The organism is Rummeliibacillus stabekisii (assembly GCF_007988965.1).
In the GTDB taxonomy this organism is placed as follows: Bacteria; Bacillota; Bacilli; order Bacillales_A; family Planococcaceae; genus Rummeliibacillus; species Rummeliibacillus stabekisii.
The window spans coordinates 57,672-115,342 of the sequence record NZ_BJVD01000002.1 but is presented as its reverse complement, the minus strand read 5'-3'; the positions used below and the strand labels follow the sequence as shown (position 1 = coordinate 115,342).

Here is a 57,671-nt window from a genome sequence, read left to right as displayed (position 1 = left end):
AGTAAATTGTTAGCGTTCTTTATGGTGGCCGTTTTTCCGGCAAATGTGTATATGACAATAAAGAAAATATCATTCAAGCCAGGTCAAAAAGCAAATCCTTTAATCCTATGGCTTCGTCTGCCACTACAAATCCCTTTGATTATGGGAGCTCTAAAGCTTGGAAAAAGAGAAAATTAAAGTTGAGAAGAACACATTCTGTCGAAGCGTATGTGGTACTCTAGGCTTAGAACAAAACAAAAAAACCGTATTCAAGAGTTCACCTCTGAATACGATTTTTTTATGAAAAATTAGTTAAGGCTATTTAATCAATCGTATATTACATTTTTTCCTTCTTCACTTAATTTTTTTAAAGACGTGATCATATGATTTATTTCTTCATCAGAATGCCTTTCCCATGAACCTAATTCAGCTACAATTTTCAAAGGAGATTTGGACCTATAAGAACGTGTAGGGTTTCCTGGGAATCTTTTGTCAGTTAAGTTCGGATCATTCTCAAAATCACCTAATGGTTCTACAATATAGATTCTCTCTTTTGAATTAGTTCTGGCTAATTCAGCACCCCATTTAGCTGCGTTTAATGTGGCAGTAAAATAGATATAGTTAGATTTTTTATCCTGATAATTGGATAAGTATAATGGTTCAAGCAGTTCTCCAATTTTCAGATTTGCTTTCGTACCGTGAAAGAAAGGCCCAGGATCTAAGGTATTCGTTTGGTTATTCATATAGCAACTCTCCTTATTTGTAGACTTTCGTATTACAGTATAAGGCAGGATCAGAGCGAAAAAACAGTCTATAAATAATATTTAGGTTGGGTTATAATGTAAGTAGAGGCAAGGGGTTAATGGTATTATTTTTAACCATGATTTTATCTGATTATACATAAATGGGAAAACTCCACTTTTTTTACGACTGCGTTTCCTAACGCTTTTATTGTCGTATATGAAGTGGTTTTTTTCTTTCTGTATTTCTCAAGGGGATGGAAAGATGAATAAAGGAAAAGCTATGATGTTAGTTTTTTCAGTACTAACATTTGGTTTATGTTTAATGTAAGGTGCTTTCTCTTTGGGTAATTAAAATTGAAACTGTTTCAGCTGCTGCTGAATAAGTTTAAAAAATAGTCCATTAGAATAATCTTTGATTAGATCCGTTTACTGAAAATGGTAGCATTCTTAATTAATTAAAATAACTTTTAGTTTAAATAGGTAAATATATCTATCTTGATTAATGCATTTCTATTATAATATTTTAAGAATGACATTTTTTTCGAAGTATTAATCGGAAAAAAGCGAATGAGTATTAATTTAGGGAAAAAGATGTCATGATTTTTAGTTGCGTTTTTATTTACAAGTACTATTCCTGAATACGTAGGGTTAGCGTATTTTGAAGAAGTAAAAACTAAACGTACACCGAATATTAAAACGTACTAGCAACTTATTAAAGGAGACTTTTCTACATCATCGTTATTCAAAACAATTAATTAAAAAAGCAAGGTCATTAAAATGACTTAGAATGTTATATAAAATCTAATTCCTAAGTTAAGGGTCAACGTACACTTTAAAGTATTGAGTTAAAACTATTGTTGTCCCAAATGATATAGAAGGTCCTATAACACTTATGTTTGGTAATAGAAAATATAAGTATAAATAGAAAGGATAAAAATATATGAATATAAAAAAATTATTTTTAGTTAATATATTACCCTTATTTATTCTACACTTATTCTTGTTTATCTTTTCTAAAGCAACACATTCGGCAGACTTAAAAAGTCTAGAATTTGATTTAATTTTATTAACACCTCTTATTTTATTTATAATTAATTACTCAATAAAAGTTGAAGAAGAAAATGTTCAGTTCTGGTGGATGCATATAATTTTTATTATTTTAGGGAATGCTGTAGGTTTGTTTTTTTACTTTTTAAATACAGGAATAACCTTAAAACATGGCTTGCCTGATAATCCTGCTGATTATGAATCAGCAGGAATCGCCACATTAATATATTATTTAACGATTTTACAATGCATAATCGGTTCCATCTTTTCTCAGATTTTGCTATTTAGGAAATTCAAAAAGAGATAAAAACTTAGAAGGATTTAAATGCTAAAAGACTTTATTCCTCTTTAGTCAGTATTGAGGGTATGCTTTTATACTTTACGCTTGTTGGTAGGCCGTTTAATAAGGGGGAGCAAATTTATAAAGTTAATAATGCGCAGTCTTTAAGCAGGTCAAAACTGGCGCAGGTATAGCCAAAGCTACTCCCGTTAATTACTTTTCTATTCTTTCAATTATTAATACGTATGTAAGTTAAGAACCCAGTCTTTTAATAGGCTGGGTTTTTTATTAGTCAAACTTGTTCATTTGAAGGAAAACCCTTCTTACTTGGAGAAGAAATTACTACTGGATATAAATAAAAAACGGTCCTATAAAAGCAGATAATGACAAGTTTTATGGCCATGAAATTAGTATTCTTAATTCAAGGAGGTGCGATATGGAGTGGATTGATTCTTTACAGAGGGCAATAAACTTTATAGAAGAACATTTGTTAGAGGAAATGACAATCGACGATATAGCAAAAGAGGCACAAGCATCCGTTTTTCATTTTCAACGAACATTCAATATTTTGACTGATAGTACCGTTGGAGAGTATATAAGACGAAGACGGTTAACCTTAGCTGCGCAGGAACTCTCTAATACGAAAAATAAAGTTATTGATATTGCCTTTAAATATGGTTATGAAACTCCTGAATCGTTTACCAAAGCATTTCGAAGGCAGCACGGGATAACACCTAGAGAAGCGCGGTTTAATAAAGGGATGCTTAATTCTTATAACCGCCTGGTCATCCAGGTGAGTCTGAAAGGGGCAGAGCCGATGAAGTATAAAATTGTTGAAAGAGAAAGTTTTAAGGTAGTAGGGATAAAAAGAGAGTTTTCAACTGTAAATGATGAAAACCTTAAAGGGATACCTAAACTGTGGGATCAAGTGAATAAAGACGGTACGGACGATCTTTTATTTAGCTTGAACAATGGAAAAATTAATGGAGTTCTTGGTGTATGTGCTGCTACAACGGAAAGCAAAAGTGATTTATTTGATTATTGGATAGCTACAGAATATGCTGGTACAACACCTGAAGGTTTGGAAACACTTGATATTCCCGCTACTAGATGGGCAGTTTTTGAGGTTCACGGACCCATGCCAGATGCTATGCAACGAGTGTGGAAGCAGATTTTTCAAGAGTGGTTTCCCTCAAATTCATATGAGCACGCGGGTACCCCAGAATTAGAAGTATATTCAGATGAGGACCCTTCGAGTGAGGATTTATATTCTGAGATATGGATTCCTTTGAAGCAAAAGGCGAATTAAAAACCAATTATTTAGATTAATAACCAGTCATAATAGGCTGGTTTTTTATGTGTTTAAAGGATTTACGGCTTGCTCACAATGATGGCGGTTAAAGAAAAAAGGAGCAATCCTAACATCACAGTAGGTTGCTCCTTATAAATTATATAGTTTGCATTTGTCATAGAAGCTGGTTTTGCTAATTTGTAGCAACTTGGCGGCTTCTTGTTTATTTCCTTTTGTTACAGCTAACGCGCGGCGAATCGCCGACATTTCAGCCTGAGCGACTGAATCTTTTAAGGGGCTTAAAGGAATAGTAGTCTGACCTTCAAATGGAGTGTCCTTTGGATCCTCTGCTACATCCTGTAAATATAAAGGCAGGTGAAATAGCTCAATGGTTTTCCCGTCGAGTACATTGATGGCACGTTCTAAAACGTTCTCCAGTTCACGAATATTGCCAGGCCACATATGGCTTTGGAGCCTTTGAATTACTTCCGGTGAAAGAGATAGATCCTCCCGGTAAAATTTCTTCCCTAGCTTTTCTAATAAATGCAGACTAATAATCGGAATATCAGCTTTCCGTTTGTGTAGAGGGGGAATGTCGATCTTAATGACATTTAATCGGTAATATAAATCTTGTCGAAACTTTCCCTCTTGCACCATTTTTTCTAAATTCCGATGTGTGGCGGCGATGACACGAACATCGATTGGGATGGATTGCTGGCTACCGATGGGCTGTACTTCTTTTTCTTGCAGAACTCTTAGTAGCTTGCTTTGCATAGAAAGGGGCATGTCACCGATTTCATCCAGAAAAATTGTCCCTAGGTTTGAGTTTTGAAATTGTCCTTTTTTGCCGCCTTTTTTAGCTCCGGTAAAGGTGCCTTCCTCATAGCCGAATAGCTCAGATTCCAATAAATGGTCGGGAATAGAGGCGCAATTAATGGGGACGAAAGGAAATGATGCACGAGGGCTGCCCGAGTGAATGGCATGCGCAAATAGTTCCTTTCCTGTGCCCGATTCACCCAACAGCAAAACAGACGATTGGCTTCCAGCTACTCTTTCCGCCAGTTTTTTTGCAGCTATGAAGTCTGTGCTACTCCCGATTAAATCATCAAAGGTGTATTTGCTTTTCAATTCCTTTTCGAACCGAGTTTTATAATAGGCGAGCTCATCGACCAGTGACTGAATCTTTCGCTGATATTTCTGCCATTCCTCTGGATTGCTGAACATCACCGTGCCTAGGGCTCCAACCAGTTCGCCATCTATAATTAGAGGGAAACGGTTCGCGATCATTTCGCTACCATTAATCGATTGGACAGCAGCCAGTTCTGCACGGCCGGTCTCTGCCACGATATGCATACGAGTATTTTCGATCACATCTTCAATATGCCTGCCAATCGCCCAATCAACAGTGGTTCCAATAAAATCGCAATAAGCAGTATTAATATAGAGAATGATTCCTTGGCGATTTACTAAAACAATTCGCTCTGCTGCTAGATTGATAATCTTTTCAAGCCAGTTAAAGGGAATATTTTGAAATCCGTTCATCATTTGCCTCCCTTTTTAATATCTAATAACTCTATTATAGCAAAAGAATATTAAAATATTTAAAATTTAAAAAACTTCATACAGTGCTATAAAGTAATAAACCGCATGAAAGGGAGTACCTTCATGCGGTAATAGGCTCTCTTATTGAACAGTATAGCCACCATCAAGAACCACTGCTTGCCCGGTAACACCCTTTGCTTTATCGCTGGCTAAGAAGACAGCGTAATCCGCGATTTCTTCTACAGTGAGCAGTCTTTTTTGAGGAATGAATGGGAAGAGTACGTCTTCCATCACTTTATCCAGTTCGACACCGCGAGTTGCCGCTAGGTCTGAAAGTTGATTACGTACTAATGGCGTATCTACATAACCGGGGCAAAGTGCGTTGACAGTAATACCTTGCTCTGCTCCTTCTAATGCAGCTACTTTGGTTAATCCGATGACACCGTGCTTTGCACTATTGTAGGCAGCTTTTCCGGCAAAACCAATCAGTCCGTTGATGGAAGCCATATTAATGACTCTGCCAAAGCCTTGTTGTTTCATAATAGGAAATACATGTTTGATCCCCACAAACGGCGCTGTAAGCATGACATCGATCATTTGCTTGAATTTAGCTGTTGGAAAGTCTTCGATATTTGATACATGCTGCAGGCCTGCGTTATTAATTAAGATATCTATCCGTCCAAAGGCTTGATAGGTTTTTTCAATGCTTTTTGCAAATGCCTCTTCGTCACTTACATCACATGGAGCGGCGATCGCCTCAAAGCCTTGTTCTTTTAACTCGTTGACTACTGCGATTGTCGCTTCTTCCTTCAAATCAGAAATCGCTACTTTTGCACCTTCCTTGGCAAAAACTTTCGCAATTTCAAGGCCGATGCCGCTTGCTGCTCCCGTAATCAAAGCTGTTTTTCCTTCTAATAACATTCCCATGTTCGTTCCCTCCGTTTTTCTGTAGTTGTTATTATTGATGTATAAGCAGTTGTGGGCTCACGGTAAAAGAAGCTTCCGTTTTTTCTTGTACTTCTTCTAAGGTGGCGCCATCCACCAGTTCTATTAATACCATTCCACTTGAAGTGAATTCAAAAACAGCCAAATCCGTAATTAAACAATGCACAACATTCTTACCTGTTAAAGGAAGGGTACATATTTGTTTTACTTTTGATTCGCCATGCTTATTGACGTGCTCCATAACCACGACTACTTTTTTTGCACCGTTCACAAGATCCATCGCGCCGCCCATTCCTTTTACCATCTTCCCTGGAATCATCCAGTTGGCGAGATCGCCAGTTTCCGAAACCTCCATACCGCCAAGGATAGCCAAATCAATATGGCCACCGCGAATCATGGCAAATGATTCTGCGCTATCAAAAAAGGCAGCACCGGGCACAGCTGTTACAGTTTCCTTTCCAGCATTAATTAAATCTGGATCTACCTCAGCGGGGGTAGGGTAAGGACCGATCCCTAGTAGCCCGTTTTCAGATTGAAGCAACACGTTGATGGAAGGGGGAATTTCATTAGCAAGCAGAGTAGGTATGCCAATGCCTAAATTTACATTCATACCATCTTTTATTTCTAATACAGCACGTTGAATAATTTTTTGTCTTACGTCCATGAAAAATCTCCTTTCTCCACTTGTACTGTCTTACGTTCAATCCGTTTTTCATATCCGTTGCCTTGTAAGAGCCTTTGTACAAAAATGCTAGGTGTATGAATCTGATCCGGTTGGAGTTCACCTGGTTCTACAATTTCTTCGACTTCAGCTATCGTTACCTTTCCGGCCATAGCAGCCAGAGGATTGAAATTGCGTGCTGTTTTTCGGTATACCAAATTCCCGAGAGTGTCTGCTTTCCATGCTTTTACAAGAGCAAAATCAGCTGTAATGCCTCTTTCAAGGATATACATCTTTCCGTCAAATTCTTTGTGTTCTTTACCTTCAGCAATTTTCGTGCCAACACCTGTTGCTGTATAGAAGCCAGGTATTCCAGCGCCACCCGCTCGGATACGTTCTGCTAATGTACCCTGAGGAACAAGTTCTACCTCTAGCTCACCACTTAAAAATTGCTGTTCAAAGATCTTGTTTTCCCCAACATAAGAGGAAATCATTTTCTTGATTTGTTTATTTGCTAACAATAGGCCAAGTCCCCAATCATCCACGCCACAATTATTACTGATAATGGTTAAGTCTTTTACACCTTTATCTCGAAGCGCGAGGATTGACTTTTCTGGAATGCCGGATAAGCCGAAGCCCCCTACAATAATGGTTGCACCATCTTGTATCTCTTGAATGGCTGATTCAAAGCTTTCATTGATTTTACTCATTTTAGAAGTCTCCCTTTCAAATGAAGGTTACTAGCATAATAGAAACTAGTAACCTTCCAAAAGATTTATACAATACCTGTTAAAGAATAAAGCGCAATGATGAAGAAAACGGCAATTGTTTTAATGATTGTTACAGCAAATATATCTTTGTAAGCTTGGCGATGCGTTAAACCTGTAACGGCAAGGAGAGTAATGACTGCACCATTGTGAGGCAGTGTATCCATGCCGCCAGATGCCATAGCGACAACGCGGTGCATCACTTCAGGCGGAATATTGGCGGCTTCGATCATCTGATTATATTTATCTGCCATGGCACTTAAAGCAATCCCCATACCGCCAGATGCTGAGCCAGTGATACCAGCAAGTGTGGAGGTTGTTACCGCACCATTTACGAGCGGATTCGTGAAGGTATGAGAAATCCCTCCGCTAATAGCTGAGAATCCTGGAAGAGCAGCTATAATTCCACCAAATCCGTATTCTGCACCAGTATTCATGGTCGCGAGTAAAGACCCGCTGATACTTGCATTTAAGCCTTCTTTAAAGTTTACTTTTACTCGATTCCAGTCATATAGAATGGTGGCAAAGATCCCAACAACAAGTGCCATCTCTACAGCCCAGATAGCCGCAACTGCTGAAGTATCAACTACACCAAATGAATCTAGCCCGATTTTTGAAAAGTCGAAGCCGTTTGGATACCATTTCGGAATATAAGTGACGAAAATTTTATTCATTACGCCGACAAGGATTAGAGGTACAAAGGCAAAGATTTGACGGAGTACAGATTGATTTGCCGTAAATTTGATAGCAGGCTCTTCCTTCATCGTTTCAAGAGTAGCAGCCGTTTCTGTTTCGAAGCCATAATAGCCTTCTCCAGCTTTGGCTGCTTTTTTCCTGCGGGATTCTAAATAAAGCAATCCAAAAATTAATACAAATAGTCCGCCAAGAATTCCTAACGTAGGTGCAGCATAAATATCCGTTTTAAAGAAAGAAATCGGAATAACGTTTTGGATTTGCGGGGTACCAGGTATTGCATCCATCGTGAAAGAAAATGCCCCCAATGCGATGGTGCCGGGAATGAGGCGTTTCGGAATATTTGCTTCTCTAAACAGCTGTGCTGCAAATGGATAAACAGCAAAAACAACTACAAATAAGCTAACGCCGCTATATGTCAAAATAGCTCCTAATAAAACGATGGTAAGAATCGCTCTTTTGGCACCGATTAATTTAACAATCGTTTTGGCAATAGATTCTGCAAGGCCAGACATTTCCACAACCTTGCCGAAAATAGCTCCAAGTAAGAAGACAGGAAAATAAGATTTTATAAAACCGACCATTTTCTCCATGAAAACGCCAGAGAAGAAAGGTAATACATAGCTAGGCTCTGTTAATAAAACAGCAAAAAGTGCACAAATAGGCGCGAATAAAATAACTGAAAATCCACGGTAAGCAACAAACATTAATAAACCAAGCGCCAACAGTATGACAATTAAATCCATGAAAATCCCCCTTATTATTATTTCTAAGAAAGCGTTTGCAAAAAAATACATCCTCCTTTTTTGAAAAATCCCCTTCAGCTTAATTTAATTGCAAGAATCATGCCAAAAACATCTGTTTAAGCAAATCCCTTAATTACTGAGAATTCTACGGTGTAATTTGCAAAATTAATTTTAAATTTCCGGATTATCGGATTTTTCATTTTAGAAGCGTTCCGTAAAAGTGGAATTTTCCGATATTACGGAATGATAACTGCTATTAGAAATAATGAAATTATTTCCAATGCAATACTTCAGACGGTTTAGCTTTTTTGGAAAGTGCTATAATAATGACGAGTAGTTAAATCATTTCTAAGGGAGGAATCGAAAATGGCAGATCGTTTTAAAGGGAAAACAGTCATTGTAACTGGTGGAGCAAGTGGTATCGGGGAAGCTACGGTAGTAGAGTTCGCGAAAGAAGGAGCGAATGTCGTGATTTCTGACATGTCTGATAAAGGACAAGCGCTTTCGGATCAATTAAATCAAGATGGATACCAAACCATGTTTATGAAAACAAACGTAACGGAAGAGGAAGAAGTACAACGTTTAGTTGAAGAGACTGTGAGTAAATATGGAAGCTTAGATGTCCTTTTTGCCAATGCAGGAATTGGTGCAGCAACGCTTGTTCATGAAATGAACTATGCTGATTGGAAGAAGGTAATCGATGTCAATCTTAATGGGGTTTTCCTTTGCAATAAATACGCCCTTGCGCAAATGTTAAAACAAGAAAAAGGCGGCGCCATTGTTAATAATGATTCCATCCATGGATTTGTAGGGAAGCCAGGAGTCAGTGCATATGCAGCTTCAAAAGGCGGCGTAAAATTGCTTACACAAACGGCAACCTCTGAATATGCAGCAAAAGGTATTCGCATTAATAATGTAAACCCAGGTTATATCGATACTCCATTGCTTGCTGGCATGCCAGAAGAAGCAAAACAAGAATTGATTGACCTCCATCCAATCGGCCGTTTGGGCAGACCGGAAGAAGTAGCAAAAGCTGTTCTCTTCTTAGCAAGTGATGATGCATCCTTTATCTCAGGAGCAAGTTTGCTGGTTGATGGTGGATATACTGCAGTTTAATAATTTTAAGATAGCTTAAATCCCTTTTCTACTGGAGAAGGGATTTTTTCTTTCGTTACAGGTGGAATATATTACTACCTCACTGTGATTATTTACAACCGCTGTTAGTATATTTTTAACCGTTGCAGCGTCATTTACAACCGCTCGCCGAAAATTTATCGCCGAAACTATACAGTCCTAAGATACTCGCATGTTCGCGATTTGGACAAGTGATAATAAGTTCGCATCTGCGATCGAAAAGCTTGAGGTGGGGTAACTTACCACCTTCCTGTGATGTTATACCACCGCAGAGAGAATATTTACTACCGTTCCCACACTATTTACAACCGTTCGCCGGAAGTTTACCACCGAAACTTTACAATTCAAGTCCTAAATGTCTGTCATTCTTAAATAAAATATCCACAAAAATTGGTGAGCTTTTCACATTTTTCATACAATGTTTTGTTTTAAAAAGTAAGAAGCGGGTAATCAAAGGTATTTGGTTCAGCTGAATGATATATTTTTTTTCGGGAAGAGTAAAGAATGCAGAATCACGATTCAGTATACTAGTGTATTGAAGGTATATTGTATATAATACATTTTATACTTAAAAATGATAATATCTATATTTGCTTAGAATTAGGTAGAATTATGGATTAATAAAAGCAGGAAATCTGGTTTTGCATCAAATAAGTATAGTTTGTTTGAGAGGGGAATAATCATGTCAGAAAATTATAAAGGTCTTGTAGAACGACAACGGGCTTTTTTCCGTACAGGAAAAACAAAGGATGTCGAGTTTCGTGTAGAGACATTAAATAAACTTGTAGACGCAATGAAGAAGTATGAAAATGAAATACTTGCAGCTTTGCGTAAGGACTTGAACAAGTCAGAAAAAGAGGGTTATCGTACTGAAATTGGATTCGTTTTACACGAAATCAAATATATCTTAGATAATGTGCATACGTGGGCTAAGCCGAAAGAAGCACAAACGCCAGAGGTTTTTGGTAATGCTTCGAGTATGCTTTACCCAGAGCCTTATGGTTTGGCTTTAATTATTGCGCCTTGGAACTATCCATTCCAATTAGCGGTTGCCCCATTAATCGGTGCGGTTTGCGCCGGCAACTGTGCTGTGCTGAAACCATCAGAATTTACGCCTGCTACTTCAGGAGTGCTTGCAAAAATGGTGCAAGAAAATTTCCCTGAAGAATACATTGCGGTTGTAGAAGGTGAAGCAGAAACAAGTACAGCTCTATTAAAAGAAAAATTCGATTATATCTTCTTTACCGGAAGTACGGGTGTTGGGAAGATTATCATGTCAGCCGCTGCAAAACATTTAACACCTGTCACACTGGAATTAGGCGGAAAGAGCCCATGTATTGTCCATGAGGATGCAGATCTCGATACTGCAGCTCAGCGCATTACTAAAGGGAAATTCTCTAATGCCGGTCAAACCTGCGTAGCACCAGACTACTTGCTAATTCACAAGAGTGTGAAAGATGAATTCCTTGAGAAGATGAAAGTACAAATTAAGGAGATGTTTGGAGAAGATGTATCCAAAAATCCTGACTTCACACACATTATTAATGATCGACATTTCAACCGCCTGTCCGCTTTCCTAGACAATGGGACACGAGTAGTAGGAGGCGATACAGAGGAAGACCGCCTATTTATCGCGCCTACTGTATTAGACGACATCAAGTGGGAAGATCCGGTCATGCAAGATGAAATTTTTGGACCGATTCTTCCAGTCATCGAGTACGATGATTTAACAGAGGTAATCCACAAAATCGTAGAGAGACCAAAACCTCTTGCACTATACCTATTCACAGAAGACGAAGAAGTAGAAAACACTGTTCTAGGAAATATCTCATTTGGTGGCGGCTGTATCAATGACACCATCTCCCATTTAGCTACACCTTACCTGCCATTCGGGGGCGTAGGTGAGAGTGGTATGGGATCTTATCATGGACAAGGTAGCTTTGATACCTTTACACACTATAAATCCATTTTGAAGTTAAATCGAGCTAAATAATGGTTTTAAAAGCACTAACCTTTGGGTTGGTGCTTTTTTTCATTTTTTATAAATACTTGTCCTCTTTTTCGAAGTTTAGTCTATGTAGTGAATGAAAGGGAGGTGAGCAACATGGCAACGAAAACATTTGAAAAAGGTACACTTCGCATTAAATTCTCTACTGGCGTGAATACGCAAGGACAAATGATCGAAAAAACAAAAGCATTTCAAAATGTAGCGCGAGATGCACAATTAGAAAACTTGGCAGCTGTAGGTACAGCACTTGCAAGTCTTTTCGAACACGAATGGATTGGCACAGGGATCCTAATGCAAGAAAGCATTCAACAATAATATGAAAAGGAGGAAAATGAATGTCAAAAGTATTGCAGCTTCAATTCCAAACCTCGAAGGGAACAGGCTATTCAATGAGTATTGATGCGCCAAAAGAAGGGCTATCATCCAAAGAGGTGTATGATGTGATGAACACCATCATTGAAAAAGGCGTGTTTGAGATAAAAGGGGAACGCTTAGCGGAAATAGATAGTGCCCGTTATGTTGAGCGGACTGTAACTGAATTAGAAGCATAAATAGCAGAGCTGTTCCATCTATCAAATATAGATGGAACAGCTTTTTTGAATATAAGAATATCTATTTTAGAAATTTTAGAAATGTGTATACAATTGATATTTCCCTTTGATATAATTTTATTATAGAAAGTATTTCCGTATTACGGAAATATTTGTAGTTTTGTAAGCGTTCACAAAGGGGGAAATAATTTTGGACAAGTTTATGAATCTTATTGGAGGTATTACTGATTTTATATGGGGACTTCCGATGATGCTTTTGCTATTAGGTGGGGGGCTGTATCTTACTTTTAAATTAGGTTTCTTTCAGTTTCGTTATATGCCTCATATTATCAGTCAAACCTTCGGGAAAATTCTTAGCAAATCTGATGCATCTGAGGGAACATTAACACCATTTCAAGCGGCTACATCTGCGTTAGCTTCAACTGTAGGTGCGGCAAATATTATTGGTGTGCCTGTAGCGATTGCATTCGGGGGACCAGGGGCAATCTTTTGGATGTGGGTTGTCTCATTAATAGGGATGGCTGCTAAATATTCAGAAGTCGTGCTAGGGGTAAAATATCGGGAGAAAAATGAAGAAGGGGAATGGGTTGGGGGACCCATGTATTATATTGAAAAAGGACTAGGATGGAAGCCGGTAGCATCATTCTTTGCTTTTGCTTTAATGCTTGAAATTGTAGCAAGCACAATGGTTCAATCCAATTCACTTTCCACAACCATTTCTGGTGCGTTTCATATTTCGCCTATCATTACGGGCTTATTAGTTATGGTGTTAATTGGTATTATTGTTTTTGGTGGGATTTCAAGAATCGGTAAAATTACAGAGAAGTTTGTTCCTTTTATGGTGGGCATTTATATAATCGGATCTTTAATCGTAGTCTTTGCCAATGTATCTGCTATACCTTCAATATTCGCTTTAATTTTTGAACATGCTTTCACACCGATAGCTGCTGCAGGTGGATTTGGTGGAGCTGGTATTGCAGCTGCCATTCGATGGGGACTTGCAAGGGGAACCTACTCAAATGAAGCCGGAATGGGAACAGCACCTATTGCACATGCAACGGCTAAAACTGATCACCCTGCAAAACAAGGATTCTGGGGTGTTTTTGAAGTAATCGTTGATACCATCATCATTTGTACAATGACAGCTATTGTTGTTCTTTGTACAGGGCAATGGGAGAAAGTACCTTCTGAACAGGCTTCAAACATGGTGACGATGGCGTGGGGACAAGTTTTCGGTGACCAGTTAGCTGGCATTATCATGAGCATTGCTCTCTTTTGTTTTGTGTTATCGACTGTGGTGGTTATCATCTATTACGGAGAGAAACAAGCGGAATATTTATTTGGTACATTCTTTTCAAAAGTAATGCGTTTTGTATATGTTGGAGCCATATTTGTCGGTGCAATTGGCGGATTAAAGTTTGTCTGGCAATTCCTCGATATTCTTTTAGCTCTTGTTATTTTGCCGAACATTATCGCCCTGTTATTCTTAGGCGGTGAGGTGAAAGAGATTACAAAAGATTACTTTACACGTATCTATAAAAAGAAAAACTACATGGAGGAAGTCCAGCTTTCAAAGCCAGAACAGTCATTAGAAAAGGCGGAATAGTCGTTAAAGTCTGTCGATTGTTGTTTTCCTATTCAGGGGAATAGTATAATAGATTCAATAACTATTTTTTAAGAATAGGAGAATACCATGATTCAATCGATTGACCGTGCCATGTCAATTATTCATATTTTAAGATCAGATCCGCATCGAAATGAATGGTCCATTTCTGAGCTATCAAAACGCACAGAGTTGCCGATCAGTACAATGCATCGTTTATTAAACTCTTTAATTGATCATGGTCTTGTTATACAAAATCCTAACACAAAGCATTATAAAATAGGCCTTCTTTGGATGGAAATTGGTTTACAAGTGCTTGAAAGTATTGATTATAGAAATGTAGCTCGTCCGATCATGGAAGACCTGGCACTGGACGTAAAAGAAAGTATTTACTTAAACATTCAAGATGGGAATTTCGGGATGACAATTGAAATAGTGGACAGTCCCTTAAAGGTTCGAATCGCTGAAACTTTGGGAATTCGCTGTCCATTGAACGTCGGAGCTCCTAACAAGGCCATCTTGTCCTTTTTGAAGGAAGAAGAAAGAGCAGATATTATAAAAAAGCTAGGTTTGACAGATGAAGAAACCATTCAATTAAAGGAAACGATAGAAGAAGTACGCCGGAATAGGTATGCGATGAGTAATTCGGAGCGTACGGAAGGCACTATATCTATTGCAGCGCCCATTTTTGGATACGGCAATAAGGTTTTAGCTGCAGTAAGCATTAATGGCCCTGATTTTCGAATAACAGAGGAGAGTCTCCCACAGCTAGTAGAAAAAGTAAAAGTGGCTGCGGAGCAAATCTCAAATCGAATAGGAAGATTTTATTGATGGGAATCCCTTGAGTTATTCAAGGGATTTTTTTAGTGAAAAAAATAATGACAAACTTATTTGAATATTATATATTATGAATATAAATAAAATAGAAAGCTTTTCCATAATGCAGAAACATTGGAGGGATGGGTATGTATCAACAATTACAAGAAATGACTTTGCCTGAACAAGTTGAATTTTTGACAAGACAGCTTGTCGGGATAGACAGCGTGAACGGAACATCTGGAGAGGGAGCTATCGCAGATTCACTCAAGAAGATTCTTCAAAGTTTTCCTTACTTTATTCAAAACCCTAATCAAGTTTGGGAGAAAAAAGTCCCGAACGATCCTTACCGTAAAAATATTTTTGCCTTAGTAAAAGGGAAGGGAAGCCCTACGAATACAGTTATTTTCCATTCGCATATTGATACAGTGGGCATTGAGGATTTTGGACATTTGAAACAGGATGCCTTTAACCCTGACCAAATTGAACAGTTTTTCAAAACATATGAAATGGATAAGGATGTCCAAGCGGATGCAAATTCTGGCGATTGGATGTTTGGAAGAGGATCCGTTGATATGAAGAGTGGAGCTGCTGTCCATTTAGCCAATGTTCTTTATTTTTCTGAACATGCTGAAGAACTGGACGGGAACATTCTTCTTATGTTCAATCCTGATGAGGAATCCCAGCATAAAGGAATCATCTCAGCTATTCCAGAGTTGAAGCGTTTAAAAGAAGAGCATGGGCTGGAATTTATCTCAGCTATTAATGATGATTTCATCACGCCTCTCTATGAAAATGATCCGCACCGCTATATTTATACGGGTGCTGCTGGTAAAATTCTTCCGAGCTTTTATATTTACGGACGCGAGGCACATGTAGGAGATACGCTATCAGGTGTGGACCCCAACTTTGTAGCAGCAGAACTGACACGCCGAATCCATAATAATCTGGAGCTGGCTGAAAATATTGAAGGGGAAATGACACTCCCCCCAACATGTTTACAACAAAGAGATACAAAGAAGTTTTATTCAGTACAGACTGCAACAAGCAGCTATCTATATTTTAACTACTTCTTATTCGAGCTTTCTGCAAAAGAAGTGATGGATAAGTTGATTGCGATTGCTGCAGGTGCATGTGTAGACGTAGAGGCTCATTTATCTAAGCAATACGAAGAATTCCTGAAACGAACTGGATTACCTGGTAAAAAGCTGTCGTGGCACTTAGAAGTGACGAGCTTAGCTGACTTTATGAAGGAATTAGTGGCACAAGGCATTCCTGCTTATGAAGTGGCCAAAAAAGTGCAGCGAGAAAACAAAGAGATGGAGGCCAGGGAGCTTTGCTTTAAAATCGTTGAGGAATTGCAGAACTGGGATCCGTATAAAAAACCAAGAGTCATCATTTTCTTTGCACCTCCTTATTTGCCGCACAACTATTTGAACCAATCCAATGAACGGGATGCAGAGATTCTAAAATCAGTAAAAGAAACGTTAGAAGAAATGGAACAATTGACGGGCGAAACATTTGCCTTAAAAAAATTCTTCCCGTATTTAGCAGACGGCAGTTTCCTATCCTTGCATGAAAGTGATGAGGAGCTTAGCTCATTAATCAATAATTTCCCTGAATGGGATTCTATTTACCCTGTGCCAGTTAACGAGATTCGCGGATTAAATATACCGTCTATTAACGTTGGGGTATACGGAAAAGATGGCCATAAATGGACAGAGCGAGTGTATAAACCATATACATTCCATGTTTTACCGATAGTGATTCGCACTATGGCAATGAATTTATTAAAAAAAAAATTACTAGCGCCTGATTTGTTAGAAAGACAGTATGAGGAGCCAATTGGAATCTAATAGCTTAAATCAAATAAAGTGCAGGCTCCGCATTTAAAAGGAGTCTGCACTTTATTTTTTGCTATAAAAGCCCGCTTCTCGTTTTACAAAACATAAAAAATTAAGAAAGTGAAGAATCTCGATAACTTGGTAAGATTTCACGATTTTCCGCTAATATTTTTCTGTTTTGGGCTATGGTTTCTTCTATAGAAATTAAAATTTCATTTTCGTCAGTTTTTTGAGACTTTTGTTCTTCATTTGGATTAAGATCTGATGACTTATACATTTCGTTATCCATTGTTTCTACTCCCCAACGCAAGCTTAATTTTTTTTAATTATTATAAACTATTTTTAATGACTTTGAATGTTAAATTTAGTTAACTAATATTACAGTTTTAAGAAGCAAGAGGACAAAATGGAATAGGATTTTTAAAGTATGTTATACAATCAGAAAATTAAAAGAGAATGAGCAAAATATAGACATATATACGACTGTAGTCTCTAGATTGGTGAAGATGGAAGCGAAAAATCATTTCCTAGTAATTTGCGATTAAATACATTTACAAGAATCAAAGATGTTTTAACCCTAAATTTACCTCTCAAATCCTTCAAACTACTAAATTTTTTAGCAGCCAAATAACCATTCATGGCATAAAACACCCAATTCATGTAAAGTGACTGTATTTACTCAATATTTTGCCGATATAACGAATGAGATAAGGATTGTGTTAGGGGGCTTCGAGATGAAAATACAGGTAGAACATAAAGTGAATTTTATTCACGCGAATGTAACCGTGATGAAAAATCAGGAGATGCAACAACAAAAGCAAGAGCAACCAAAAGACTCTATTTCAATTGGTGTACAGGCTCGTCAATTGTTTGGTAGCCATAACAAAAAAAGCTCCCTTATTGAGAGCTTAATGAAACAACGTGAAAATATTCTAGAGCAGAAAAACAAGCTAACTGAACGAGCACTTGATAAAGGAAATGATCTATCTAGTTTGAAAGAACAAATGAAAGCCTTAGAAAAGCAAATCTCTGATATTGATGCACAGATTGCTCAAGAGCAAAAAGGGAAGCTGGAAAATAAAATCCCAGAGTCCAAAGAGTCAGCACCCAAAACTACAGAGGAGTCTATTTTTTCTAAAGCAGACTCATTAGAGCAAACTAAAACACTGTCACGAATGGGACGTACGCTTTCTCGTGAAAAGGTTTCACTAGAAAGTGAAATGAAGATTGATGCAAAACGCGGTGTACATAGTGAATATAAATCTAATCGACTAGAAAAATTGAAGGAACAAATGACCAATGTACAAGGATCTCTTGCAGAGAGTGTTAAACAAACTACTGCTACAACCGAAAATGTTACCAATACCGAAACTGAAAATGAGGATGAATTAAACTTACAGGAGCAGATCAGTCTAAATGCTGCTGATTAGGTTAGAGCTTCCTTATAAAAAATAGCTGTCTTATCTATTTGGATAAGGCAGTTTTTTTATTTTTCTTAACGAATAGATAATAAAAAAACCCAACTGTTACTGAGATCTTAAAGACAGAATCAGTACAATTGGGCAACTATATCTAATCAAATTTAGCTTGAAAACAAATAGGATCTTTTACTTCAGTTGATCATTCAACACACTATCTTCTAAAACAGAAAATTTATCTCCGTATACTTTTGTTAAATGGCTTTCTCCCCATAAACATAGTGAATTGAGGATGCCCTCTAAGCTTTGGCCATATTCACTGAGTTCGTATTCTACCTTTGGTGGTACCTGGTTGTAGACGATTCGGTTGATTACACCATCCTCTTCTAGTTCACGAAGCTGTTGGGTAAGCATCTTTTGTGTGATGTTTGGCATGAGCCGCTTTAATTCGCTTGTGCGTTTTTTGCCGTGAGTCAGATGGCAAAGAATCACACATTTCCACTTGCCTCCAATGACTTCTAATGTGGCTTCCACAGATATATTATATTTCTTCTTTTGCATCATTAATTATCCTCCTTATAGGCACTAAAAGGTTCCTATGATACTTTTATGTTTCTATAGAACTTTAAAGTGCGTACTTTTCTTTGTGATTGATATATACCATAATAACATTTGCCAGCCAATTGATACTATACTTTCTTTCGTAAATCTTATCCGAAAAGAAAGTTTCTATTTATATAAAAAATGAAGGAGGAGATATTATGGCTTTAGGCAAAAAACAAAGTACGTTAGCTTTGCTTGCATTAGCAGTGAGTGCTTTTGCGATTGGAACAACTGAATTCATTAGTGTCGGGTTACTGCCCCTTATTGCAAATGATTTAAGTATTCCGGTTACGACAGCAGGCTTAACGGTATCTTTATATGCCTTAGGGGCAACATTCGGTGCTCCTATATTAACATCTTTGACATCAGGAATGTCAAAGAAGACTTTATTGCTTTGGATTATGGTTGTCTTTATTATCGGGAATACACTTGCAGCTAGCTCTACAACGATTGGATTATTGCTAGTAGCACGCGTTATCGCCGCATTTTCACATGGGGTATTTATGTCAATCGGTTCGACTATTGCAGCCGATTTAGTACCGGAAAATAAAAGAGCTAGCGCGATTTCAATTATGTTTACCGGACTTACGGTAGCTACAGTAACGGGTGTACCATTTGGAACCTTTATTGGACAGCAGCTTGGATGGAGAGCAGCCTTTATTACCATTGTCATTATAGGGGTCATTGCTTTCATCGCAAATAGCATCCTGGTTCCATCTAATTTGAAAAAAGGAATCAAAACAAGTTTTAGCGATCAGCTTAAACTTGTAACAAACGGACGACTATTGCTTGTATTCATCATTACAGCTCTTGGATATGGCGGAACATTTGTGGTATTTACTTTCTTATCACCATTGCTTCAGGATATTACTGGTTTTAAAGAAGGAACAGTAGCTGTTATTTTGTTAGTTTACGGTATTGCGATTGCGATTGGAAACATGGTTGGTGGAAAGCTATCGAATAAAAATCCAATTCGCGCCCTGTTCTATATGTTTATTATACAAGCCATCATCCTATTTGTTTTGAATTTTACAGCACCATATAAAGTTGCTGGATTAATCACAATTATTTTGATGGGGCTTTTAGCCTTTATGAATGTGCCGGGATTGCAAGTATATGTTGTTATGCTGGCAGAGCGCTTTGTTCCTAGTGCGGTAGATGTCGCTTCTGCGATAAATATTGCTGCATTTAATGCCGGGATTGCACTAGGCTCTTATGTAGGAGGCCTTGTGACTGACTCAATAGGACTTATCCATACACCATGGATTGGTGCAATCATGGTTGTCGTGGCAGCAGTATTAACAGGAATTAGTAAATCATTGGAACGAAAAGATCAAGCAAGTAAAATATAATAAAATTGTGGAGGTTTTACAAATGACAGCAAAAAATTTACAAGATACAACTACTTTGAATAATGGTGTGAAAATGCCTTGGCTAGGACTAGGCGTCTTTAAAGTGGAGGAAGGCCCTGAATTAGTGAATGCTGTAAAAACAGCTATCAAACATGGCTACCGCAGTATTGATACTGCAGCCATTTATGGAAACGAAGAAGGTGTAGGCAAAGGGATTCAAGAAGGCTTAAAAGAAGCAGGTATTTCAAGAGAAGACTTATTTGTCACATCAAAGGTTTGGAATGAAGATTTAGGGTATGAATCAACTCTTGCTGCTTATGAAACAAGCTTGAAAAAACTAGGCTTAGACTATTTAGACCTATATTTGATTCATTGGCCAGTGGAAGGTAAATATAAGGATGCATGGAGAGCGTTAGAAACTCTTTATAAAGAAGGACGCGTAAAAGCAATCGGCGTAAGTAACTTCCAAGTTCATCATTTAGAAGATTTAATGAAGGATGCAGAAATTAAACCGGTGATCAATCAAGTAGAACTTCACCCACGATTAACTCAAAAAGAGTTGAAAGCATTCTGCCAAGACAACAACATTCAGCTTGAAGCATGGTCACCATTAATGCAAGGTCAGCTGTTAGATAATGAAGTACTAAAAGAAATTGCAGCGAAACATAATAAATCAGTTGCCCAAATCATCGTACGTTGGGACTTGCAAAATGGTGTAATGACAATTCCAAAATCAACAAAAGAACACCGTATTGTTGAAAATGTAGATTTATTTGATTTTGAATTAACACAAGAAGAATTGGAAGTAATCGATGGATTAAACCAAAACCACCGTGTAGGTCCAGATCCAGATAACTTTGATTTTTAATGAATAGACGGACTTAGAGTACAGAGAAAGATAATTCTTTCTCTGTGCTTTTTTTGTTCGTAGAACTTTATATCATTCAGCGATAGTAGATTTAAATTTAAGTATATACCCTAAAGAAATAATCCAAATGAGCATTCCACAAAACAACATGAGATGTGAGATAGATAAGTTTATGAATAGTGATAATGAGACGAATGCGTAAGATAATGGAACAAGTCCGTTAGATGAGGCATTAACAATACTCATGACGCGGCCTATCTTATTTTCATGACTTTTCTCTTGAATAGAAGATATTAATAACACATTAATCACTGAGGAAGAAATTCCCATGATTAATAATAGAATTATACTTTGCCAAACAGAATGGATTTGTCCTAAAGTAGCCAATGCTACACCAATAAGACATATCAGGCTCAATATGATAAAAGTCTTTCTTCTAGTGAGGTTCAAGATACCGATGAATAAAGCGCCCAATAACATTCCGATTTCATATGATCCCTGAAGTATACTTAGATCCATTGCTTCTCCGTGCAGTACATTATTTACTAGAAGAGGAATACCGATTGTCAAAGGCCCAAAGAAGAAAAAGTTAATAATTATTAAAATCATCATCATATTTTTCAAAAAAGGCATATGCCAAACATAGTGTAAGCCTTCTTTTAATTCCAATATAGTAGATACACGTTGTTTATCACTTATGTCTGATTGTTTTTCTTTAATTAAGGATGAAAATATACATGTGATAAATAGGAAGATAGCTACGACTAAAAAAAGAACTTTGAAAGAAGCTCCAAAGGTTAGAATGAGTCCTCCTATCATGGGTCCAGAAAACATAGCAATCTGATTAGAACTTTGAATAAACGAATTGGCTCTTGTAAGTGAATTCTTTGCTACCACTAATGGTAATAAAGAAGAATTGGCAGGAGAAAAGAAAGCATCAACACATCCGAACAGCAGGGCGAAACACATTAATGGCCACAATTGTAACCAGTTGAATTGTAAGAATACTATCATTATAAGAACTAATACACATCTTGTTAAACTTGAAACTAACATGATTTTAGAGCGCTTTATTCTGTCTGCCCATACGCCGCCTATTGTCATTAATAATATTCTAGGAATCATTGTTATCATTAGTACAATCCCTAATATAGCCTCCTGTTTAAGTATCTTAACAATGTACCATTGTTCTGCAAAGAGGTAAGTTGAAAGAGCTAGAAAAGAGAACGTACTAGAAAGCCATAGAAATATAAAAGATTTGTTACGAAGTATTGGCTCATTTGGAGTTGCCTGTTCTTTTGTTTCTAAGATAGGTTTCCTCATGCTCACACTCCTACAATTTTATTCATCGGAAAAAATAGACTCATCAATTTTAAAAGCAGTTATCATAACATAATAGTTATTTCTTTCTTCAATATCCTCACCTATTATTAGTTCATTGACCAATTCTCTATATTTCTTTGTGAATTCAAGAAACTTTTTCATGCTCACTAATACTTCACGCTGCAAAGATAAACTATCCCATTCTTCAACATCTGAAGAATTATGTTCAAATGATGAATTAGGAGCCGTTATGACCCTAGACTTTGCACGATTTAAAACCTCTAAATATGATTGACGAGTAGCTTCTTGCGTCTCCATAAAATTTAATAAATGGTCTGCGGGTATGAAGCCTCGAGCTGTTGCACGGTAATATTTTAAAAGGTTGCCTCCTTGTTCAACCTTTTTTACCAATTGAATAAACTCTTGTTTTTCAAGTTCACGCAAATGATATAAAATCTTAGCTCGTGTTAAGCTCAATTCCTCAGCTAGTTGGTGACATGTATAAGGCTTCTCTACTAAAAACATTAGTAATTTTGTGCGCAAGGGGTCGCTTATGGCCTTTAATTGCTCATATGTTTGGATAAACTTAATCGATTCCATTTGAAGCTCCTTTCATTAATAATGTTTTTAACCAGTTAATTTTATTTAACCATCATAGCAAAAAAACAATATACTGTATATATTGATAATTCAGTTTTTCGTTAAAACTCGATTTTTGTATAAACAAATTGTGTGTAGAAAAAATTTAATAGTCGTATAGCACGATAGCTCCATAGCAATCAAACAATTCAAAAAATGCTATAATCGAAGAAAAATAACAAAGGGTGAATGGGCATGTGGACGGAAACTGTAAACATTCAAGGTCCGTATAATTTTGATTTGGTATTGAGTAGGCTGGCATTAGATCCTCTGCATGAGGTTGATCTGTCGGAACGTAGAATAAAAGTGCCACTACGGTTGCAGGGTGAGCCTATGGTGGTTACAGTTCAAGGGATTGGCACGGTAGATGAACCGGCATTTTGTATTCAAGGGGAAAAAGAAGAATTTAGAGAGGAAGCAGTTCGCCACGTGAGAAGGATTTTCCGTTGGAATGAATCTTTACACGAGATTGCTACACATTTTGCAGGCACTGACCTTCGTGATCTTTTTGAAGAGCATCGGGGAACGGCAATTGTGCTTGATTTTGATTATTTTAACTGCTTGGTTAAATGTATTATTCATCAGCAACTGAATCTTGCCTTTGCCCATACATTGACGGAACGGTTTGTACACACATTTGGTATGCAACTAGACGGCGTATGGTTTTATCCAACGCCAGAAGAAGTGGCGCTACTGACTATAGAAGAACTGAGAGCACTCCAATTTAGTACGAGGAAAGCAGAATATGTTATTGGCCTTGCTAAAACAATTGCAGAGGGGCATTTAGATTTAGAGGCGCTTGCTCAACAGCCTGATGAAGAAATCATGAATACGCTTATAAAAATCCGAGGAATCGGCAGATGGACAGCTGAAAACTTTCTTTTATTCGGCGTTGGTCGTCCTAATCATTTTCCTAAAGCTGATATCGGTATCCAGAACGCTATCAAAAAATGGTACAACCTCCCACAGAAGCCGACAATGGATGAGATGGAAAAATACAGCAAGCCATGGTCTCCTTATTTAAGCTATGCCTCCCTTTATCTATGGCGGAGTATTGAGACATAGTTTTAATTTTAGATTGCTTTAGCAAACCATCTTGGATAAAGATGGTTTTAGGTTTATAGAAATTTGAATTATTAGATAAATTATGAAGTACAATAAAGCGGATAATTGTAGATTTGAAAGCAAGGGATGTGAAGAAAATTAATAGGAATATAGGTATCACTATATTTAAACGAACAGGTATTTTAATAAAATATCCACATGTGGATTTATTAAAAGAGCTAGTCACTGCTACTATTTCTATCGAAGAAGATGTGAAAATGACTGTAATAGTTGACCTCAAATTAAATATTATAGCTAAAGAAGGATGTATGGATGAAATACTAGAAATTCTTCCTGATTGCGATGAAGATTCTTACATAGAGCAAATCAAGCATTGGGCAGAGGTATTCATCGATAATCAAATAACAGATCCTCAAGCGTATTTTGATAAACTTCTATAAATTGAGTGGATATATTGGAGATATTGAAAGTAGGGAATTTAAAAATGGAAGAGAACGTATTTGAACAAATGGCGAAAAGGTACGACACGGAAGATAGGATGCAATTAGCTAAGGTGATTTCAAAGCAAGTAAGAAAGGAATTGCAAGATTGCTCATCTCAATCATTAGTAGACTACGGAAGTGGAACGGGACTGGTCAGTCTGGAGATAACTGATTTGGTTGATTCTGTTTTATTGATTGATTCATCAAAGCAAATGCTAGAAGTAGCTAAAGCAAAAATTAATCAAAAGAGAATTACAAATGCCAAGGTACTTTATTCTGATTTTACAGTGGAAACACCAGCGTTGAAAACGGACATTGTTTTCATGTCTTTAGTGCTCCTTCATGTGCCAGATACGAAAAAAATACTGCAAGAGTTGTTCAGTATATTAAATCCTGGCGGCAAACTAATCATTGTCGATTTTGATGAAAATAAAAAAATCTACCATCCGAAAGTTCATAACGGTTTCGCTCATGAAGAATTAAAGACCACTCTCGCTGAAGCAGGATTTACATCAACAGAAATGAAGACATTCTATCATGGAGAACGAATTTTTATGAACCAAGATGCATCAATGTTTATAGCCAGCTGCGTAAAATGATCCCGCTCTTTAATTTAATCACAAGAAATATCAAAATGATGAAATAAAGTCCTCCTATAATGGAATAGAGGAGTGAGATAGATGAATGAACAGATACAACATATGATTGATTGGATAGAAGCTACGTTAAAAAATGATTTTTCATTAGAAGAGCTTTCTAGCTATATGGGCTATTCTCCATATTATTGTTCCTTTAAATTTCATCAGGCAACAGGTATAACGATTAGACGATATGTTCTTCTGAGAAAGCTATATTTATCTACCGATGATTTGAAAAATAATAGGAGAATAATTGATATCGCTGTTGATTATGGTTATTCTTCGCAAGAAGCATATAGCAGAGCTTTTAAAAGCGTTTTTGGCCTGAATCCAAGAGAGTTTCAGCTTAATGAGATGCCTGTTCAATCATTTATTAAACTTACTCTAGAAAAAGAAGGGGAGTGGGATGGAATGATTATTTCAACAAAAGAGGTTGAAAAATTAAAAAGGCAGTCAAGCAAGCTATTTGATAGAGATGTACTAAATGTATTAAACGGTCAATTTATGTATGAACAATTTAAAGAGAATAAACTAATGGGTGATTCTGATTACGTTCCATTTAATGAAGCCATGTGCGTAAATGCAGCAACTAGCCAAGTGTTCGATGAAGAGTTTGTGAAAACTCGTGCTCAGGGACACAATGATTCAGAAGAAAATTATTTTAAAAAAGTAATCGAGCCATTAGATAACCTGTTTACTAAACAGTATAAATGTATTGTTTTATGGTTTGGAGAAGATATGTTTTGTCAGATGAACCTACTTACAATGCTTGCTTATCTGGAGCAGTCCAACTATAAGGGAGAAATATTCCTATATAGTTTTAGAGAAGATGAGTTTAAAGTGAATGTAACTGAACTTAAATTGGGTACTTATTCTGCTATTTATAAAGAAGTGCTAGTAAAACATCAAAGACCAACGAATGACGTGTTTCCAGTAATGTATCAGGCCATAGAAATTTATTTAGATATGCTTAAAGAAGACAATGCTGTAGTGAAATATATAGCAAAAAATAAAGATGTACCTACTATGGAATTAGTGAATAGATTGTTTACTCGTTTCCCAACCATAGGGTATGGAGATACACAATATATAGAGCTCATTCATAAAAATAGATAATTATATCACCCGTATTTTAGTAAGCCTAATCTCTATTTATATAATAGAGAATTAGGCTTTTTATTTTAAAATTATTTTATTGAAGAGAGTTCAGAAGCTTTTAAAGTTGAGGAAAATACCTCTCTATTAACGCTGATATTTTAAGGTTTTTTAACTAGTTTTCCCAATTTACCAAACTAGCAAGCTGTGATAAGATTTAGAAAATTACAAAAATAAATCTTAGGAGGAATAATCTATGAAAAAAGGTACATCTATCGCTCTTGCTCTTAGTTTAACTGTTGGTGCCGTACTACCGTTTTCGTCAACTGCCCATGCTACAAATTCTCAAAATGTGTTAGCAGCAAAAATCAAGGAATCTGGTAATGAGAAAAACGTAACCAAGAAAAAAGGACAAGCCGTTCCTACCTTCATTCATGGGAAACTTTCAAACAAACCGCATAAAGACAAAGAAGCGGTTAAACAATTCCTTAAAGATAATAAAGAAACCTATCCATTTGATGTAGAGAAAGATTTAACATTATTGGATGTAACGAAGGATGAAATCGGAAGTAAACACTTTGACTTTGTACAATCTGTTCAAGGTATTCCGGTTGATGGTTCTGCACTAAAAGTTCACACAGATGAGAAGGGCTATGTAACTGCTGTCAATGGTGACGTATTCGTTGAAGCGGGAGATTACTTTAAAGGTAAGGGTAAACTGAAAACAAACCTTACGAAAAAAGAAGCAATCAACAATGCTTGGAAATCTATCGATCTGACAAAAGATGAAACACTAGTTGACTTTGAAGTTGGACCAAAAGGAGAAAAACAAAGTGGCACCAACGAGGAAGGAAAACAGGTGATTTATAAAAAAGGAGATAATTTCTATAATGCATACAAAGTTAATCTCCAATTTATTAATCCTTATCCAGCGAACTGGGTTGTTTATGTAGACGCGGAAACTGGTAGTGTCATCGATTCCTATAATGCAGTAACAGAAGGGACAGGCGTAGGAGTTCTTGGAGATACGAAGAAATTGAATACCTATTATTCAAGCGGCACTTACTATTTATATGATACAACTAAGGCAATGACAGGCGTGATTGAAACTAGAACTGCTAAAAATTTATCCAGCCTGCCAGGAAGCTACTCTGTCGATCCTGATGACAACTTTAATGCTACAAATCAACGTGCCGATGTAGATGCACACTACTATGCAGGCGTTGTTTACGATTATTATAAAAATACTTTCAATCGTAATAGTTTTGATAATAAAGGCGCAACGATAACTTCTACTGTACACTATGGAAGAAATTATAATAATGCTTTCTGGAACGGTTCACAAATGGTATACGGTGATGGAGATGGAACTACCTTTACATCATTATCAGGATCTCTTGATGTTGTAGGACATGAGATTACCCATGCCGTGACAGAAAGAACCGCCGGTTTAGAGTATCAGGGACAATCAGGTGCACTGAACGAATCAATTTCAGATACCTTTGCGATGTTTATGGATAAAAAGAATTTCTTAATAGGTGAAGATGTGTACACACCTAAAATTGCAGGTGATGCATTGAGAAGTTTGTCTAATCCAACTCAATATGGTCAGCCGGAAAATATGAGCGGCTATGTGAACACTACATCCGATAATGGTGGTGTCCACACAAACAGTGGTATTCCAAACAAAGCAGCTTATAATACAATCCAAAGCATTGGATATGATGCAGCTCAAAAAATCTACTATCGCGCGCTAACCGTTTATCTTTCACCAAAAAGTAATTTTAGCGCAGCACGTGCAGCTATGTTAGCATCAGCAGCTGATTTATACGGCACAGGAAGCACACAGTACAATGGAGTGGCATCCGCGTGGACAAAAGTTGGCGTCAACTAGGAATATTAACAATTAATTCATAGTATACCGGTTTGTTTTAGGCCCTCCAACCTATTGTTCTAATTTAATGGAATAATTAAACTATTAATAAGGAATAGTGGGAGGAGGGATTAGACAAATTGATCGGTGAACGAATCCGTTACTTTCGAAAACTGAAAAACATTACGCAAAAAGATCTAGCAGATGGAATATGTGCAATTTCCTATCTTTCAAAAATCGAAAATGGTGTAGCCACGGCGAGTGAGGAAGTCATCAACATGTTATGTGAAAGGCTGGGACTTGACTCGGAGGAAGCAGTGAATGAATTTGATGGGGGAATACTGAGGGTTTTTACTCAGTTTAAAGGGAATGTAAAAAACAGAAACTTTTCAGAAGCTGAAAAGCTCATTCCAGAGTTAAATGGTCTAATTCAAGAAAGTCAATCGCAAGAGATTCGTATACAGTACGATATTTACTTATTTGGATTATATGTTTTTACAGGACAAGTCAAACAGTCTACCATTCAGTATCAAAAAATCCATCAAACATCGATTGATCTGCTTTCCCAGTGGCCACAAATATTTTTTGATTATTATTACTACTTAAGTTTGTATCTGTGTAGGAAAGAGGAATTTCATAAAGCCATGAAATGCAATGAAAAGCTAATAGGCTTAATGAAGCTTATTGAAATTTCAGAGATTGAAAAAGGTAGAATCTACTTTAACCAAGCTTGGTTATACACACATCATCGCTTGTATTTTCAATCCATTCAGGTTGCTAGAAATGCTATTGAATCCTTTGAAGCAGAATTTGATATTGAAAATTTACTTGATTCATTAATTTTAATAGGTGTTAATCAACGCCGAATTCAAGATTATTATGAATCTGAAAAGTTTTTAAAAAGAGCCTTGCAGCTTTCTGAGAAATTACAAAAAACGCATACAATTGCTATCACGCAACATAATCTAGGTTATCTTTATTCAGATATGGGTCGTTCTCTAGAAGCTATTGATCAGCTACAGTCTGCCTTCCAGTCTGCACAATTATCGGGTAATGAATTATTATGTTTAATTTATTTGCTATCGAAAGAATATATGAAACTGGAACAGTTTGGAGCAGCAATGGAATGGTGTGATAAGGGACTGTCTTTATTAGATACTTTTCCTTATAGAGAATACCATTTTCACTTTCATCTTCAATATATGGAGATTAGAAATCTGGAAAATGAGCAATATGAAGAAACACTTCGGGAGGCGATCGATTTCTTTGAAAAAGAACAGTTAAACCAGTACGTTGTGGAATATGCAGAAAAGCTAGCAAACTATTACTTCCAAAATACTAAGTACAAAAAAGCGAGCGAGCTTTATCGTTTAGCAAATAAAGCTCGTCACAATTAGGAGGAAAACAAAATGAAAAGAAAACAATTATTAGTATTCACATTAATTTTAACAGGTGCTTTAAGTCTATATGTAGGTCTAGAATTTCCAGACCATGATATTATCCCTGGTATAAAATATTAAGAAGTTGATTGAAAATTTATCTGAACAAAATACCCCCCTTTAAAATAGAATAAGAGTGGTTCCTCCTACAAAAAGGGGAACCACTCTTTTTATTTTCACTATAACTCAATTAAAAGACAAATAATAAGCAATGCTTATAAAAGTCGGATAGGTGAAAATTGAAATAAGCGTTATGATGTATTCTCTTCTATTTTTATCATATTTCCATTCAATAAAAGCTCGAATTAAAACAAAAGAAATTAATAAGATCATGGCGAGTGGGAATTTATAGTTACTAAAAACTAAAACAAATAGGAAAATTAAAATCATGGAGATTTCAATTTTTTTGTGTGTAGAATTGACAAAGCGGTAATCCTTATCTTTTGGGATTTTTAAGCTTTTTCTTAGTAGTAAATCTAAAGCCCAAACAATAATACAAAAGACAGAAAAAATAATTATAAATTTTAGCAATATAATACACTCCAACCTTTTTTATACTATTATACTTATTGATTTTTGAATATTCAATAAGATAAGAAGAGTCTACAAATTCATTCTAAGAGTTGATAAAAATTTAAATGCATAGAGGAAAAAAGTTAGGAAGGTTTACCGCTGTTCTTAGATGATTTCCAGCCGTTCTCGAGCGTTTTACTACCGTTCTCTCTCCATTTACAACCGCTGAGCGGAAGTTTACTCCCGAAAGATAACAATTTAAGTCTTAAGCTACCCAAATGTTTTGCGGCACAGGATTCAGAGGGGAAGATATTGGTCTATAAAAAGACTTAGCAAAAAACACAATGTTTATAGATAGCTGCCGCGATTTCATTAGTAAGCTGATCAAATTTGGAATCAAAGAGTCCATTATCTGTTTTATTAGTGATAAAGCCAACTTCAATAAGAATCGCTTGTGAGTAGGTTTCCCGTAGAACGTGGAAGTCAGCCTGTTTCACACCCCTATCTTTAAATCCAAGGTTCACCATTGCTTGTTGTATTGAGGTAGCGAGAGCTTTAGCTTTTTTGTTGTTTGTAAGATAAACAAAGGTTTCTGCTCCCGAGGCGCTAGTATTTTTTGCTGCATTGCGGTGAAACGAGATAAAGTAGTCATATTTTTTCTTGTGTTCAAGATTGCTGCGAGCGAGCAAAGAAATCATGACATCACGATTTCGCGTTTCATCGATAGTTAGACCTTTTTCTCGCAATATGGCTGCAATGGCTTTTCCGAGTTTCAATACATCGTCTGATTCCTTTCTTTTACCTGCAGTAGCTCCGGGGTCTCTGCCTCCATGGCCATAATCAAATAGTAGTAACATAATATATTCCTCCATAACTTTTTATTATTTCATCTAGTACATAGAGAAGAAAGATGAAAAAGGGACATTTAATTATTTTTTATAGCTTAGAGGAATACGATATTGCTGTACCGTATATTTATAGAAAGGAGGGGACACATATGGAATTAAGACAATTAAGAACTAATGACGCTGAGGACTATTTTACTCTCAGGCTTGAAGCTCTCCAACAAAGCCCAGATGCTTTTGCCACAACCTACGAAGAGGAAAAAAACCAAACAGCAGCGAAATATAAAGAGCGATTTACTGATCCCGTGAACTCATTTACTTTTGGTGCTTTTGAAGAAAACGAGCTAGTGGGAGTGGTCACCTTATTTAGAGAGCCATTAATAAAGCTGAATCACAGAGCAACGATTGTAGCGATGTACATTAAACCTGAAAAGCGAGGAAGTGGATTAGGAAAGACTTTAATCTATGAAGCAATTGAAAAAGCGAAAAGTTTAGAAGGCGTTGAGCAAATATATTTAAGCGTTGTATCAACTAATATCCCTGCCATAAAGTTGTACACCACCTGTGGCTTTTCGATATACGCAAAAGAGAAAAGGGCATTAAAGGTTGATAATACATATTATGATGAAGAACATATGGTTTTGTATTTATAAGGGGAAATCTGAATGGGAAAATTAAAGATTGGTTTTTCAGTTATAGTCATTATTTTATTAGTGTGGACAGGGATACATTATATGAATACCTTTAAAACAAAATCCTTAGCGAATGATATCTTAACTGATGTTAATTTTGATAAAGTGGATGTTAGCTTAATTAACATCAGTGATAAGGAAGCCAAAATAATAGATTTTGATCAAGCTGATTCAACAAAATTTATACAAGTTTTGAGGGAAGTTGAAGTAAAACGTATTAGAACTTCAAAGTGGTTGGGAGACGATTATATAGTCCTTATTGGCGGCAGTGGTGGATCATTTCAATTATATCTCTCAAAACAGGGTACTTTTGTGATTGATGCAGAATCTGATGAACCTTATACCTTTCTTGATAAAGAAGCATTTAATGATTTGTTAGTTTTGATAAAAAAGCAACTCCCTTAATTTTGGAAGTTGCTTTTTAGTTTGTTCTATCGATACAGAATCCCTCATGTTTCTAAGTATGAGATAGGGTATGGAGAGTAAACTGCTGTGTCTCCATCTTCCTCTCGCTTTAAAATGATAATGAAATCTGCCCCGTTACTTATATCTCCACGGGGAATTGGAATAATCAGGGGTGGGCATCTTAATGTATTACCATGTTCATTAAATTCCTCACGAAAGTTATTTAGAGCAAAATTCACGCGTTCATCTATAAGAGCAGACAATTTGTCCATCCCGCCTGTTTTTAAATCAAAATAATCAGGGTTGCTCTTTCGTTTCTCAATTAATCTCTCCTTGTATTCGGAGACTGTTAAAAAACAAAACTCCCAATCAAGAGGAAAGAGCCCTCCGCCTAACCAATAAATATGCATCATTTATCTCTCCTTTTATGTTATAGATAAGTTCTAGCTCATCTCGATCTTCTCCTGCAGAAACGGATAAAGGCTCACGGCAAGGTTGATGGTGAGAAATTGCTGGCTGTTTGATAGGTTGGTCTCTAAGATTTCTTCCACTCTCTTTATCCTGTAGAGAAGTGTATTTGTATGAACATGGATGGCTTCTGCTGCTTCTTTTGCATTTTGGTTATATTCCAGATAGGCAAATAGGGAAGGAAGAAGTCCACCTTTTTTATTTTGATCATATCGGATGAGTGGACCAAGCGTTTCATATATAAATTCCATTAGCTCATCCTCCGTGTTTTGAAGAAGCAACTGATGAACACCTAAGTCTTTATAGCTGACGACTTTGTTGTTCTCTCCGTAACTGCTCATGAACTGCAAGCATTTTGCCGCTTCCTGTAATGACTTTGTTGCTTTTTGCAGTGTTGGATGAATCCGGCCGATGCCAATTGACAACGCATCGCCCCATTTTTTGACCAAATACTCGTGTTGGAGTTTTGAGACAAGCTCCTTTATTTGCGTTGTGGTATAAGAGACAGAAACCTTTTGCGGAAAGGTCATGAGCATAACGATTTGGTCATGGTTTCGGACGGCAATTCCTTTTATTTGATGATGTGAAAATATATGATTAGCCAACTGGATGAAATGCCGGCTGATGCTGGTTCGAAGCTGATCCTCTTCATCTATACGCAAGATGAGGGCAATATAATTTCCACTCGGATCAAAATGTAACTGCTTTGCTTTTTGAACGAGCGCATCATCCATTTTACCAGCAAGGAGGTCATTAATAAATTCACCATCTATCCGTTCTTTTGCTTCAAAAATAGCTTGTTCTTTCACCATTTCAAGTGAGATGACAGTGCATGCGTGTTCCAATGCTGCCAAATCGACGGCATCTATTTTCTCACTAGCTGCTACAACGAGTGAACCAAAAATTTCAGGTCTTGCACCAATAGTAAGTAGGTTTATGTATGGATAATGTGGGTTGATTGTTCTTTCAATGGACGAACGCACGATTTCATTGGTTTGCATTGTTTTTTGAACTTTTTCCTTTAACTTAAACAGTTTGTCGTCATTCCAGCTTACATCATAGGCATGGGAGATGTTTTCCCCTAACTCGTCGAATAGGAAAACTTGATAGCCTGTGATTTCATGCAAATAACTGATAATAGATTGCAGTCCTTCTCCTTTTAATACGAGCGTCGCAAGATTTTTATGAATTTCGACTGAACGGGAAAGTATTTTGTTTTGATCGATGATTGTATTGTTTAATCTCTCCAATACTTTGACTGTCTGTTCCTGTTCTTGATATAGATTGGCTTTTTCTAATGCAACTGCAGCCTGATGTGCAATAGCATTAAGCAAATGAATATCCTGAGGCACAAACTGTAGGTTCGGATCAAAGGAATCAAGGGTAATAACTCCAATGCATTCACCGTTCGAAAGAATAGGTGAGCATATGGAAGAGTAGGGAAGCATCGGAACAGAGGCGTACATTAGCTTTGAATTTTTCTCAGATAAAGTAGCAGTAGCTTTTTCTACTTCTACTCTATTTTTGAAAATCAAACACTCACGTGCATTGAAGGCTAAACCTGTCATCGATTCGCCAGGTTGAAGGCGCACTTCGGATAGAGCTTTAGTAAAGCGTCTATTAGATTTGGGCAAAAGAACATTCTGCACCTTGTCATAGATAAATAAAACACCCCCGTGTGCTGCTTCTGTAATAGAAACTGTTTGGTCCATGATGGAATCTATTACCGTATCAATATCTAAAGTTGAATTCAATACATTCGAAACCTCGATTAAAGATTGCAGCTGGCGATGGCTCAATGTTTCTTTCATTTGGCGTCACCTCATATTCTAGATAATATTTATCAATTATAATAAATTTTCAAACTATTTTCTCTGCTTTTTGTAGATTTACACAAAAATTTATTGTTAATTTTGTTTTCAAAAACATAACAAATATTCAGAAAAGTTTTATAATGGTTCTTAACACAAAATTTTAGCCATCACACGATGTCGGGAAGGGGGCAATCATGATAAACCCGGAAAGATTATGGAGCCGGCTTGAACGTCTTGGAGAGATTGGTAAGGCGGAAGGCGGGGGAGTAATCCGCTTATCTTTTACGAAGGAATTACGGGAAGCAAAGGAATTGGTCACTTCTTATATGAAGGAAGCGGGCCTGCTAGTTTGGGAGGATGAAGTAGGCAACCTCATCGGCAGAAAAGAAGGGAAGAATCCAGACGCGAGTGTAGTTATGACAGGGTCGCATATTGATTCCGTACTCCATGGAGGAAATTTTGACGGACCGCTTGGCGTTTTGGCTGCGATTGATGCATTGCAGAGTATGAACGAACAAGGAATTGAAACAGAGCATCCGATTGAAGTGATTGCTTTTACGGATGAAGAAGGCGCAAGATTTAGCTTTGGCATGATTGGCAGCCGTGGTGTTGCGGGCACGCTTACTCAGAAAGATTTAGAGCAAAGGGATAAAGAAGGAATCTCTATTGCGGAGGCGATGAAGGCTGATGGGCTGAATCCTGAATCTATCGGCCGGGCAGCTAGAAGACCAGAGAAAGTCAAAGCTTATATTGAACTACATATCGAACAAGGGAAAGTGCTAGAGACACAAAAACTGTCAGCGGGTATTGTAACAGGGATTGCAGGTCCTCTCTGGCAGAAATTTATCATTGAAGGGGAAGCAGGCCATGCAGGAGCAACTCCAATGGCTATTCGTCAGGATGCATTGGCAGCGGCAGCGAAAGTAATGCTTGCGATTGAAACAGAAGCCGGTCGAAATGGCACAACAGTCGGTACAGTCGGTCAGTTGGATGTGAAGCCGGGGGGCATTAATATTATCCCAGGCAGAGCTGAGTTTACACTCGATTTGCGCGATACGGATGAAGCAGTGCGCGACGAGGTGGAAACACGAATCCGTGAACAAGCTTATGATATTTGTGAAAAGCAAGGTGTGCGCCTAACGATAGAAGATTTGCAGCGCGTTACACCGGTCCCATGTGCAGATTCAGTAAAGAAAGCAGTGGAAGAGGCATTTGACATAGTAGGACTTGAAAAAACATATCTTCCAAGTGGCGCCGGACATGATGGTATGCAGTTTAAAGATTTATGTCCAATGGGGATGGTTTTTATTCGCTCGAAGGATGGCATCAGCCATGATCCTGCTGAATGGAGTTCAAAGGATGATTGTGCGGACGGCGCGAACATTCTTTGCCAAACTCTTTTAACGCTAGCAGTCCAAAAAGTAAATGAAACGATAGATTAGTAGAAAAGGGGAGACATGACAATGAATGAGAGCGTAACAGTAGATTTAAATAAAGCAGCACAAGATTTGAGAGAGGATGTTATTAAATGGAGAAGACATTTGCATGAAAATCCGGAACTCTCTTTTGAAGAAGAAAAAACAGCACAATTTGTTTATGACACGCTAGAATCGTTTGGCAACCTAGAGCTTTCTCGCCCAACAAAAACAAGTGTGATGGCTCGTTTAATTGGCCCTAACCCAGGCAAAACATTGGCACTAAGAGCGGATATGGATGCACTTCCTATCCATGAGGAAAACACTTTTGAATTTGCTTCCCAGGTTCCGGGCGTTATGCATGCTTGTGGTCATGATGGCCATACAGCTATGCTTCTAGGCGCAGCTAAAATTCTTTCTGGATTAAAAGATCAAATCAAAGGGGAAGTCCGTTTCTTCTTCCAGCATGCTGAAGAGCTGTTCCCAGGCGGCGCAGAAGAAATGGTGCAAGCAGGTGTAATGGATGGCGTTGATCTTGTCATCGGTACTCATTTATGGTCACCTCTTGAACTTGGAAAGATCGGTGTTGTATATGGTCCGATGATGGCAGCTCCTGATACTTTCTGGTTAACAGTCAACGGAAAAGGCGGGCATGCGGCTCTTCCGCATCAAACGGTTGACTCTATTGCAGTTGCAGCTCAGGTTGTAACGAATTTACAGCATATTGTATCACGCAATACAGATCCACTAGACAATCTAGTACTTTCTGTAACGCAATTTGTAGGTGGTACAACACATAATGTCATTCCTGGATCTGTGGATATTTGCGGTACTGTTCGCAGCTTTGATGCTGACCTTCGTAAAACCATACCGGAAAAGATGGAACGCGTTATTAAAGGGATTACTGAAGCACATGAAGCGACATATGACTTCAAATATGAGTTTGGCTACCGTCCTGTGATTAACGATGAGGAAGTAACAACAGTGATTGAGGAAACGGTGCGTGAAGTATTTGGCGAGGAAGCACTTGATCTGATGAAGCCAAATATGGGTGGCGAGGACTTTTCAGCTTACATGGAAAAAGCGCCAGGCTGCTTCTTCTATGTAGGTGCAGGTAATGAAGAAAAAGGAATCACTTATCCACACCACCATGCACGCTTTACAGTAGACGAAGATGCGCTTGAAATTGGCGTGAAAACATTCCTGCATGCGGTGTTTAAATTCTTAGGTAAATAAATAGTAAAAGTTAGAGCCGCTGGGTATCCGGCGGTTCTTATAAAATAAGGAGGTTACTCAATGAAACTGCATCATTTTCTTGCCCTAATCCCATTCGTCGGATTGCTAGGTGGCATTCCATTTGCTAATAAAGTGACACCGTATGTTTTCGGCATGCCTTTCCTTCTATTTTATGTGGTCTTATGGGTAGTGCTGAGTTCAGGTATTATGGCTATCGTCTTCAAATTAGACCCCGAGAATAAGAAGGAGGAAGTACAATGAATATTGCTTTAGTTATCATATTTGGTTTTTTATTGCTATCCATCTTCTTGGGCGTTCGAGCACAAAAAGGCAAGGATATGAACCTTGAACAATGGACAGTCGGCGGCCGCGGATTCGGCACTATCTTTGTCTTCTTGCTGATGGCAGGGGAAATTTATACGACCTTTACATTCCTTGGTGGTAGTGGCTGGGCATATGGTAAAGGTGGTCCAACATACTACATTCTAGGCTATGGCTGTTTGGCTTATATCATGTCGTACTGGTTATTGCCAGCCGTTTGGCGATATGCAAAAGACCACAAGCTGATGAGCCAATCGGACTTCTTTGTCAGCAAATATAAAAGCCCTTATCTAGGCGTATTTGTCTCACTTGTTGGTGTGGCAGCGCTTATTCCATACTTGGTCTTACAGCTTAAAGGTTTGGGGATTATTGTGGCTGAAGCATCTGGTGGCTCTATTTCTTCTACAGCTGCCATTTGGATTGGTGTAATTTCAGTAACTGTCTATGTCATGATTTCAGGTATTCACGGCTCTGCATGGACAGCGGTAATCAAGGATACGATGATACTCGGTATTGTCCTATTCTTAGGAATATATTTGCCGATGCATTATTACGGCGGTTTCCAGCCGATGTTCGAATCAATTGAAGCAGCAAAACCGGGCTTCCTTGCACTTCCAGATGCAGGCTTAAGTACCTCTTGGTTTATTTCAACAGTCTTATTGACTGCACTAGGCTTTTATATGTGGCCTCATACATTCGGTACGATCTACTCTGCCGAAAATGCACGTGTATTTAAGAAAAATGCTATTATCATGCCATTGTATCAGCTAGTATTATTATTTGTATTCTTTGTAGGGTTTGCCGCAATTCTTCAAGTGAAAGGCTTAGAAGGAGCAGATGGAGACCTAGCTTTATTAAAGCTTTCCATGCAAACCTTTGATCCATGGGTTGTCGGATTAATCGGTGCGGCAGGATTGCTGACTGCTATTGTTCCAGGTTCAATGATTATGATGTCTTCATCTACCTTGCTTGCTAAGAATGTTTATAAGGTATTTGTACCGTCAGCTACAGACCAACAAATTTCAAAATTAGCGAAAAACCTTGTGCCAGTTATGGCGATTGTTGCACTGTTCTTTACGTTCAAGGGTGGAGATACACTTGTTACATTACTGTTAATGGGCTATAGCCTAGTAACTCAATTATTCCCTGCACTTGTTTTCAGCCTTGGCAAAAAGAATCCAGTGACAAAGGCGGGTGCCTTCGCAGGTATTGCTGTCGGCGTGTTCATGGTGGCCTACATTACAATCAGTGGCTCTACAATCGGAACACTCTTCCCATCATTGCCGCAATTTGTGAAGGATCTTAACGTGGGCGTAGTAGCGTTGATCGTCAATCTTATTGTGACATTTGGCGTAAGTGCTCTAACTAAACCGCAAGCTACCGTCGAGGATTCTGTTGATAAGCAAGTAGCTTAAATAGTTGTATTACACAAAGTCTTTGGCCTCTTCGGAGGTTGAAGACTTTTTTGATGGGGTCATTTACCCTCGGTGAACGTCGCTTTTCCACCTTTCTTGAGCAATTTACTACCGCTCCCACAACATTTACCATCGCTTTGAGGAAATTTACTACCGAAAGAAAGCAATTAAGTCCCCAGCATCCTCTTGTAATTCACTCATACAGTACGGTGAGTAATAGGAGAAATAATAATTTCACTTATACTGTAATTCCAAAAGATATATTGGAAGTAAAATATAATAAATATTCTAAAAATTATAGATTATCAAAAAATATTGTGTTACTATGATAAAAATTACAGTGACACTGTAATTTAAAAGCATTTCAAAGGATTAAGAAGAATATGATTTACAGTACTACTATAATTTTTTAGGAGTTAGCAACATGGAAGACATCTATAAGAAAATCAAAGAATTAAGGCAGCAAAAGAATTTGACATTAAAAGAGCTAAGCGAAGAGACGGGACTTTCATTAAGTTTTCTTTCACAAATTGAAAGAGGAACTTCTTCATTATCGATTACTTCGCTAAAGAAATTAGCAACTGCTTTGGATGTTCCTATGATCTACTTTTTTGAAGACGATAAAGTAAATCAAAATTATCTCATCAAAAAGCAGGAGCAAAAAACGTTAAAGGTAAATGGAGGAGAGCAGAAGTATATACGGTTATCGGGTGCATTTCCCGATCGCAAACTTGAACCGCTAATAGTAATTCTTCCCCCTCATCTGAAAGAAGAGCACAGCTATAGCCATTTGGGCGAAGAGCTTTACTATGTGTTAGAGGGTGAAGTGATATTTACGATCAATGGGGAGTCTTATCACCTGACAGCTGGGGACACGGTCCATTTTCCTTCAGAACTTTTGCATGCATGGGAAAATCCCACTTCAAAAGAAACTAAGATTTTAAGCGTCTCAACACCTGTTATTTTTTAATTTAAAAAAGGGAGTGTAGATCAAATGAGAGTAGCAACAGATATCGGAGGCACCTTCACAGATTTAGTATACGTTGATGATAGCGGTGTTATTGGAATTGCAAAAAGTAATACGACTCCACCTAATTTTGAAAAAGGCGTTTTAGATGTAATGGAGAAGGCTGATGTTCAAAGTGGAGAGTTATCTACATTTATTCATGGTACTACCGTGATTATTAATGCTTTGACAGAACGTAAGGGTGCAAAAATGGGGTTAATTACTACAAAAGGGTTCCGCGACATCCTTGAAATTGCAAGGGGCAACAGACCGGATCTTTTTAACGTAAGATACGAAAAACCTGAACCGTTTGTTGAACGTCATTTACGCCTTGAGGTGGATGAACGCCTGAATTATAAGGGAGAGGTACTTTCACCGCTGAATCGCAAAGATATTGAAGAGTGTATACAGTACTTTAAAAGTGAAGGCGTCGAATCTATTGCTGTTTCTTACCTGCACTCCTATGTAAATTCAGCTCATGAAGAAGAGACAGTAAAAATAATTAAAGAACTATGGCCGGAAGTGTTTGTCACTGCATCAAGTGATATTACAAAAGAATGGCGTGAATATGAACGAACGAATACAGCAGTTCTAAATGCATATGTGCAACCGGCAGCTACCACATATGTGGATAAGCTGGATAGAGAATTGCAAAAACAAACAAAGAGCGATCAGCGTTACATTATGCAATCAAATGGTGGGACAACGAAGTTTAACAATGCAAAGGAAGCACCTATCAATATGGTTGAATCGGGCCCCGTTGCTGGTATCTATGGGGCTGCAGTGTTAGGTGAATTGATTGGAGAAAAGAATATTATTGCATTTGATATCGGCGGTACAACGGCTAAATGTTCACTAATCGAAAATGGAGAAGTGAAGGTTTCAACAGATTACTATATTGAAAGAGACAGCCGTAACGCGGGCTACCCTATAAAGGCACCTGTAGTTGATATCGTGGAAATCGGCAATGGAGGCGGTTCGATTGCATGGATCGATAATGCAGGTTCTCTAAAAGTAGGGCCTCAATCAGCTGGAGCTCTGCCAGGACCAGTGGCGTATGGATTAGGCGGCACTGAGCCGACTACTACGGACGCTAATTTATTGGCTGGTCGCTTATCACCTAAGAATTTTGATTACGATGTAGATATGGATGAAGTGCGAGAAGCCATTCAAACAAAAGTCGGCAATCAATTTGGCATTACAGCTGAAGAAGCTGCTTTAGGTATTATTCGTATTGCCAATTCGAATATGTTAAATGCTTTAAAGTTAATCTCCATCCGTAAAGGGTATAACCCGCAAGATTTCACTTTATTAGCCTTTGGCGGAGGTGGCTCTATGCATGCGCCAGCTCTTGCTCTTGAACTCGGTGTGAAAAAAGTCGTTGTCCCAATCGCATCTCCGGTATTCTCCGCATGGGGCATGCTGATGACGGACTTGAGACATGATTATATTCAAACCTATATCAAGCGAATGAATGAACTATCTTTAGATGAAATAACTGAACAGTGGGATGAAATTGAGAATCACGCACTTCGTCATTATGAGGATGAAGGCATGACAGAAGATAAAGTAGAGTTCCATCGTTTCGCAGATATGCGTTACCTAGGTCAAGAACACACGGTAAAGGTACCAGTTCCTGTGGGGAAATGGTCGGAAGAAGATAAGAGAGACATTATTGAGAGATTCCATACTCTTCATGAAAAGAACTATACATTTAAATTAGAAGATTCTCCGACTGAAATTGTTAATTTGCACGTAACAGCTTTCGGTAAAGTACCTAAGCCGGTCATTGCAAAAATTGAACGGATAGGGACAGTCCTGGAAGCTCGTAAAGAATTCCGTGCAGTTTACTTTGAGAATAAAGGTTGGATCAATACACCAGTTTATGATCGTGAAAAGCTCCCATCTAATAAGGTCATTAAGGGACCTGCTGTAGTTGAAGAAAAAGCGGCTGTGACGGTTATTTATGAAGGCCAGCAACTGCATTTAGACACCTACGGAAACATCATTATCGAAATGGAGGAAAAGTAATATGATTACTTCTGTGAAAGTGGACCCGTTTACGCTGGAAATTGTGAAAGATTCTCTTTTGGCGGCAGGGGATGAAATGTTTATCGCTCTTGCTCGAACATCGATGAGCCCAATCATTTATGAAGTGTTAGATTATGCAAGTGGTTTAACAGACGCAAAAGGTAATCTTCTTACACAAGGTAATGGTGTCACAGGCTTCATCGGGATGCTTACATTTATGGTGAAAGAAACAATCAAAAAGTATCCAGGCGAAAAAATAAAGCCCGGCGATGTGTTTATTATCAATGATCCATACAATGGTGGGGGCTCCCATCTATCGGATGTAGGGCTTGTAATGCCGATCTTTTACGAGGGAGAGCTGATTGCTTTTTCTGCTAACAAGGCTCACTGGACAGAAGTAGGGGGGAAAGACCCGGGCTCGTTTACGAATGATGCTGTTGATATTTTCCAAGAAGGCCTGCAATTTAATTGTATTAAGCTTTATGATGAAGGCCGCCTAAATGAGGCAATCGTTGAAATCATTCGTTCTAATGTCCGTTTCCCAGACCTTTCATTAGGTGATATGTGGGCTCAGGTTGCTGCATTGCGTACAGGCGACCGCCGTATAAAGGAATTGTGTGATAAACACAGTAAGGAAACAATCGTAGCAGCGATAAATTATCTCTTAGATCATGGTGAAACCATCTCAAGACAAGAGATTAAAAAACTGCCTAAGGGTGTTTTTGAGGCTGAAGATTTTATTGATACGGATGGCATCGGCAATGGCCCATTCAAGATTAAAGTGAAAGTAACGATTACAGATAATGAATTTATATGTGATTTCCGAGGAAGCAGCCCGCAAGTTCCTGGTCCAGTAAACTGTTCATACACAGGTTTAATGTCAGCTGTGCGTACGATTTTCTTAGCTATTACAAATCCTGAACAAGATGTGAATGATGGTGTCTTTAGGCCGCTCCAAGTAATTGTTGATCCAAAATCGATTATGTCGGCTGAGCGTCCTGTTCCAGTGTCAAACTACTTCGAGACATTATTAGGAGGTATGGACTTAGTCTGGAAAGCATTAGCTTCGCATCTTCCAAATCGCCTGACTGCAGGACATCATTTGTCTGTATGCGCTGTAACTCTGTCAGGTAATCATCAGGATACAGACGAGCCATTCCTAATTGTAGAACCATCCGTTGGTGGATGGGGAGGCGGACAGGGCCAAGACGGAGCTTCTGGTCAATTCTGTATGGCTGATGGAGAAACCTATAATGTCCCGGTTGAAGTGGCAGAAACTCGTTATGGTGTGTTGATTGATGAATACAGCCTTCGAGCGGATGGAAATGGTGCCGGTGCAGGGGAATACATTGGCGGAAAAGGGGTCATTCGTTCATATCGTGCATTAACAGATGGACAAGCTGCTACAGTAACCTTTGGGCGTAATAAATTTTATCCTTGGGGTATGAACGGCGGTAACGAAGGCTCGCCAAATGAATTTTATATTCATAAAGCTAGTGGCGAAGTAGACGGACCATATGGTGTGTATCCGCGTTATAAACTACAAAAAAATGATGTGATCCGCTTAATGACTGGAACAGGCGGAGGCTACGGAAGCCCGAAAAAACGCCCGGCAGAACAAGTAGCCAAAGACGTGAAAAATGGATATTTCACCATTGAAGAAGCGAAGGAACACTTCCAAGTGGAAGTAAATCCGATTACCTTTGACTATAAAGAGCTCCCTAGAAGATCATAATTGGAGGAATGAGTATGAAAATCGAACAACCAATGATTACAGAGGATATTGTACAGGTTCTCTTCCAAAATCAGTTTCAAGATGCAGAAGTAAAGTTTGGCTATGTTACCATACCAGCCGGTGAACGGCTTCCTTTAGAGGGAACGACTGTTCATGAAGAGCATGAATACTCCTTTATTATTAAAGGTTCTTTATCTGGCGAAAGTGGTGGAAATCCATACAAGATTCAAGCAGGTGAAGCCTCCTATATTCCAGCAGGCGAATACCATTGGTGTGTAGGCGGAGAAAATGATTGCGAATTAGTATATGCCTTAGTGAAATCTAAGTAATGCAAAGAGAGAATAGAAGCTTTTACAAGTTTTCTATTCTCTCATTTTTTAAAAATGAAAAGGGGGAAACATATGGCACAACCGAATACAGTAGAGGTGGCGGAAAAAACAAACAAAACGAGTGCTGAAGGTTTTATGGAACAAGACCAAGCGTTGGATTCAATTCCAGAATCCCAGCGCCAGCATTGGCTGACACCAGCCATGATTTTTGGCGGTTTAGAATTTACCATTCCGGTTTTGATGGTAGGAGCTTCTCTTGCTGCTAGCTTTGGATTGTCTACCATTCTTGTGATACTGATTATTTCGCTATTCGGTATTCAGTGGATTGGAAATACGCTTCAAGGATATATCGGCGCTAAAACAGGAAGAGCCTCTTCCGTTATAGCGAAGACGAGCTTTGGATCTGTGCAAGCAAAAGTCTTAGTCGGATTGACGATTTTCCTTGTTTCACTTGGCTGGTGGGCAGTTCAAACGGCAGTTGCGGGGAATGCTATATCAGCGATGTTTGGGATTGATTATAAGAATAACTGGATTGGATGGGCCATTGTAACAGTTATTTGTGGTTTACTCTTTGCATTGCCTTCTATTATTGGCTATAGCTCAATGAAATGGACAGATTATATCGCTGTACCAGCAGGCTTACTTTTGATTGCAGGAGGGATATACTATGCCTTAAAGAATACAGGGTGGGAAACCATTAGTTCCTGGCATCCTGAGCCTACCATGTCTATATGGGCAGCTATCAGCCTTGTTATTGGGGTGAATGTTTCTCAGTGGGTGATCGCATCAGATTACACGCGCTATGCAAAACCTACTTGGAAGGATAACTTTATCATTCCGAGTGGCATCGTATTAGTTGGATTCCCTCTTTTCATTGTCGGAGCAATAATGGCAGTAGGCGTAGGTGATGCTGATATTGTGAATGTGATGATGGGCATGGGTTTTCCGATTTGGGGATTTCTAATCCTATGGTTTGCTACATGGACCTCACAGCTTGTAAATAACTATAGCATGGGTCTCGCCTTAGCAAATGTTTTGAATGTGAATTCCGGTAAGGGGCGTGCGCTTTTAACATTATTAGGAACAATACTCGCTATAATAGTTGCACTATTGGGAATTCTTGACCACTTTATGGACTTCTTGTATTTAACTGCTCTATTGTATCCAGCAATCGGTGGAGTAATGATGGCGGACTTCTTCATGATTCGTAAACAGGAGTGGGAAGATAAGAATGGATGGAACTGGATGGCAACGATCGCTTTAGTTGCCGGTATCTTTGTTGGCTATTTGACGCAATATGTATATAATGTAGGGCTCCCAGCAGTCCAATCGCTATTGGTTTCTGCGATTGTCTATATAATTGCTATGCGTGTTAAAAAGAATATTGCACCTGACCATTTTACTGTATGAAGTTATTATAATAAACAATTCAAGAATCCTTATCTTTCCTTATTATAGTATTTAGAGAAAATCAAAACCCAAGTTTGCGGAATATGGCATTCAAGGGTTTTGTTTTTTTATTTACAATTACTGTGAGTAAGAAGGATTATTAAGCTTTATTATCGAAAGAAGTAAATTGATAATCGGGAGTTATGAAAGGTGGTTTTTCTTATGGATTTAGATTTAATGAAATTGTTTGATGGGTATGTTAGAAACTATCATACTTTTAATCTAACAATTTACCATGGTAAACACTCATTTACTATGACTGAAATCGAGCATTTTTCTAGACTAGGTTCTATGTTGGGTTATTTCCCTTTCACGGAAGACACTTGTAATGGTCAAAACAGACCAATGGACTTAACATGGTGGGACAATTGGGATGGTGAATATTGGAATGATTTTGTATTACATTTAGAACGTGAAAACTTATTTAAAAAAGATGAAGAGACTTTGGAAAAGCTTTTTTGTGAACGTGAATATTCACCATCTAATGTTATTGGAATAATGAATGTTCGTAATAAGGAAAGGATTGAAACACTACTTACACAAGCTAAGACTATATGTAATGTTGAGAATGCTCTCCTAGTATTTAAGACAACATCTAGTGGTAAAGCTCAACAATATTATGATGTTGTTTATGCATATCTGCTAAATAAGAAAAAAATCATTGCTACAAAAACTGCTTTTGTTTCCGAACTTTCAGGAACTTTATATATGTATTATAAAAGTGAGAATTGAATGTTATAAATAACTTTATTTCGGAGATGGCACAATTATTCAGTGTAGTTGGAAATAATAAGAAGTAGACTGAAAGTTGTTTATATAACTACATAAATAAAAAACGAGCGGGAAATTGTTTCCACTCGTTTTTTTAATATGAATGTACGGATTATGTAAGGCTTTGTTTAAATCATGCAGCCGAACTTTCTTCATGAACTTCAGCGTCTTCTTTTGCTTTAAAAATAGAAAACAAGTAGCAGCCTGCAATGACGATGATGCTGCCGATCACTTGGATGAACGTCATTCGTTCTCTTAAAAGTAAAAAAGATAAGATGGCTGTAAAAATAGGATTGAAATTCAAGAAAAGGCCAGCAGTTGTTGCGCCGATTTTTTGTACGCCAATATTCCAAAGCACCATACATAGGACTGTAGAGATCAGCCCGGTATAAAAAAGGGCACCCAAGAAGGATGGATTGACATTGGTGATGTGGAAGTCAGCTACATTAAAAGGAATTATGGCGATTAGCCCAAAAATACCTGAATACAAGGTAGCCATTAACGGTGTGGTTTTCGCCATCGCCCATTTACTAAAAACAGAATAAAGCCCCCAAATCAGAACAGCCGCAATCATCCACAAATCACCCACATTGAATTGAAAGGCGAGAAGTAAGCCTAATTTCCCTTTTGTCAGTACAAGCAAAACGCCAAAGAAAGAGGAGGCCATTGCGAGTGTTTGTAATGGAGCAATCCGCTCTTTTAATAGAAAAAAAGAAAAGACAGCGATTGAAATGGTATTAAGTGTGGAAATTAACCCAACATTTGTCGCCGAAGTATGTTCGAGCGCTAAAAATTGAAAAATATTAAATAACACCACGCCTGTCACACCCATCAGTATAAGTGGTAGAAGGGCACTTTTTGATGGCAACAGCTTCTTTTCTTTCCACCATACAAATGGTAGGAGACAAAGTACAGCAATCAACCATCTTAAGGTAGTCAAGGTAATGGGGCTAGCATGGTCTACAAGTGATTTTCCCACTACAAAATTCCCCGCCCATAGAAAACTCGTCAATAACAATAAACATACATACAACATAGGCAAGGTAGCCAGCTCCTTTATTTAAGTATAGCTAATTATAACAAGCATTTCTGAATTTTGAATAAATAAAATTACCCATATAAAGGCCACTCTATATTCCAATGTCCATCAAAGAATTATCACAGCAATAAAAAAACATGCTATATGCCTCTTCTGCTATATGCCTCTTCTGCTAAATGGTTATACCACTTTTATCTGATATCTATGAAGGATTATTGATATTCTCTGAAAGAATTCGGTTCTAATAGACTTTCCTCATCAATATAATAGGTCAAACATTTGAACGAATTTTATTGATGAGAAGAGGTGCATAAAGATGAATCCATTGAAACTTGTAGATGTTTATCGCGGGAAAAAGATAGAAAGCTCTCATTTTGGACATGTAGCAGTTGTTGATTCGGCAGGTACATTACTATATGCAGCGGGTGACCCATATCGAGAAACCTATGCTCGTTCTGCAGTGAAACCGTTGCAAGCTATGCCGATTGTGGAAACGGGAGCAGCGGATCGATATGGGCTAAGTGAACAGGACCTCTCCTTATGTTGTGCATCACATAGCGGAGAAGCACAGCATACCGATCGCGTTTTAGCGATGTTAAAAAGGACAGGCATAGAAGAAGCAGTCTTGCAATGCGGCACCCATATTCCTCATTCGCAGGAAGCTTATAAACAGCTCATGGCAGCCGGAAAGGAACTGACCCCTTTATATAATAATTGTTCAGGGAAGCATACAGGCATGCTAGTGACAGCAAAGCATAACAGTGAATCACTGGAAGACTATTATTTACCTGATCATCCTGTCCAACAACGTATCATGAAGGTGATTTCTGAGGTGACTGAGTATCCAATTGGAAAAATAAAGATTGGGATAGACGGTTGTGGAGTGCCGGTACATGCATTGCCATTAGAACGATTAGCATATGGATTTGCAAGAATGACTCGTCCAAACACATTTTCAGACAGCCGGACCGAAGCGGTTAATCGAATCACTACCGCTATGATGAAATATCCGGAAATGGTTGGTGGGACGGCCCGTTTTTGTACAGATTTTATGAAAGCTGCCGCAGGAAGAATGTTTGGAAAAGCAGGAGCCGAGGCTGTGTACTTAATTGGCGATAAAGAAACTGGCGTCGGCATTGCTATAAAGGTAGAAGACGGGAACAGCAGGGCCGTTTATCCAACAGCATTAGAGGTACTGAGACAGCTGGATTTATTAGATCAAGAACAATTGAATCATTTAAGGCAATATCATCAGCCAGTTTTAAAAAATGCCCGACAAGAGGATATAGGGCAACTTGTTCCATCTTTTATTTTGCGAAAGTGTTAGAAGCAGGGAAAATAAAAATGTCGAGGGGGAAGGGAAATGTTTAAGAAAAGATGTCTATTTGTATGGTTAACTAGTTTATTGGCAGTACTCCTTGTGCTTGCAGGGTGTTCTGGTTCCACAAGCAAAGAACCTAATCCATCCAAGAATGCAAATCCTAAAAACCAATCGCTTGCAAAGAAAGAAGGCAACTCTCTTACGATTGCCATTAAAGATAATCTTGTGAGCATGGATCCACAAGACACAAATGATACACTGTCTGGTTCCATTCAATCCACCATGTTAGAAGGACTTGTTGGCTTTGATAAGGATATGAAAATGATTCCTGTATTGGCGGAAAGCTATAAAGCTAGTAAAGATGCAAAAGAAATCACCTTCAATCTGAGAAAAGGAATAAAGTTTCACGATGGTGCTCCATTTAATGCAAAAGCTGTAAAGGTCAATATCGATCGTGTAGCAAATCCGGATAATAAATTAAAACGTTATAGCATGTTCGAGCTTGTGGAGAAAACAGAAGCGATCGATGATTACACCTTCAAGGTGACATTAAAGAAACCATTTGGTGCAATGCTGAATAACTTCGCCCATCCAGCGGCAAGAATCATGAGCCCTAAAGCCATTAAAAAGTATGGAAAAGATGTTGCGACACATCCAGTTGGCACAGGTCCATTCAAATTTTCTGAGTGGGATCAAAGTGATCATTTAACAGTTGTGAAAAATCCAGATTACTGGCAAGCAGGATTGCCGAAAGTTGATGATATAAAGTTTAAACCAGTGCCGGAAAATGGTGCGCGTGTAGCCATGCTTCAAACAGGCGAAGCTGATTTCATTTATCCAATTCCAACTGAACAAGCTGCTCAAATAAACGGTAAAAACGGAATTGTAGTTGAAAATAAGCCATCCATTGTGGCCCGGTATATGTCGATGAATACCACGAAGAAACCATTTAATGATGTGCGAGTACGCCAGGCAATTAACTATGCTATCAATAAGGAAGCATTTTTAAAAGTGGTTTACCGCGGATATGGAAGTGAAATGGACTCCATTATTCCAGAAGGTCTCCAATTCTATTCTAAGCAAACACCATATCCTTATGATCTTGAAAAAGCAAAAAAATTGTTAAAAGAAGCAGGATACGAGAATGGTTTTGAAACAAAAGTATGGGGCGCGAACAACTCGGATGCTATGAAGGCAATGGAATTCATACAACAGCAACTGAGCCAAGTCGGTATTAAAGTAAACGTGGTCCCAATGGAATCCGGGACACTTTCAGATAAAATATGGTCTGTACAAAATGCAAAAGATGCTGAGGTAGAGCTTTACTATGGCGGTTGGTCTTCTTCTACAGGTGATGCAGACTGGGGAATCCGCCCACTGTTAGCGGGTGATTCAGCTCCTCCAACATCTTATAACGTATCATATTATGAAAATAAAAAAGTAGATGAATTAATTGATGCAGGCCTTCAAACAGCAGACCAAGAAAAACGCAAAGAAGCCTATGCTGAAATGCAAGAAATTATTTGGAAGGATGCTCCATGGGCGTATCTCATGGTTGAAGATACAATGGCAGGCAAAAAGAATTACTTGGAAGGCGTCTATTTACTTCCCGATGGTGCGCTCAGCGCAAGTGAAGCTGAAATTAAAAGATAACACATAGTGAAGAGCGCTAGTTGCAAAATTAGCGCTCACTATTATAAGAACCTTTACTAACAATCTTCGAGGGGGAGGATTATGTTTCACTATACGATTAAGCGCTTATTAGGGATTATTCCAACTCTCTTCATTGTCTCTATTTTTATATTTATGTTTGTGCATATGATTCCAGGAGATCCTGCAAGACTAGTAGCAGGACCTGATGCGAGCTATAAAGATGTAGAGCTTGTACGGCAAGAATTGGGTTTAGATCAACCAAAAGTTAAACAATACTTTGTATATCTAGGAAAAATACTACAGGGCGATTTAGGTACATCAATGAAAACCAAAAGACCTGTATTTGATGAGATAGCGGACAGATTTATGCCCACCTTCTGGTTAACAATTTGGAGTATGGTGTGGGCAATTGTTTTTGGATTGCTGATAGGAGTCATTTCAGCCACAAAGCGAAACAAGTGGCAAGATTACACAGGGATGTTTGGGGCTGTTTCAGGAATCTCGTTGCCATCCTTTTGGTTGGGTTTAATGCTCATTCAATTATTTTCAGTAAAGCTTGGATGGTTTCCAACAGGAGGAATTGAGTCTTGGAAAAGCTATATTCTTCCTTCAGTTACTTTAGGAGCAGGAGTGGCTGCTGTTATAGCGCGTTTTACACGATCTTCTTTAATGGACATCCTAAGAGAAGATTATATTCGGACTGGAAGGGCGAAGGGGCTTAAAGAAAATGTAGTGGTGTGGAATCATGCTTTAAAGAATGCCATGATACCAGTAATAACGATGACTGGATTACAGTTTGGCTTTTTATTGGGAGGATCTATTGTCGTGGAAACTGTATTTAGTTGGCCTGGATTAGGACGTTTGTTAATTGATTCAGTATCGTTTCGCGATTATCCGGTCATTCAAGCAGAAATGCTGCTTTTTGCATTAGAGTTCATTTTGATTAATCTAATTGTGGATGTTTTATATGGGATGATGAATCCGCAAATTCGCTATAAATAATAAAGAGGGGGTAGAGAGTTGAAAAATGGTACTGTGGATCTTCATATAAAAGATGGCCGACAAGAAGCCGAAAAAGTCCGAACCCCGTTTTTAGAGTTCTGGAGAAAATTTAAGAAACAGCGTATTGCAATGATTGCTGCCTTTTTTATTGGATTCTTATTTATTGTGGCGCTATTAGGTCCATTTATTGCACCATATTCAGCTGTAGAGCCGGATTATGAAAATATTTTGAGTTCACCGTCCATGCAGCATTTAGCTGGCACAGATGCATTTGGAAGAGACATCTTTAGCAGAATTATCGAAGGAACAAGAATTTCTCTTTTTGTCGGATTAAGCTCTGTATTTTTCAGTGCTGTTCTTGGAACAATTTTAGGCTTAGTCAGTGGTTATTATGGTGGCTGGCTCGATAATATGATTATGCGAATTTGTGATGTTTTATTTGCCTTTCCCGGCATTTTACTCGCTATTGGGATTATCGCTATCTTGGGGCCAGGGTTAGGGAATGTCGTGATTGCTGTTGCTATTTTTGGTATACCGACTTTTGCGCGAATTGTCAGAAGCAGTACTCTCTCGATTAAAGAAACGTTGTATGTTGAATCGGCCAGGTCAGTTGGAGCATCAGCAAAAAGGATTATATTTAAACACATTTTCCCCAGCACCCTCTCAAGTATCATTGTCTATTTTACGATGCGAATTGGCACAGCGATTTTAACAGCTGCAAGTTTGAGCTTTTTAGGATTGGGTGCACAGCCGCCATCTCCAGAATGGGGTGCCATGCTCAGTGCAGGGAGAGATTTTCTAAACACGGCTCCCCATGTTACGTTTTTCCCCGGTCTATCCATATTTATTACGGTTCTTGCTTTTAATTTGTTAGGTGATGGATTACGAGATGCGCTCGATCCGAAGATGAAAGATTAATAGATAGGGAGCGATCATATGAGTAATAGGTTATTAGAGATATCTAATTTAAAAACTTATTTTTTCGTTGATAATCAACAAATACCTGCAGTGAATGGCGTTGACCTATTTATCAATGAAGGAGAGACACTGGGCATTGTGGGTGAATCCGGATGTGGAAAAAGTGTAACGTCGCTTTCTATTATGGGCTTGCTTGGTCATACACCTGGTAAAGTCGTAGATGGATCTATCAGGTTTAAAGATAGTGATCTTTTAACCCTGCCAGAAGACAAAATGCGTAAAATACGAGGCAATGAAATAGCTATGATCTTTCAAGAACCTATGACATCGCTTAATCCAGTTTATAAAATAGGTCAACAAATTGGAGAGGCAGTTAGGCTACACTTGAAGTATGACAAGAAAAAAACGCGAGAACACGTCATCAACATGTTAAAGCTTGTTGGTATACCTAGAGCAGAAGAGATTATCGATGAATTTCCCCACCAACTTTCCGGCGGCATGAGACAGAGAGTAATGATTGCGATGGCCATGTCTTGTAATCCTACATTATTAATAGCAGATGAACCAACAACTGCATTAGATGTAACCATACAGGCTCAAATATTAGAAATCATGAAAAAGGTGAAACAAGAAAAGGGTACAGCTATGATGCTGATCACTCATGATTTAGGGGTAGTGGCCGAAATGTGTGATCGTATTGTCGTTATGTACGCGGGCAAGGTGGTAGAAGAGGCGGATGTCTTTGAACTATTTGAAAATCCGAAACATCCTTATACAAAGGGCTTGTTAAATTCTGTTCCAAAATTAGGATTGAAATCAGAGCGGCTTACGTCTATTCCGGGTAATGTTCCGACTCCTGCTAATATGCCAAAGGGCTGCAAATTTGCTCCGCGTTGCATAGAAGTAATGGAGATTTGTAAAACGGAAGATCCAGAGTTGAGCCAGATTTCGAATGGACATCAGTGTCGCTGTTTCCTTTATGAGGATGAATTTGTAAAGGAGGCAAAGTAAATGACAGAGCTCTTATTGGAAGTCAAAAATCTAAAAAAACATTTTCCAGTCAACAAAGGTTTGTTTGGGCAGAAAAAGTCTTTTGTTCGAGCAGTGGACGGAGTATCGCTTACTATCGAAAAAGGAGAGACGTTAGGGTTAGTTGGGGAAAGTGGATGCGGCAAGTCTACGACTGGACGAATGATTACAAGACTGCTTGCACCGACTGAGGGAGAAATCTTGTTTGACGGAAGAGATCTTAGTAAGTTAAACGACAAACAAATTCGAGAAGCAAGAAAAGAATTACAAATGATCTTTCAGGATCCATATGCCTCCTTAAATCCACGAATGACGATAGGCGAAACTATTGCTGAGCCCTTAATTGTTCATAATATGATGAACAAAAAAGACAGAATAAAAAAAGTACATGAATTATTAGAATGTGTTGGGCTTACATCCTATCACGCCAATCGTTATCCACATGAATTCAGTGGTGGACAAAGGCAACGAATTGGGATTGCGCGAGCGCTTGCTGTCAATCCGAAATTGATAGTAGCAGATGAACCTGTGTCTGCATTGGATGTGTCCATTCAATCGCAAGTGTTGAATCTCATGCAAGATTTACAAGAGGAATTTGGGTTAACTTATCTCTTCATATCTCATGATTTAAGTGTTGTCGAACATATCAGTGATCGGGTAGGTGTAATGTATCTTGGTAAATTAGTGGAGATTGCTCGGAAAGAGACTTTGTACGAAAATCCAAAGCATCCATACACCAAAGCGTTAATGTCTGCTGTGCCAATAGCTAATCCGCGTGTGAAAAAAGAACGGATTGTTTTACAAGGAGATATACCAAGCCCATCAAATCCACCAACTGGTTGTACGTTCCACCCACGCTGCAATGCCTGTATGGAAATTTGCAAAACCGAAGTTCCTTTATTAAAGGAAACTTCTCCAGGCCATTTTTCTGCTTGTCATTTATATTGAAAAGAGATAGTCTTCAATTTATATAATAGACAGATTTTGGTGGTGAAAAGAAATGAGCAGAGTGAGACTACGTGATTTAGGTATTAAAATAGGGAGATTTCAAACCGGAAAACATAATTCGATAACAGATGTTTCGGGAGTGAAGGTGGGACATGTTACCCTTTCCTATAATAATGAAGACGGACATGCCATTCGAACAGGGGTAACAGCTATCCTGCCTCATACTGATTCTCTCTTCGAAGAAAAAGTTTTAGGGAGCTCATATGTGATTAATGGATTTGGCAAGACGGTAGGGACCATCCAGCTGCAAGAATTGGGTGTAATTGAAAGCCCCATTATGCTAACAAATACGCTATCTGTTCCGGCAGTCTTAGATGGAACCATTCGTTATCTTCTCAGGCAAAATCCGCAAATTGGCGATACAACCGGCACTGTCAATGTCATTGTAGGAGAGTGCAACGATGGGTATCTGAATGATATTCGCGGCATGCATGTTGCACCAGAACATGCCATTCAAGCAATTCAGAATGCTGATAGTGGCATGGTGGAAGAAGGATGCGTTGGTGCGGGGACAGGTATGTCTTGCTTAGGTTATAAAGGAGGCATTGGGACAAGCTCAAGAGTGGCCTCCTTTGGGGATAATCTGTATACAGTTGGAGCTATAGTCGTGAGCAATTTTGGCGAAAAAAAGGATTTGCGCATACCGGGTGACGGTCAATTCGTGAAAGAGGAAGAGAACAAAGAAAGAATGCCGGATGGTTCTATTATGATTGTCCTTGCAACAGATGCTCCTTTAAATGAAAGGCAATTGCAGCGATTAGCGAAACGCGCTGCCTTTGGTCTTTCAAGAACGGGGTCTTATGCATCCCATGGAAGCGGAGATATCGTTATTGCCTTTTCCACAGCGCATCGTATTCCTCATAAGCTGCCACCTAACCAGGAATGCAACACATTTCACTTTTTACGAGAGGATGGTCAGCTGATCTCGCAACTTTTTGAAATGGCGGTGGACACTGTGGAAGAAGCTATTTGGAATTCTATCTGTAAAGCCACCACTACCAAGGGTAACAAGGGAAAGGTGAAAGAGGAAGTTCCTTATGAAGTTTTAATGGGGCTTAAAGGATAAGGGGTAATTCATAACTATCATGTTTTTATCTTTTTGATACAGTATATCGAAGTCTTCAATCTTAAAAGATTGAGGGCTTTTTTTGTATTTACTTCTACTCGTCGGCTGGTATATGTACTTTATCTAAATATCATAGAGAGTGCAAACCTATCAATTATACTATTTCTATTCACTTCAATTAGGCCTCAATAATTAACTATTGGAATCCTACAAAACAACTATAATAATCTTTCAATGAACAAAAAAATATTAAAAATCTATATCTCTTGGTTGAAAACCTCCAATTTATGTCGAAAAACAATTTATTAATAATATAAAATGTTCAGAATATTTCTATTTAACATTATAAACATAGGTGATATAATTCTTTTACCTAGCTTGCTAACTTAGAATTTTCACACAAAAGAGGTGCTCATATATTCAGAAAAGGGGAGAATAATTTGGACAAGAATAAGCTGTTTAAAAAGGGTATTACAGTTGGATTAGCATCGGCATTATTAGCATCTAATATGTTGATGATGGCAGGTCACGCAAAAGCAGAGACAGAAACTAGCACTGATTTTGACAAAGTGGAAGTTAGCAATCTCGTTAAGGACTTGGCAAAAGAAACAAAGGTTGATCGAGATGCAGAGTTTGAAGATAATCAGAAAGTCCGGGTCATTGTTGAATTAGAGGGCGCTCCAGCCATTTCCTATGCCCAAGACAAAGGCGTGATGTATAAAGAATTGGCACCTAAAACACGCCTAAAGCTGGAATCTGATATTAAAGATGAACAAAAAGATTTCTTAGCAAACGTTAAAAAGCAAAATATTGGTCTTACATTAAATAATTCATTCACGACCGTATTGAACGGTGTCAGCGGTGAAATGGAATATGGAAATATTGAAAAACTAGAAAAACTGCCGGGCGTACTTAGTGTAAGTATTGCAACAGAGTATGAACGGCCAAAAGAAAAGCCTGATATGGTGACTAGTAAAGAAATGGTTGAGGCACAGCAAACATGGAAAGACGGCTATAACGGAAAAGGTATGGTTGTCGGCATTATTGATACAGGGATTGATTTTAAACATAAAGATATGAAACTAACAACAAAAGAAGGAGAAAAATTATCCGAAAATTCTACCAATGACCTCATCACAAAGAATAGTTTACCAGGCAAATTCTACACAGATAAGGTTCCTTATGGCTATAACTATGCAGATAAAAATGATGAAGTACTAGATCTTGGACCAGATGCATCCATGCATGGAATGCACGTCGGTGGTACGGTCGCAGCAAATGGTGATGAAAACAATGGTGGCGTACAAGGCGTAGCACCTGAAGCGCAATTATTAGCGCTGAAAGTATTCGGCAATGACCCTGCTATGCCATCAACGTTTGGAGATATCTATATTAAAGCAATTGACGATGGAATTAAGCTTGGAGCAGATGTATTGAATATGAGCTTAGGATCTACTGCAGGGTTCGTAGATGATACTAACCTTGAACAAAAAGCAGTTGATAATGCGGTGAACAATGGCATTGTTATGTCCATTTCTGCTGGTAACTCGGATAACATCAGTGGTGAATTCGACGGTGCGCCATTGGCAACAAACCCAGATATTGGATTAGTTGGTGCTCCTTCTGTTTCTAAAAGCTCACTATCAGTTGCCTCAATGGAAAATAATAAGATTAGTCTAGACGAATTTGATATAAAAATTGGCGATGAAACAATCAATGTACCATACAAAAAACAATCGTCTCCAGATCCTTTAGAAGTGTTTGGTAACAAGGAAGTAGATGTTGTATATGTAGGGGATGGAAGTCCTGCGCAATATAACAACAAAGACGTAAAAGGTAAAGTGGTGGTTGCAGTTCGTACAGCAACTAATCCTAACTATGGAGAAATCCAAGCACAAGCTGAAAAAGCAGGAGCAGTAGGTGTCATCGTAAGAGGGCATGTATCTCACGGTGATTATGTCAGCATGGCATTAAATAATCCAACTATTCCACTTGTTTCACTTGCCCAAAGTGAAGGGAACAATTTGGCTGCAAAATTACAAGCAGCAGGTGGTAAAGGAAAAGTAACATTTACAGGTAAGCAACAATCTGTTGTAAATACTGCAGCTGGTAAAATGTCCACGTTTACCTCATGGGGCGTAACGCCAAGCCTTGAGATGAAGCCTGAAATCACTGCTCCAGGAGGACAGATTTATTCTACATTAAATAATGATAAATACGGACTGATGAGTGGTACATCGATGGCGGCTCCTCATGTATCAGGTGGATCAGCATTAGTTCTTCAACGCGTAAAAGAACTATTCCCAGATTTAAAGGATGCGGCTAAATCTAAGATGGCGAAACTGTTGTTGATGAATACAGCTAAACCTGTTGAAGATCCGGATAATGGTGGAATCTACTACTCGCCTCGTCGCCAAGGAGCAGGAATTATGCAGCTGCATTCTGCTGTATCAACACCTGTGTATGTAGCGAAGAAGGGTACCAATGAAGGTAAAGTAGAATTAAAAGAAATCAAAGATGATTCCTTCTCATTCACTCTAACTGCAACTAATACAAGTAATGATGATCTTGAATATGAGGTGAAAACATCATTACTGACAGATTCAGTGACAGGAGGAAAGCTTGATTTAAAAGAGCAAAATATTGCTGATGAAGCGAAAATTACTGTAGATACACCTAAGTTTACGTTATTCGGAAATGGCACTAAAGATATTACTGTAAAAGTAAATTTAACTAATGCCAAAG

The 57,671-nt window shown here is 38.2% G+C and carries 54 protein-coding genes (2 of these 54 cut by a window edge); 39 read left to right on the top strand and 15 right to left on the bottom strand.

The features are described 5' to 3' along the window. A protein-coding gene (locus RST01_RS06325) for a DoxX family protein (RefSeq protein ID WP_147195276.1) crosses the window boundary here: on the top strand, positions 1–177 show its 3' portion. Its footprint begins 195 nt before the window's first position; only the last 177 of its 372 coding nucleotides appear in the window; the start codon falls outside the window, past its left edge; its stop codon occupies positions 175–177. A 128-nt stretch (positions 178–305) separates the two neighbouring features. Here RST01_RS06325 and arr read toward each other — a convergent pair whose 3' ends face one another. After that, positions 306–722 carry an NAD(+)--rifampin ADP-ribosyltransferase gene (gene arr, locus RST01_RS06320; RefSeq protein WP_147195274.1) on the bottom strand — a complete coding sequence of 139 codons (417 nt, stop codon included), beginning with the start codon at positions 720–722 and terminating at the stop codon, positions 306–308. Between the two features lie 940 nt (positions 723–1,662). Between arr and RST01_RS06315 the strand changes: the two genes are divergently transcribed. Both RST01_RS06315 and RST01_RS06310 read left to right on the top strand, forming a co-directional pair. After that, positions 1,663–2,076 carry a hypothetical protein gene (locus RST01_RS06315; protein ID WP_147195272.1) on the top strand — a complete coding sequence of 138 codons (414 nt, stop codon included), beginning with the start codon at positions 1,663–1,665 and terminating at the stop codon, positions 2,074–2,076. 409 nt (positions 2,077–2,485) lie between these two features. Then, a complete protein-coding gene (locus RST01_RS06310; RefSeq protein WP_147195270.1) occupies positions 2,486–3,358 on the top strand; it encodes an AraC family transcriptional regulator in 873 nt (290 codons plus the stop codon). 132 nt (positions 3,359–3,490) lie between these two features. Here RST01_RS06310 and RST01_RS06305 read toward each other — a convergent pair whose 3' ends face one another. The 5 genes from RST01_RS06305 to RST01_RS06285 all read right to left on the bottom strand — a co-directional run bounded on the left by RST01_RS06305 (position 3,491) and on the right by RST01_RS06285 (position 8,694). Beyond that, positions 3,491–4,882, bottom strand: a complete 1,392-nt coding sequence (locus RST01_RS06305; RefSeq protein ID WP_244946661.1) for a sigma-54 interaction domain-containing protein — start codon at positions 4,880–4,882, stop codon at positions 3,491–3,493. 141 nt (positions 4,883–5,023) lie between these two features. Then, complete coding sequence (locus RST01_RS06300; protein ID WP_147195266.1) at positions 5,024–5,809, bottom strand: 3-hydroxybutyrate dehydrogenase; 786 nt, start codon at positions 5,807–5,809, stop codon at positions 5,024–5,026. A gap of 31 nt (positions 5,810–5,840) precedes the next feature. Further along, entirely contained in the window at positions 5,841–6,491 is a 651-nt protein-coding gene (locus RST01_RS06295) for a 3-oxoacid CoA-transferase subunit B (RefSeq protein WP_147195264.1), read from the bottom strand. Then, positions 6,482–7,198 (bottom strand): CoA transferase subunit A, encoded by a 717-nt coding sequence (locus tag RST01_RS06290; protein WP_147195262.1) that lies wholly within the window; start codon positions 7,196–7,198, stop codon positions 6,482–6,484. Before RST01_RS06290 ends, RST01_RS06295 begins: the two co-directional genes overlap by 10 nt. A gap of 65 nt (positions 7,199–7,263) precedes the next feature. Next, positions 7,264–8,694, bottom strand: coding sequence for a GntP family permease (locus RST01_RS06285; protein ID WP_147195261.1), 1,431 nt, complete (start codon positions 8,692–8,694; stop codon positions 7,264–7,266). A 366-nt stretch (positions 8,695–9,060) separates the two neighbouring features. Here RST01_RS06285 and RST01_RS06280 point away from each other — a divergent pair, with 366 nt between their 5' ends. The 7 genes from RST01_RS06280 to RST01_RS06250 all read left to right on the top strand — a co-directional run bounded on the left by RST01_RS06280 (position 9,061) and on the right by RST01_RS06250 (position 16,662). Continuing rightward, a complete protein-coding gene (locus RST01_RS06280) occupies positions 9,061–9,810 on the top strand; it encodes an SDR family NAD(P)-dependent oxidoreductase (RefSeq protein ID WP_147195259.1) in 750 nt (249 codons plus the stop codon). Positions 9,811–10,510: 700 nt separating this feature from the next. After that, positions 10,511–11,821 (top strand): aldehyde dehydrogenase, encoded by a 1,311-nt coding sequence (locus RST01_RS06275; protein ID WP_147195258.1) that lies wholly within the window; start codon positions 10,511–10,513, stop codon positions 11,819–11,821. A 111-nt stretch (positions 11,822–11,932) separates the two neighbouring features. Then, positions 11,933–12,151, top strand: coding sequence for a DUF1659 domain-containing protein (locus RST01_RS06270; RefSeq protein WP_147195256.1), 219 nt, complete (start codon positions 11,933–11,935; stop codon positions 12,149–12,151). A gap of 20 nt (positions 12,152–12,171) precedes the next feature. Beyond that, positions 12,172–12,387, top strand: a complete 216-nt coding sequence (locus tag RST01_RS06265; RefSeq protein WP_147195255.1) for a DUF2922 domain-containing protein — start codon at positions 12,172–12,174, stop codon at positions 12,385–12,387. Between the two features lie 190 nt (positions 12,388–12,577). Beyond that, positions 12,578–13,993 (top strand): alanine/glycine:cation symporter family protein, encoded by a 1,416-nt coding sequence (locus tag RST01_RS06260; RefSeq protein WP_147195253.1) that lies wholly within the window; start codon positions 12,578–12,580, stop codon positions 13,991–13,993. An 87-nt stretch (positions 13,994–14,080) separates the two neighbouring features. Further along, a complete protein-coding gene (locus tag RST01_RS06255; protein ID WP_147195251.1) occupies positions 14,081–14,821 on the top strand; it encodes an IclR family transcriptional regulator in 741 nt (246 codons plus the stop codon). Between the two features lie 134 nt (positions 14,822–14,955). After that, complete coding sequence (locus tag RST01_RS06250) at positions 14,956–16,662, top strand: M20/M25/M40 family metallo-hydrolase (protein ID WP_147195250.1); 1,707 nt, start codon at positions 14,956–14,958, stop codon at positions 16,660–16,662. Between the two features lie 100 nt (positions 16,663–16,762). Here the strand turns inward: RST01_RS06250 and RST01_RS15935 are convergent, their stop codons facing one another. Further along, positions 16,763–16,939, bottom strand: coding sequence for a hypothetical protein (locus tag RST01_RS15935; protein WP_184117525.1), 177 nt, complete (start codon positions 16,937–16,939; stop codon positions 16,763–16,765). A gap of 445 nt (positions 16,940–17,384) precedes the next feature. Between RST01_RS15935 and RST01_RS06245 the strand changes: the two genes are divergently transcribed. Then, the gene (locus RST01_RS06245) at positions 17,385–18,080 is read left to right on the top strand and encodes a hypothetical protein (protein ID WP_147195249.1); all 696 of its coding nucleotides are present in this window, start codon (positions 17,385–17,387) and stop codon (positions 18,078–18,080) included. Between the two features lie 177 nt (positions 18,081–18,257). Here the strand turns inward: RST01_RS06245 and RST01_RS06240 are convergent, their stop codons facing one another. Then, on the bottom strand, positions 18,258–18,629 hold the full coding sequence (locus RST01_RS06240) for a winged helix-turn-helix transcriptional regulator (protein WP_147195695.1): 372 nt from the start codon (positions 18,627–18,629) through the stop codon (positions 18,258–18,260). 200 nt (positions 18,630–18,829) lie between these two features. On the opposite strand from RST01_RS06240, the gene RST01_RS06235 reads away from it, so the two are divergent. Together RST01_RS06235 and pgoN are read left to right on the top strand one after the other, a co-directional pair. Further along, positions 18,830–20,023, top strand: coding sequence for an MFS transporter (locus RST01_RS06235; RefSeq protein ID WP_147195247.1), 1,194 nt, complete (start codon positions 18,830–18,832; stop codon positions 20,021–20,023). A gap of 22 nt (positions 20,024–20,045) precedes the next feature. Beyond that, the gene (pgoN, locus tag RST01_RS06230) at positions 20,046–20,891 is read left to right on the top strand and encodes a glyoxal/methylglyoxal reductase (RefSeq protein WP_147195246.1); all 846 of its coding nucleotides are present in this window, start codon (positions 20,046–20,048) and stop codon (positions 20,889–20,891) included. A gap of 72 nt (positions 20,892–20,963) precedes the next feature. Here the strand turns inward: pgoN and RST01_RS06225 are convergent, their stop codons facing one another. Beyond that, the gene (locus tag RST01_RS06225; protein WP_147195244.1) at positions 20,964–22,214 is read right to left on the bottom strand and encodes an MFS transporter; all 1,251 of its coding nucleotides are present in this window, start codon (positions 22,212–22,214) and stop codon (positions 20,964–20,966) included. Positions 22,215–22,232: 18 nt separating this feature from the next. Continuing rightward, positions 22,233–22,814 carry an ArsR/SmtB family transcription factor gene (locus tag RST01_RS06220; protein WP_147195243.1) on the bottom strand — a complete coding sequence of 194 codons (582 nt, stop codon included), beginning with the start codon at positions 22,812–22,814 and terminating at the stop codon, positions 22,233–22,235. Between the two features lie 234 nt (positions 22,815–23,048). Between RST01_RS06220 and RST01_RS06215 the strand changes: the two genes are divergently transcribed. The 6 genes from RST01_RS06215 to RST01_RS06190 all read left to right on the top strand — a co-directional run bounded on the left by RST01_RS06215 (position 23,049) and on the right by RST01_RS06190 (position 29,403). Continuing rightward, the gene (locus RST01_RS06215; protein ID WP_147195241.1) at positions 23,049–23,918 is read left to right on the top strand and encodes a DNA-3-methyladenine glycosylase family protein; all 870 of its coding nucleotides are present in this window, start codon (positions 23,049–23,051) and stop codon (positions 23,916–23,918) included. Between the two features lie 113 nt (positions 23,919–24,031). Continuing rightward, positions 24,032–24,358, top strand: a complete 327-nt coding sequence (locus tag RST01_RS06210) for a hypothetical protein (RefSeq protein WP_147195239.1) — start codon at positions 24,032–24,034, stop codon at positions 24,356–24,358. A 44-nt stretch (positions 24,359–24,402) separates the two neighbouring features. Continuing rightward, positions 24,403–24,999 (top strand): class I SAM-dependent methyltransferase, encoded by a 597-nt coding sequence (locus tag RST01_RS06205; protein WP_147195694.1) that lies wholly within the window; start codon positions 24,403–24,405, stop codon positions 24,997–24,999. 81 nt (positions 25,000–25,080) lie between these two features. Beyond that, a complete protein-coding gene (locus RST01_RS06200) occupies positions 25,081–26,154 on the top strand; it encodes a helix-turn-helix domain-containing protein (RefSeq protein ID WP_147195237.1) in 1,074 nt (357 codons plus the stop codon). Positions 26,155–26,389: 235 nt separating this feature from the next. Beyond that, a complete protein-coding gene (locus RST01_RS06195) occupies positions 26,390–28,027 on the top strand; it encodes a M4 family metallopeptidase (protein ID WP_147195235.1) in 1,638 nt (545 codons plus the stop codon). 119 nt (positions 28,028–28,146) lie between these two features. After that, positions 28,147–29,403 carry a helix-turn-helix domain-containing protein gene (locus RST01_RS06190; RefSeq protein ID WP_147195233.1) on the top strand — a complete coding sequence of 419 codons (1,257 nt, stop codon included), beginning with the start codon at positions 28,147–28,149 and terminating at the stop codon, positions 29,401–29,403. A gap of 228 nt (positions 29,404–29,631) precedes the next feature. Here the strand turns inward: RST01_RS06190 and RST01_RS06185 are convergent, their stop codons facing one another. Continuing rightward, positions 29,632–29,976, bottom strand: a complete 345-nt coding sequence (locus RST01_RS06185) for a DUF4181 domain-containing protein (protein ID WP_184117524.1) — start codon at positions 29,974–29,976, stop codon at positions 29,632–29,634. A 311-nt stretch (positions 29,977–30,287) separates the two neighbouring features. Then, on the bottom strand, positions 30,288–30,815 hold the full coding sequence (locus RST01_RS06180) for an N-acetylmuramoyl-L-alanine amidase family protein (RefSeq protein WP_184117523.1): 528 nt from the start codon (positions 30,813–30,815) through the stop codon (positions 30,288–30,290). Between the two features lie 140 nt (positions 30,816–30,955). On the opposite strand from RST01_RS06180, the gene RST01_RS06175 reads away from it, so the two are divergent. Continuing rightward, the gene (locus RST01_RS06175) at positions 30,956–31,456 is read left to right on the top strand and encodes a GNAT family N-acetyltransferase (RefSeq protein WP_147195227.1); all 501 of its coding nucleotides are present in this window, start codon (positions 30,956–30,958) and stop codon (positions 31,454–31,456) included. A 12-nt stretch (positions 31,457–31,468) separates the two neighbouring features. Further along, a complete protein-coding gene (locus tag RST01_RS06170; protein WP_147195225.1) occupies positions 31,469–31,900 on the top strand; it encodes a hypothetical protein in 432 nt (143 codons plus the stop codon). A gap of 44 nt (positions 31,901–31,944) precedes the next feature. Here the strand turns inward: RST01_RS06170 and RST01_RS06165 are convergent, their stop codons facing one another. Continuing rightward, positions 31,945–32,310, bottom strand: a complete 366-nt coding sequence (locus RST01_RS06165; protein ID WP_244946660.1) for a hypothetical protein — start codon at positions 32,308–32,310, stop codon at positions 31,945–31,947. Positions 32,311–32,343: 33 nt separating this feature from the next. Then, the gene (locus RST01_RS06160) at positions 32,344–34,179 is read right to left on the bottom strand and encodes a helix-turn-helix domain-containing protein (RefSeq protein WP_147195221.1); all 1,836 of its coding nucleotides are present in this window, start codon (positions 34,177–34,179) and stop codon (positions 32,344–32,346) included. A gap of 197 nt (positions 34,180–34,376) precedes the next feature. Here RST01_RS06160 and RST01_RS06155 point away from each other — a divergent pair, with 197 nt between their 5' ends. The 10 genes from RST01_RS06155 (at position 34,377) to RST01_RS06110 (ending at position 45,851) form a co-directional block, all read left to right on the top strand. Continuing rightward, positions 34,377–35,624 (top strand): Zn-dependent hydrolase, encoded by a 1,248-nt coding sequence (locus RST01_RS06155; protein WP_147195219.1) that lies wholly within the window; start codon positions 34,377–34,379, stop codon positions 35,622–35,624. A 21-nt stretch (positions 35,625–35,645) separates the two neighbouring features. After that, entirely contained in the window at positions 35,646–36,833 is a 1,188-nt protein-coding gene (locus RST01_RS06150) for a M20 family metallopeptidase (protein WP_147195216.1), read from the top strand. 60 nt (positions 36,834–36,893) lie between these two features. Continuing rightward, complete coding sequence (locus RST01_RS06145) at positions 36,894–37,094, top strand: DUF3311 domain-containing protein (RefSeq protein ID WP_147195214.1); 201 nt, start codon at positions 36,894–36,896, stop codon at positions 37,092–37,094. Beyond that, a complete protein-coding gene (locus RST01_RS06140) occupies positions 37,091–38,569 on the top strand; it encodes a sodium:solute symporter family protein (protein WP_147195212.1) in 1,479 nt (492 codons plus the stop codon). The genes RST01_RS06145 and RST01_RS06140 overlap by 4 nt, the downstream gene beginning before the upstream one ends. 424 nt (positions 38,570–38,993) lie before the next feature. Further along, positions 38,994–39,539, top strand: a complete 546-nt coding sequence (locus tag RST01_RS06135; RefSeq protein ID WP_147195210.1) for a helix-turn-helix domain-containing protein — start codon at positions 38,994–38,996, stop codon at positions 39,537–39,539. Between the two features lie 24 nt (positions 39,540–39,563). Further along, on the top strand, positions 39,564–41,606 hold the full coding sequence (locus RST01_RS06130; protein WP_147195208.1) for a hydantoinase/oxoprolinase family protein: 2,043 nt from the start codon (positions 39,564–39,566) through the stop codon (positions 41,604–41,606). 1 nt (position 41,607) lies between these two features. Beyond that, a complete protein-coding gene (locus RST01_RS06125; protein ID WP_147195206.1) occupies positions 41,608–43,341 on the top strand; it encodes a hydantoinase B/oxoprolinase family protein in 1,734 nt (577 codons plus the stop codon). 14 nt (positions 43,342–43,355) lie between these two features. After that, a complete protein-coding gene (locus RST01_RS06120; RefSeq protein ID WP_244946659.1) occupies positions 43,356–43,670 on the top strand; it encodes a cupin domain-containing protein in 315 nt (104 codons plus the stop codon). A 72-nt stretch (positions 43,671–43,742) separates the two neighbouring features. Beyond that, entirely contained in the window at positions 43,743–45,080 is a 1,338-nt protein-coding gene (locus RST01_RS06115) for a cytosine permease (protein WP_147195204.1), read from the top strand. Between the two features lie 201 nt (positions 45,081–45,281). Further along, positions 45,282–45,851 carry a hypothetical protein gene (locus RST01_RS06110; protein WP_147195202.1) on the top strand — a complete coding sequence of 190 codons (570 nt, stop codon included), beginning with the start codon at positions 45,282–45,284 and terminating at the stop codon, positions 45,849–45,851. 172 nt (positions 45,852–46,023) lie between these two features. On the opposite strand, the gene RST01_RS06105 is transcribed toward RST01_RS06110, so the two are convergent. Continuing rightward, positions 46,024–46,926, bottom strand: coding sequence for a DMT family transporter (locus RST01_RS06105; protein ID WP_147195690.1), 903 nt, complete (start codon positions 46,924–46,926; stop codon positions 46,024–46,026). A gap of 319 nt (positions 46,927–47,245) precedes the next feature. Between RST01_RS06105 and RST01_RS06100 the strand changes: the two genes are divergently transcribed. From RST01_RS06100 to RST01_RS06065, 8 genes are all read left to right on the top strand, one after another. Beyond that, positions 47,246–48,256: an asparaginase gene (locus tag RST01_RS06100; RefSeq protein ID WP_147195201.1), complete on the top strand. Its 1,011-nt coding sequence runs from the start codon at positions 47,246–47,248 to the stop codon at positions 48,254–48,256. A gap of 36 nt (positions 48,257–48,292) precedes the next feature. Further along, entirely contained in the window at positions 48,293–49,903 is a 1,611-nt protein-coding gene (locus RST01_RS06095; RefSeq protein WP_147195200.1) for a glutathione ABC transporter substrate-binding protein, read from the top strand. A gap of 81 nt (positions 49,904–49,984) precedes the next feature. Then, positions 49,985–50,905, top strand: coding sequence for a glutathione ABC transporter permease GsiC (gsiC, locus tag RST01_RS06090; RefSeq protein WP_147195198.1), 921 nt, complete (start codon positions 49,985–49,987; stop codon positions 50,903–50,905). A 45-nt stretch (positions 50,906–50,950) separates the two neighbouring features. Continuing rightward, on the top strand, positions 50,951–51,823 hold the full coding sequence (gene nikC / locus RST01_RS06085) for a nickel transporter permease (protein WP_244946671.1): 873 nt from the start codon (positions 50,951–50,953) through the stop codon (positions 51,821–51,823). Between the two features lie 18 nt (positions 51,824–51,841). Then, on the top strand, positions 51,842–52,834 hold the full coding sequence (locus RST01_RS06080) for an ABC transporter ATP-binding protein (protein WP_147195197.1): 993 nt from the start codon (positions 51,842–51,844) through the stop codon (positions 52,832–52,834). Further along, positions 52,835–53,800 (top strand): ABC transporter ATP-binding protein, encoded by a 966-nt coding sequence (locus tag RST01_RS06075; RefSeq protein ID WP_147195195.1) that lies wholly within the window; start codon positions 52,835–52,837, stop codon positions 53,798–53,800. It begins immediately after the preceding gene. Between the two features lie 52 nt (positions 53,801–53,852). Continuing rightward, complete coding sequence (locus RST01_RS06070) at positions 53,853–54,926, top strand: DmpA family aminopeptidase (RefSeq protein WP_147195193.1); 1,074 nt, start codon at positions 53,853–53,855, stop codon at positions 54,924–54,926. A gap of 440 nt (positions 54,927–55,366) precedes the next feature. Beyond that, positions 55,367–57,671: the 5' portion of a S8 family serine peptidase gene (locus tag RST01_RS06065; protein ID WP_147195192.1), read on the top strand. The gene runs 2,045 nt beyond the window's last position; the window shows 2,305 of its 4,350 coding nt (coding positions 1–2,305); it begins with the start codon at positions 55,367–55,369; its stop codon lies off the right edge, out of view.

What these genes read in the sequence shown, in the direction of transcription:
- arr (WP_147195274.1), bottom strand. Translation starts at nt 722, where the DNA reads ATGAATAACCAAACGAATACCTTAGATCCTGGGCCTTTCTTTCACGGT.
- RST01_RS06315 (WP_147195272.1), top strand. Translation starts at nt 1,663, where the DNA reads ATGAATATAAAAAAATTATTTTTAGTTAATATATTACCCTTATTTATT.
- RST01_RS06310 (WP_147195270.1), top strand. Translation starts at nt 2,486, where the DNA reads ATGGAGTGGATTGATTCTTTACAGAGGGCAATAAACTTTATAGAAGAA.
- RST01_RS06305 (WP_244946661.1), bottom strand. Translation starts at nt 4,882, where the DNA reads ATGAACGGATTTCAAAATATTCCCTTTAACTGGCTTGAAAAGATTATC.
- RST01_RS06300 (WP_147195266.1), bottom strand. Translation starts at nt 5,809, where the DNA reads ATGGGAATGTTATTAGAAGGAAAAACAGCTTTGATTACGGGAGCAGCA.
- RST01_RS06295 (WP_147195264.1), bottom strand. Translation starts at nt 6,491, where the DNA reads ATGGACGTAAGACAAAAAATTATTCAACGTGCTGTATTAGAAATAAAA.
- RST01_RS06290 (WP_147195262.1), bottom strand. Translation starts at nt 7,198, where the DNA reads ATGAGTAAAATCAATGAAAGCTTTGAATCAGCCATTCAAGAGATACAA.
- RST01_RS06285 (WP_147195261.1), bottom strand. Translation starts at nt 8,694, where the DNA reads ATGGATTTAATTGTCATACTGTTGGCGCTTGGTTTATTAATGTTTGTT.
- RST01_RS06280 (WP_147195259.1), top strand. Translation starts at nt 9,061, where the DNA reads ATGGCAGATCGTTTTAAAGGGAAAACAGTCATTGTAACTGGTGGAGCA.
- RST01_RS06275 (WP_147195258.1), top strand. Translation starts at nt 10,511, where the DNA reads ATGTCAGAAAATTATAAAGGTCTTGTAGAACGACAACGGGCTTTTTTC.
- RST01_RS06270 (WP_147195256.1), top strand. Translation starts at nt 11,933, where the DNA reads ATGGCAACGAAAACATTTGAAAAAGGTACACTTCGCATTAAATTCTCT.
- RST01_RS06265 (WP_147195255.1), top strand. Translation starts at nt 12,172, where the DNA reads ATGTCAAAAGTATTGCAGCTTCAATTCCAAACCTCGAAGGGAACAGGC.
- RST01_RS06255 (WP_147195251.1), top strand. Translation starts at nt 14,081, where the DNA reads ATGATTCAATCGATTGACCGTGCCATGTCAATTATTCATATTTTAAGA.
- RST01_RS06250 (WP_147195250.1), top strand. Translation starts at nt 14,956, where the DNA reads ATGTATCAACAATTACAAGAAATGACTTTGCCTGAACAAGTTGAATTT.
- RST01_RS15935 (WP_184117525.1), bottom strand. Translation starts at nt 16,939, where the DNA reads ATGGATAACGAAATGTATAAGTCATCAGATCTTAATCCAAATGAAGAA.
- RST01_RS06245 (WP_147195249.1), top strand. Translation starts at nt 17,385, where the DNA reads ATGAAAATACAGGTAGAACATAAAGTGAATTTTATTCACGCGAATGTA.
- RST01_RS06240 (WP_147195695.1), bottom strand. Translation starts at nt 18,629, where the DNA reads ATGCAAAAGAAGAAATATAATATATCTGTGGAAGCCACATTAGAAGTC.
- RST01_RS06235 (WP_147195247.1), top strand. Translation starts at nt 18,830, where the DNA reads ATGGCTTTAGGCAAAAAACAAAGTACGTTAGCTTTGCTTGCATTAGCA.
- pgoN (WP_147195246.1), top strand. Translation starts at nt 20,046, where the DNA reads ATGACAGCAAAAAATTTACAAGATACAACTACTTTGAATAATGGTGTG.
- RST01_RS06225 (WP_147195244.1), bottom strand. Translation starts at nt 22,214, where the DNA reads ATGAGGAAACCTATCTTAGAAACAAAAGAACAGGCAACTCCAAATGAG.
- RST01_RS06220 (WP_147195243.1), bottom strand. Translation starts at nt 22,814, where the DNA reads ATGGAATCGATTAAGTTTATCCAAACATATGAGCAATTAAAGGCCATA.
- RST01_RS06215 (WP_147195241.1), top strand. Translation starts at nt 23,049, where the DNA reads ATGTGGACGGAAACTGTAAACATTCAAGGTCCGTATAATTTTGATTTG.
- RST01_RS06205 (WP_147195694.1), top strand. Translation starts at nt 24,403, where the DNA reads ATGGAAGAGAACGTATTTGAACAAATGGCGAAAAGGTACGACACGGAA.
- RST01_RS06200 (WP_147195237.1), top strand. Translation starts at nt 25,081, where the DNA reads ATGAATGAACAGATACAACATATGATTGATTGGATAGAAGCTACGTTA.
- RST01_RS06195 (WP_147195235.1), top strand. Translation starts at nt 26,390, where the DNA reads ATGAAAAAAGGTACATCTATCGCTCTTGCTCTTAGTTTAACTGTTGGT.
- RST01_RS06180 (WP_184117523.1), bottom strand. Translation starts at nt 30,815, where the DNA reads ATGTTACTACTATTTGATTATGGCCATGGAGGCAGAGACCCCGGAGCT.
- RST01_RS06175 (WP_147195227.1), top strand. Translation starts at nt 30,956, where the DNA reads ATGGAATTAAGACAATTAAGAACTAATGACGCTGAGGACTATTTTACT.
- RST01_RS06170 (WP_147195225.1), top strand. Translation starts at nt 31,469, where the DNA reads ATGGGAAAATTAAAGATTGGTTTTTCAGTTATAGTCATTATTTTATTA.
- RST01_RS06165 (WP_244946660.1), bottom strand. Translation starts at nt 32,310, where the DNA reads ATGCATATTTATTGGTTAGGCGGAGGGCTCTTTCCTCTTGATTGGGAG.
- RST01_RS06160 (WP_147195221.1), bottom strand. Translation starts at nt 34,179, where the DNA reads ATGAAAGAAACATTGAGCCATCGCCAGCTGCAATCTTTAATCGAGGTT.
- RST01_RS06155 (WP_147195219.1), top strand. Translation starts at nt 34,377, where the DNA reads ATGATAAACCCGGAAAGATTATGGAGCCGGCTTGAACGTCTTGGAGAG.
- RST01_RS06150 (WP_147195216.1), top strand. Translation starts at nt 35,646, where the DNA reads ATGAATGAGAGCGTAACAGTAGATTTAAATAAAGCAGCACAAGATTTG.
- RST01_RS06145 (WP_147195214.1), top strand. Translation starts at nt 36,894, where the DNA reads ATGAAACTGCATCATTTTCTTGCCCTAATCCCATTCGTCGGATTGCTA.
- RST01_RS06140 (WP_147195212.1), top strand. Translation starts at nt 37,091, where the DNA reads ATGAATATTGCTTTAGTTATCATATTTGGTTTTTTATTGCTATCCATC.
- RST01_RS06135 (WP_147195210.1), top strand. Translation starts at nt 38,994, where the DNA reads ATGGAAGACATCTATAAGAAAATCAAAGAATTAAGGCAGCAAAAGAAT.
- RST01_RS06130 (WP_147195208.1), top strand. Translation starts at nt 39,564, where the DNA reads ATGAGAGTAGCAACAGATATCGGAGGCACCTTCACAGATTTAGTATAC.
- RST01_RS06125 (WP_147195206.1), top strand. Translation starts at nt 41,608, where the DNA reads ATGATTACTTCTGTGAAAGTGGACCCGTTTACGCTGGAAATTGTGAAA.
- RST01_RS06120 (WP_244946659.1), top strand. Translation starts at nt 43,356, where the DNA reads ATGAAAATCGAACAACCAATGATTACAGAGGATATTGTACAGGTTCTC.
- RST01_RS06115 (WP_147195204.1), top strand. Translation starts at nt 43,743, where the DNA reads ATGGCACAACCGAATACAGTAGAGGTGGCGGAAAAAACAAACAAAACG.
- RST01_RS06110 (WP_147195202.1), top strand. Translation starts at nt 45,282, where the DNA reads ATGGATTTAGATTTAATGAAATTGTTTGATGGGTATGTTAGAAACTAT.
- RST01_RS06105 (WP_147195690.1), bottom strand. Translation starts at nt 46,926, where the DNA reads ATGTTGTATGTATGTTTATTGTTATTGACGAGTTTTCTATGGGCGGGG.
- RST01_RS06100 (WP_147195201.1), top strand. Translation starts at nt 47,246, where the DNA reads ATGAATCCATTGAAACTTGTAGATGTTTATCGCGGGAAAAAGATAGAA.
- RST01_RS06095 (WP_147195200.1), top strand. Translation starts at nt 48,293, where the DNA reads ATGTTTAAGAAAAGATGTCTATTTGTATGGTTAACTAGTTTATTGGCA.
- gsiC (WP_147195198.1), top strand. Translation starts at nt 49,985, where the DNA reads ATGTTTCACTATACGATTAAGCGCTTATTAGGGATTATTCCAACTCTC.
- RST01_RS06080 (WP_147195197.1), top strand. Translation starts at nt 51,842, where the DNA reads ATGAGTAATAGGTTATTAGAGATATCTAATTTAAAAACTTATTTTTTC.
- RST01_RS06075 (WP_147195195.1), top strand. Translation starts at nt 52,835, where the DNA reads ATGACAGAGCTCTTATTGGAAGTCAAAAATCTAAAAAAACATTTTCCA.
- RST01_RS06070 (WP_147195193.1), top strand. Translation starts at nt 53,853, where the DNA reads ATGAGCAGAGTGAGACTACGTGATTTAGGTATTAAAATAGGGAGATTT.